This is a genomic window from Phycisphaerae bacterium, from assembly GCA_035384605.1.
Taxonomy (GTDB): Bacteria; Planctomycetota; Phycisphaerae; order UBA1845; family PWPN01; genus JAUCQB01.
On sequence record DAOOIV010000016.1, the window covers coordinates 1 to 57,671 of the forward strand.

Genomic DNA, 57,671 nt, shown 5'->3' on the forward strand with positions numbered 1-57,671 from the left:
TGGAGTCGCAATGCGGCCAACTACGGATAAATATGGAACAGACAGCAACAGGTTGATTGGGTGTCCCTCGCGCATGATGCGTGTGTGCGTTATGGGCTTCAGCACAGCAGCGCGGACTAAAGTCAACCTCGCAGGTGTGCGCGCGTCTGTCATGGAGTCCTGTTGCGCCACCGTAACCAACCCTCACGCATAGCTGCTAGTGATCGCTTCCGGCCTTCGAGGAACCGAAGCTGCAGACCCCGAACTGGCCGCCTGCTGTGTGCTGACCACCGGAACCGACCAGATCGTCGTTCGGGTGGATGGCGCCGCCGCTTTCGAGCCATTCGGGGCCCAGTTGATGCCTAAAACGCGCCAACTGCTCGGCCGGATCGCCGAGGCGCTCGCCGACGGACAGACCCACCTGGAAATCCGCGGTCACGCCGCGGATGGCCCGTTCCCTCCCCAAGCGGGCTTCCGTGACGCGATGGATCTGTCCTATGCCCGCGCCAGAGCGGTGACCGACCTGCTGACCGAGTCGGGCATCGCCTCCGATCGCGTCTCCATCACGGCACGCGCGGGCCAAACGCCACCCCTGATGGAAGATCAAGATAACCGCCCGGTATCGGGACGCGGAATTGAGATCATCGTGCACGCCCGGGAACCAGGTGTGCACGCCTTCAATATCGCCGAGAAAGAACGAGCAGAAAATGGGTGACCAAGCAGACGTTCAAGCCGAAGCCGTCGCATCGACCAAATCCGCCGGCCGCAAGAAGAACATGATCTTCGGAGGCATCTTCCTGGGTATCATGGTCGCTGAGGCCGTCGGCGTGGCCTTCGCGGTCAGATACTTCTCCGCCGGACCTGCCTCCGCCGAGGCTCAGGATATCGCCGCGGCGAACGGACTCAACTCCGCGGAGGGACAGAAAACCCCCGAGGACGTGGAAGTCGAAGTCGTCACTTTTCGCGGACAGAACTCCCAGGCACGACAGGCCATGATGTATGACGTGAAGGTCGTCGTCGCCGTCAGCGGCGACAAAGAGGCCGATCTCAAGGCCCAGCTCGAGAGAAAAAGGGCTGCGATCGCGGATCGGTTCATGAGCACAATTCGGGCCGCCGACCCCCAGGTGCTGGCCGAACCCGACTGTGCCACCCTGCGACAGCAGTTTCGCCAGATCCTGGTCGAAGTCCTGGGTAATGAAGAATTCGTCAAGAAAGTCTTGATACCACAGTTTACCTCGTACCGGGCAGACTAGTTCGAGTTCATTGATTCGGTCGCAGGGCAACGGACGGCAGACAGACAACGAAAAACGGAGTGACGGCGACCATGGCGGATAACCCCAACGATGGACTCCTGAGCCAGGATGAGATCAACGCCGCGCTGCAAGCGGCGGGCATCGAATCGCAAATGCAAGAGCAGACGCCCTCGCCTGCATCATCCGAAACTTCCCCCGCTCAGGAGCCGGATACCCGCGTCGATGCCAGCGGCCGGCCCTTCGACGAGGTGGCCAAGGCGATGGCCGAGGCTATTGCCGCCGAACAGGCAGTCGCCAAGGCGGCACCCGAGGCGTCCGCCCCGGCGACCGCGTCCGCCCCGGAGACCGCGCCCACACAGACGCCCGCTCAGCCGTTCGAAATACCGACCCTGCCCCCGGGAACCCTCCCGACCGCCCCAGCCCATGGCCTGGATTTGCTCCGGGACGTCGATCTTTCGGTCAAAATCGAGCTCGGACGCAGCAGGATGTTGGTCGAGGATGTGCTCAGGTTGGGCGAAGGCTCCGTCGTTGAACTGGACAAACTGGCCGGCGACCCTGTGGACGTGTTGGTTAACGATCGGCTGGTCGCTCGGGGCGAAGTGCTTGTGCTCAACGACAACTTTTGTGTCCGAATCAACGACATCCTTTCGCGGGACGTCGGCCAGGAGGAGGTGGCCTGAGCAAGGCGCCACGCAGCCTTGACAGGTGTACCGCAGCAAGACGCGGAGTCATCAGACAGGATGTCCGCAGGACCAGGAGGGTCCAATCGATGACCGGTTACATGCTCAATTCCGGTATTCCGGCTGCGTGTCTTTCGCTGGTGCTCACCGGCTGGCTTTCCGCCCAGCAGATCCAGCCCTTCCCCGATGCCCGGCCGAGCCTGCGGATCCCGCCGCAGAATATCCTCGAAATCTCCGACGAGCCGAATGAGCCGGCCGCCGAGCTTTACTCGAACCATGCCCCGCCGGCCACTCAGCCCGTGGTCACCACCGTCAAAGCCGGTCCCGCTGCTCCTGTGATGCCGCAGCCCGGCCTCGGCACCAGGCCCGCCACGACGCCGCCGGAAGCGGCGAATCATCAGTCCGCTCCCATCGCTCGCAGCGAATTCCTCGAGCGCCGACCGACGGCCAACCAGCGAGAGAGCGAATCCCGAGACATCAGTCGCGGGCAACACGGCGCCGGCCTCTGGTCGGCCAGAGATCTCTGGCCGCTCTTGTCCGTCCTGGCCTTGATCCTCATCCTGGCATGGATCGTGAGGAAATGCCTGCCCGGCCGCAATTCGCTGACCGGCCAGGGGGCGATCGAGGTCCTTTCCCGTATCCCTTTGTCGAGCAAGCAGAGCCTGGTCCTGGTCCGCATGGGGCGACGGCTGTTGCTCCTGGGCGTGACCAATGACGACATCAACACACTCTGTGCGGTCGAGGATCCCGACCAGGTCGCGATGCTCGTGGGCGAGGTCGCCAGCGGACGGCCAGGATCCATCACCAGTCAGTTTGCCCGGGAATTCGCAGAGGAATCCCAGGTATATGATAAACGGATTGTGGAGGAGGAAGAGCAGAGCGTCGACACCGGCGGGCAGGTGCGCAACCTGCTGAACAAGGTCCGGGGTCTGGCCTCCAGACGAAACGTGGCGTGATGCGGGGCCGTTGTGCCCGGCGATGGCCCATACCCTCGCCCGGCACCGCCCGGCGGCATCAGCCCTGATCTGCGGCGGAGTTCGCAACATGAGCGGGCACGGATGCGCTCACCTCTGGGTTACAACACTCGCCGTCCTGGTGTTCTCGACCGCCACCCTTGGGCAGTCGACCACGCCCATGGTTCCGCCGGAATCAACCCCTGCCGGTCAGGTGGACAATCCCCTGCAGATTCCCGACCTCAGCCGCGTCCTCCCGGCCGCCACCACCCGTGAGGGCATGAGCACCACCCTTCAGATCCTCATCCTGATGACCGTGCTCAGCCTCGCCCCAGCCATCCTCATCATGACCACCTGCTTCACGCGGATCATGGTCGTCCTGGCCCTCCTGCGCCAGGCCGTCGGCACGCAGCAGCTTCCGCCCGGTCAGGTGCTCGTCGGTCTCTCCCTCTTCATGACCTTCTTCGTCATGGCACCAACCTATTCAAAGATCTACCACGAAGCCGTCAAACCGTGGCTCGATCAGCAGCCCGGCATGACCCAGGCCCGGGCCCTCACCATCGCCGAGGGGCACATGCGGGAATTCATGTTCGACCAGATCGAGCGCGTCAGAAATGAGGAGGATATCTATCTCTTTCTCGAATACTCCGGTCGGCAGAGCATTCCCATCGACCGGCAGCTCAGCCGCCAGGATGTCCCTACGCTGGCCTTGATCCCCGCGTTCATCCTCAGCGAGCTGAAAACCGCGTTCGTCATGGGTTTTCGTGTCTACCTGCCGTTCTTGGTCATTGACATGGTGGTCGCCACCGTGCTCATCTCCATGGGCATGCTCATGCTGCCGCCCGTCATGGTTTCTCTGCCGTTCAAGTTGCTGTTGTTCGTCCTGGCCGACGGCTGGCACTTGGTCGTGACATCGTTGTTGGTGAGTTTCTCGTAAAACCGCCGGATTGATCCGGTCAACAGGGAGGTCAAAAAGTGGAAGTCGGCGAAGCGGTGGACATGGGGCGGGACGCCTTGATCATGGTGTTGACCATCTCAGGCCCCGTCATGGCGATCGGCCTGCTGGTCGGTCTGCTCATATCCCTGTTTCAGTCGATGACCCAGCTTCATGAACAGACGCTCACGTTCGTGCCGAAGATCGTGGCTATGGTCGGTGTGGCGCTGGTTCTGGTCCCCTGGCTGACCGACCAGTTGCTTGAATATGCGACCGAGCTGCTGGGACAGTCGCCGTTTTGACGAGCGAGATAATGGGGCTCCCGTATGCCGTTGCCGTTGTTCGGATTCTATGGCTTTCTGCCGGCGTTCATGCTGGTGTTGTTCCGCGTCAGCGGCCTCATGCTGACCGCGCCCGTATTCAGCAGCATGGCCCTCCCGGTTCAGATCCGGGCCCTGCTGGCGGCGGCCATATCCCTGACCATCTTCCCGATGACGCTTTCTTCCCTGCCCGCTCAGTTGACGCTCGCCCAGACCCTCGCGGGAATGCTGGGCGAACTGGCCGTCGGCGTCTTGCTGGGGTTGGCCGTGAACCTCGTCTTCATGGGCGTGGAACTCGCCGCCGAGGCCGTCGGGCAGATGTCCGGCATGAGACTCGGCGAAGTGTTCAACCCGCTGCTCGAATCATCCGCCGGCGCAATGGGCGAACTGTACACCCTGGTGGCCATGATGATCTTCCTTGCCATTCGCGGCGATCACGCCCTGATACGCGCCTTGCTCGACAGCTTCCAGTCTATCCCTCCGCTGGGCGCCGTCCCGACCGAGGGCTTGATTGCCCTGCTGCTCGATCTGCTCAACCTGGCTTTCACCATCACTATTCGTGTCGGCGGACCCATGGTCCTGGCACTCATGCTGGCACTGATGTGTTTTGGTTTTCTGTCACGCACCATCCCCCAGCTCCATCTCATGAGCGTTGGTTTCCCGCTCAAGGTCGCCGTCTGCCTCGCTGTGGCCGCCATGACGATGGTCTCCATGGAGGGCGTGCTGGTGGAGGGTTTGAGAGAGGCTTTTGACGCGATCCGGATCGGCCTGGGGTTGCTCCCCGACGCCTGATCGTGCTGATACGAGAGGACGTCCGCCTCACGGCGGGCGAATGTCATGCCCGACTCAGCGCAAGAAAGAACCGAAGCCCCGACCCAACGCCGCCGCGAGGAGGCCCGCAAGGCGGGGCAGGTCGCCAGGAGCACCGACCTGACGGCCGCGGTCGTATTGCTGGGCACATTCCTCATGCTCGACTGGTTCGGACGCAGGCTGTTCGGAAACCTCCTCGTGGCAATGCGCGTGTGCTTCGAGGATCATGAAGCCGCCTTGACCGATCCGCAGCAGATCCTCCACCTGATGGCCAAGGTGTTCAGACTGCTCATCGCCGCCGCCGGACCCTTCCTCGCCGTGGTCGTGGCCCTTTCCCTGCTCGCCTCGTTCCTCCAGATCGGATACCTGATTACTTTCCAGAACCTTAAACCGTCGTTGAACCGACTCAATCCTCTCACCGGCATCAAACGCATGTTCAACGCCCGTTCGGCCGTCCAGTTGCTGATGGGAGTCCTCAAGATGACCTGCGTGGCCGGCGTCGCATACGCAACCCTCAAAGACCGTCTCGACGTCTTCGCCACGGCCGCCAATCTCCCGGCCGTGGCCGTCGTCGGCATGGGCGCAGAACTCTTCTTTACCGTCTCGATTCGCCTCGCCATCGTCCTGCTGGTCCTGGGAATCATCGATTTCATCTACCAGCGATACAGACTCGAAAAGGACCTGAGGATGACCAAGGAAGAGGTCAAGGATGAGTACAAGAGAATGGAAGGAGACCCGAAACTCAAGAGCAGAAGACGGCAGGTCCAGTTGGAAATGGCCCTGCACCGCATCAAGTCGGCCGTGCCCAAGGCCGATGTGGTCATCACCAATCCGACCGAACTCGCCGTCGCCATCCGCTACGATCCGAACACCATGAACGCCCCACGCGTCGTCGCCAAGGGAGCGGATTACCTCGCCAGGCGTATTCGCGAAATCGCCGTCGAACACCGCATCCCCATCGTGGAGCGTAAGCCGCTCGCCCGCGCGCTGTACTACACCGTCGAGGTCGGACAGGAAATACCGTCGCAGTTCTACAAGGCCGTGGCCGAGATCCTGGCCTATGTGTACGAGTTGACCGGCAAGAGGTACGCAAGTCAGGCCGCCGTGGCGGCGGCCGTGAATTGAACGGGAGGATGCGTCACATCCTCCCGCAGAGGACTGAATACTGAAGAATGCGAGCTTGAATGGCCGATATCGCCCTGCTTAACTCCCGCCCCTTCAAAGTGCTCGAGCGCCATCGGGGCCTGCTCGTCCCCATCGGTGCAACGCTCCTGCTGTTCGTGCTGCTGGTTCCCCTGCCCACACAGGTCCTGGATTTCCTGCTCGTCCTCAATCTCACGCTCTCGGCCCTCGTCTTCCTGACCATCCTTTACATCCAACGCCCCCTCGATTTCTCCTCGTTCCCCTCGTTGTTGCTGGCGATGACGATGGTACGCCTCACGCTGAACACCGCAACCACCCGCTTGATCCTCACCAACGGAAATCAGGGCATGGCTGCGGCCGGACACGTGGTGCAGACCTTTGCGGATTTCGTCACCGCCGGCAATCTGGCGGTCGGAATTATCATCTTTATCATCCTGGCGGTCATTCAGTTCGTCGTGATTACCAAGGGCGCGACACGCATTGCGGAAGTCGCCGCCCGCTTCACCTTGGATGGAATGCCCGGCAAGCAGATGGCGATCGATGCCGACCTCAACGCCGGCATCATCGATGAGGCCGAGGCCAGACGCCGCCGCGCCGAGGTGACCGCCGAGGCCGATTTCTACGGCGCCATGGACGGTGCGTCCAAGTTCGTCCGCGGCGACGCCATCGCCGGCATGGTGATTACCTTCGTCAATATCCTGGGCGGAATCTATGTCGGCATGGTCCAGTTTGACATGCCCCTGATGGAATGCCTTGAGGTCTTCACCAAGCTGAGTATCGGCGACGGCCTCGTCGCCGCCATCCCGGCGTTCATCACCTCGGTGGCCGCCGGTATGCTCGTGACCCGAAGCAACGCCAAGAGCAACATGGGCGAGGAACTCCTGGGACAACTCACCTCCCGGCCGATCGCCCTGACACTGGCCGCCGTCTTCCTGGGCTTCCTGTCGCTCACACCCCTGCCCAAACTCCCGCTTCTCTTGTTGGGCGTCGGTTGCGGCGGTCTGGCCTATGTCGTCACCGCCACCCGTGCGTCCGCCGCCGCCATGGCCGCCGCCAAGGCCAAAGCCGAAACCAAGAAGCCTGAGCGGGTGGAAACCCTTCTGGCCGTCGATCCGATGGAACTCGATGTCGGACTGGGTTTGATCCGCCTCGTCGACAGAAAACAGGGCGGCGATCTCCTCGACCGCATCACCAACATCCGCCGCCAGGTCGCCACCGACGTCGGTATCGTCGTGCCGCCCATCCGCGTCCGGGATCATCTCAAACTGGAACCCAATCAGTACACGGTCAAAATCCGCGGCGTCGAGGTCGCCCGCGGCGAGATCATGCCGGGCTACTACCTCGCCATCGACAACGGCACCGTGAGTATACCCATCGCGGGAACGGCAGCCACCGAGCCGGCGTTCGGACTCCCAGCCGTTTGGATCACCGAAGGACAGCGCGCCGAGGCCGAACAACGCAACTATACCGTCGTCCCGGCCTCCAGCGTGCTTGCAACTCACCTGACCGAGATCATCAAGCGACACGCCGATGAATTGCTTACCCGCGAACAAACGCATCAGTTGCTCGAAACGCTCAAGGAAAAGTCCCCCAAGGCCGTCGAGGATGTCGTCCCCAATCTCATCAAGGTCGGAGAGTTGCAGAGAGTCTTGCAGAATCTCTTGCGCGAGCGAGTCCCGATCCGAGACCTGGAAACCATCCTCGAAACCGTCGGTGACTGGGCACCCCGCACCAAGGATACCGACATCCTTACCGAGTACGCCCGTAACGCCCTGGCAAGAACTATTTGCCAACTGTACAAAGATAAAGACAATGTCCTTCACGTGGTGACGCTGGATCCGAAGATTGAGGATCTGGTCAACGCGCATCTGGAGCGAACGGATCGTGGCACCTTCCTGAGCCTCCCGCCCGAGACGCAGAATCGTCTGGTGAAGGCCGTTCAGGAACGGGTCGAACAAGCCATGACAGGTGCCGGCGGCGCCGTCGTCGCCGTACTCTGTTCACCCCAGATTCGAATGTGGATTCGTCGCCTGATCGAGCCGGCCATGGCGCATGTGCCGGTGTTGGCCTTCAACGAGATCGTACGCGGTGTCGAGGTACGGTCCGTAGGATTGGTGGTACTGACCGATGGAGATGCAAACGTTTCAGGGTAACTCGATGGCGGAGGTCCTCGAGAGGGTGAAACGCTCCCTTGGACCCGACGCGGTGATCCTCCACACCCGGACCCTCCGCCGCGGCGGCTTCCTGGGCCTGGGGGCCCGAACGATCATCGAAATCACGGCCAGTCGTGATGCGTCCGCCTTGAATCCGGCCGATCGGCGTGCTATGTTCGCACGTCGCATGGAGCACAATAGAGGGCAGCGGAGCACCCGGCTCAATGCCGCATCTCCGGCAATCCGGATGCCTCAGGCGGAAGAAACCCCTGTGAAGCCGTCAGGCGACGCCGATTCCACTGTATCGACTCAGCTCGCCGCCTTCAGCTCTTCCCTTCGCGGCGAGATGGGCGAACTGCGCGAGATGGTTCGCCAACTTCTCGATCGCTCTGCCGATCCATCACCCGCCCCAACCCACGATTGGCCTCAGGAACTGCGCGATTACTACACCGGTCTGCTTCAGAACGACGTCGCCGAGGAGATCGCTCGTGAGGTGATCGCCGAGGCCCGGGTCCGATTGGCCGAGTCCGGCGGTCGATCGGTGACGGCTGGCGAAGCCCCTCAGGACGCCCAGAACCGCGATCGGCTCAAGACGCTGATCCCCCAGGTCATGGTCGAGACCATCGAGCGAATGATTCCCCCGTGTGAACCGCTCCAGTGGGATGACTCGCGAAGAACCCGCTTTGTCGCCCTCGTCGGTCCCACCGGAGTCGGCAAGACGACGACCATCGCCAAGCTGGCCGCCCATTTCAAGCTTCGTGAGGGCAAACGCGTCGGCCTGATCACTATCGATACCTATCGAATCGCCGCTGTTGAGCAGATTCGGGCCTACGCCGATATCCTCAACATTCCCCTGGAAGTCGTCATGACCCCCGAGGGAATGATCGACGCCATCGCCAATCTGACCGACTGCGATCTGGTCCTGATCGATACCTCGGGTCGAAGCCAGCGGGACGTTCAACGCCTCGATGACCTGAAGGAATTCCTCGACCTCGCTCGCCGGGTTGCCCGCCTCGGCCGCATGCCGGCGGAATCGACCGATGAGTCCTCGCTCGAGGTCCATCTCGTCCTCTCCTGTACCGCGCATCCGTCCCAGTTGATCGAGGTGGCGGAGAAGTTCTCTTCCCTCGGTATCGATCGCGTCGTGTTCACCAAGCTCGACGAGGCGCTGGGGCTCGGCGTGATTCTCAATGTCATTCGCCGGCTCAATCTGAAATTGTCGTATCTGACAACCGGTCAGGATGTGCCGGACGATATCGAGGTCGGTCAGCGTCGTCGAATAGCAGAATTGATTCTGGGCAGGCGCAGTCCCTCGCCCGGATCGGCCGACGCCGCGTCGGCGCCCGGGCCGGTGATCGATCACGTCGCGTGAGCGATCTCTTTTCGGCGGGAGAAGGTGGCCGGGAGGGCCGCATGTTCGGTCGTGAGCACCAGACCAGGAGGGTTGATCAGGCCCATCAGCTCCGACAACTGATGACCTCTGCTCACGCTGCCCCAACGCCCAAGCAGGGTCACATCATCGCCGTGACCAGCGGTAAGGGAGGCGTCGGCAAAACGCTTCTGGCGGCAAACCTGTCCATCGCCTTGGCCGCTCGCGGACATCGTGTTGCGCTTTTTGACATGGATATGGGCTTGGCCAACGCCGACATCGTTTTGGGCATTGAGGCTGCCTGGACCTGGCGAGACCTCCTGGCTGGCCGTCGGTCGCTCGATGAGGTCATCGTCCAGGGACCCGGTGGAATCGCCCTTGTCCCAGGAGCGTCCGGCGTCTCACAAATGGCCAATCTCTCTGAATTTGAACGACATCAACTGATCGCTGCCGCCGAACGGGCCGCCCAGATTCATGACTTGGTCGTCTTTGACTGCGGCGCTGGCATTTCGCACAACGTCGTTTCTGTCGCTTCCTTCGCTGATACCATACTCGTAGTTACTACCCCGGAACCCACCTCGGTCACTGACGCCTATGCGATGATCAAAGCGCTTACTCAGGAACAAAGCCGCGGCCGACAGGCCATGTCCGCCTCAGTCGGCGTGATCGTCAATCTCGCCGAGAGTCGCCGCGAAGCCCGTGATACCTACGAACGTCTGGCCGGCGTGGCGGCCCGGTTCCTCCACCTGCCGGTCAACGATTACGGCTATGTCCTCCGCGACGAGCACGTGCCCGCCGCCGTGCGGCAACGATATCCTGTGGTTCTGCAATACCCGCGCTGTTCGGCCAGCAGTTGCCTGATGGTCTCCGCCGGACGGCTGTCGCGGGAACTGGGCAAGGGTGAAGAGCAGCAGAGCCTGTTTTATCGGGTCATGAATATGTTCTTATAGGCTCGTGGATCGTAGACGTTATCTCGTCGATAACGCCGTTTTCTGCTAAACCACCCGAGAGGGTTTGCCGTTACTTTCTCTCATAACCTTCGGGCCGGAGATCCGCATGGTTTGCCGGTGTCTTTCCGGACCGCAAGGCTCGTATGTTGCGGCCCGCATGAAGGCGGTTCGCTTGAGACTTCGGCAACAAGGATGTTGCGACATGGTGAGGCTTTGCGGAGCTGCGTTCGGCTTATTCGCGTTCAGCATCACGATTCTGCTCGGGCTGCTCGCGGGTAACCCGGCTGATGTCATTCTGACCCGGGCCTTGCAGGCCATGCTGGCCTTCTGCCTGCTCGGAATAGGTGCTGGATGGGTCGCTTGCCGGTTGTTGGACGAACACGCGCTCCGCAAGCATCGCGAGTTGTTCCCCGCCGAAGGCTTGGCGGAGCAGAACGCCGGAAAGGCTCCGGCCGGCTCCCAAGACAAGGCGAAGCCGCCGTCCGCAGGGGGCAGGCAGGAAGTCGCCCAGCCCCGCTGATGCCTGACGGTCGGCTATTAAGGACCGTTCTGGGAGGTAGCGGATGGTTGAAGCGGATGTGGATGTCCAGCAACTCTGGAAGGAATACAAGAGGACGGGAGAAAGGACGCTTCGAAATGCTCTCATGGAATTCTACCTGCCGCTCGTCAGGTACACCGCCGAACGTATCTCTGCCAAGCTCCCCAACGAAGTCGACGTCGAGGATCTCGTCTCCGCCGGTACCTTCGGCTTGATCGATGCTATTGAGGCCTTTGATCTCAGCCGCGGAGTCAAATTCGAAACCTACTGCTCGCCCCGCATCCGCGGCGCCATCCTTGATGAACTCCGGACCATGGATTGGGTGCCTCGCTTGGTCAGAAGCCGGGCACATAAGCTCGAAACCGCCACCAAGGTCTTGCGGGCCGAGCTCGGACGCTTGCCCTCCAACGATGAGATCGCCGACCGGCTGGGAATGGACCGATCCGAGTTCGAGAAGCTCCTCGGCGATGCCAACGCCGTCTTGCTGATTTCCCTGTCACGCAGCTATGTCGATCAGGACTCCGATCACGAACTTCAGGAAATCGATGTCCTCGCGGACCGCCGCACCTGCGATCCCGTGGAGGGGTTTTCCGAACGAGATCTCCGCGACGTGGTCATGAGAACCCTCACCGAAATCGAACGGCTCATCCTCATTCTCTACTACTATGAGGAAATGACCATGAAGGAAATCGGAGCCACCCTGGACCTGTCGGAAAGCCGTGTCAGCCAGATGCACTCCAGCATCTTGGCCCGCCTCCGCGGCCACCTTCGCAGCCGCGGCTTGCTGGAAAGCGGCGTCTGACCTTTCGCCTGATCCTCAAAAAGGCCTTTTCGGACGGCCGGCAAGCACACCGTGGCGCAATCCTGTCTTGTTTCTGGACACGCCGGACCTTCGCTCACCAGGCGCATCCTCTGGCTGTCAAGAAGCTTGCGGCCAGAGTCCGATATAATAATTGCCGGTTCCGTCTGCCCGGGGCCGCGGCCGGCGGAGGACAACAACCGTGTCCGCTATGCCTCCCAACATCGTCGGTTCCGTGTTGCAGAGCCACATCGCTCAGCATCAGGTCTCCACGGTCCGGGAGGCGGACGAAAGCCAGCGCGACAGCGCCGGCCGCCGACAAGCCTCCGTGGTCGACGAGAGGGATACCACTGTCGGGACCACCGATACCGATACCCAGATCCACGCGGACGCCGAGGGCACCGGTAGTCAGGGTAGGGCCTTCAGTTCGCCGGAGGAACAAGAACAGAACGCGGACCAGTCACATTCCCCCCAAGGGGACGAAGGTCGTAATATTGATCTGCAGGCTTGAAGAACCGATGCTCTTCAGCTCGCCTGCCGGGGTGGTGCTGCCAACGGCGGCCGCCTCGATCACGGAAGTTGCAGCAAGAACCATGAATCGCAGACGCCTTTGATCCGAGACGGAACGCCGGCGTCGCAAGGCTGAGAGCACGGACGCGTATGGCCCACAGCGGACGCATTCTGCCCCCCGAAACCGCCGGCGGTCGCACCCCGTCATGCAGCCCCCTATCTGATCAACCGGCTCGTGCGCCCCATTGGCCGATCCTCGCAGCCCTGTCAGTACTCATAACGGGTCTGTCTTTGTCCGGTTGCACGCCGATTGATGCTTCCGGCTGTCTTCCTCAGCTCCCCAACCCGATCATCAACGTCCGCGAGGCGCCGCGCGTCCCCCCGCCACCTCCTCCCACATCACTCAAGAGAATCAGCGATCGGACCATCGTCGTGGACGCCGGCCATGGAGGTAAGGATCCCGGTGCCCTTCCCAAGTTCCGCGGCCAACTGAGAGAGAAAGATATCAATCTGGATATCGCTACCAGAATCGGCAACGACCTCAGCTCTCGGGGGGCCCGGGTGGTGATGACCCGCACCAGTGATGTGTTCCTTGAACTCGACGATCGGTCAAGGCTGGCCGACCGACACCGCGCCGATCTGTTTTTGTCGATCCACGCCGACTCGTCAGCCAAGAAATGGATCTCCGGAACGGGCATCCACATTCACCCCCGCGCTAACTACGAAACCATGCGAATGGCCCAATGCATCGCGGCGGCCTTTCGCCGGAACGACATATCCTGCCGTGGAATCGTGCGAAACAACTTCCACGTACTCCGCGAACACAACAGCCCCGGCATCCTCATCGAATGTGGGTATATGACCAATGCCGCCGATGCTCAACGGCTTAACGACCCCGCTTACCGTTCCAGGCTCGCCTCCGCCATCGCCGAGGGCATCGCCGACTACTTCTCCCGCTGACCTCTATGGTTTGCCGCAGATCGCCCTCGCCACCGGGTCGACAAATTTCGGATCGACTTGCTTGCGCACGACGTCGGTCGCCGGCTGCACGATTCCGGCCTGCAGCTCCCCGTCGCCCATCCGACCTTTCAGGTCGGTCAGCGCCTTGGCAACAGGATCGTAATAGGGCTTGTGGGCGATCATCCCAACATTGTGGTAACCGGTCCGCTCCAACCATCGCCCAACCGACAGCAGATACGCGGACAACTTCCTGCTCAACGCGGCGTTCTCGATGTCACCTGCCGCCGAACGGGCGAATTCCAGCCCTCCTGCGTGTATATCGAGCATGAATGCCAGGTCTTCCAGAATGCGACGCTGCCACTCGCCAATGACCAAAGCCAGCGGGCCTCGGGCCGTTTCATCGGTGGCCAGCATCCGGATCCGCTCTGCCAATTGCCGCGAATCCTCCACGTCTTCGCGCGTCAATGACATCCATCCCTCGGCCACCGCGCTGGCATCCCGGCAAACCAGGCCGCGGGCCAGTCGCGGAATCGCCCCGTCAACCGGATCGGCCGGATCCTCGCCCCACAAAACCATCGAGTAGGCAACAATATTCGGCATCTGCACCAGCGGCGTCTGGGCATTGCCTTGGGCGGCCTGTAGACCATGATCGATCGGCCAGCGAGCCTCCCGCTTGATCAGCTCGATCCGCAAGTCGGTCAGCGGCCCGCAGGGTTCGTTCTCAATCAGCCCATATGGAAAGTGAATCGCCTTGTCTTTCAGCTTGTACTTCTCGCAGGCGGCAATGTGCTCGGGCCAGAAAACGGTCATCATCCACGGCGGCCGGACACGCTCGACCATCCCGCCGACAGCCTGGTCGATATTCTGCTCCCGCGTGCCCGTGCCCCAACCCATCCACGTCCAGTAGATCAACGGCTGCTCGCTGGGTCGTTTCCCGTATTTGTCGATCAGCTCACGATGACCCGCCAGAATATCCACAAACGCCGAGGCCGGACTGCCCTTCCACCCGCCGGGGTCAGAGTCAATGACGCAGTAGCCGTCCGCGTTGGGCACCGTGCGGTACAGGTCGCTCCGATGATCGAGTATTTTCTTCAGGTTGTCAGGCTCTCCCGGATCGAGCAACTTCTCGAAATCGAAGTACTCGCGGTTCTCAATCGGCACGCCGCGCGAGTCCTCGGTGATATTGTTCGGGCAACTCACGACAAAACCCTTCATCCCTCGCTGCTCGTGCAGGTAGTCGATGATCTCGGCGTATTTCCTCAGGTACGCCTCGTCTTCCTTCGACAGAGGGTGCGGCAGAAGTTCCATCATCGGCCACATCTGCATGCAGTTGAACCCCAGGTGGGCCAGCAGGTCGATGTACCGCTTCCAGTCCTGCAGCGACCACGTCCGCAGCGAGTACGGGTTGTTGTACGCCCAGTGCAGGTGGGCATACATGCTTCGGATGCGGATGTGCGGCCGGCCCTCCACGGTCAGTGGAACGTCGATGCCGACGTCACCCGGACTCCCCTTTAAGCGGCGAATCAGTGCGAAAACGCCGAACTTCAGCCCGCCCGGATCATGGTCCGACCCGATCGAAACCAGTGGGACCACGCCCGAGCCGGACGTGTCCCTCCTTTCTGCGTGGATGACGAAGGCCTCGCCGAGATCCGCGTGTTTCTGGAAGAGCGAGCCTTTGATCAACTCTGTGGCCGTCCCGACTCCAATCGCGATGACCGGCCGGTCGGCAACGATCTCCGTGCCCGACCGGACCTGGACGACCTCCGGCCTGGCGCCGGTGAACATCTGGATCACCGCACCGAGGTCCTCCGCCGCACGCCGCACGTACGCCGGCTGGCCTTCCACCAGTTGAATGGTGCATCCTTTCAGCGACAGGGTGCCGGTCTGTCCGCTCGCCCGCGCCGCCGGCAGGGCGCAAACCAGCAGGGCCGCTAAGGCCCACAGGCAAACCCCGTTTCCCGTTGCCCAGTTCATGTCTGTCCTCCTTGGAAAGCAGGAGTTCTCCCACATGTGGCCGCAATGTTCAAGCACGCCGCCGACCGAGCCGGGCGATACAGTACCGCCCAGGCCGCCGTGGCGACCGATTCTACGAACCAACCAACGGACCAATAGATCAACAGACCAGCACCCCGCTCCGTTCGCGCCCGCCTTTCCGGAACACCTCTTGTGGTACCACCGCGCCAGAGCACATGGCGACACCGCGCTCTTTGACAAGTGAAACCATCCGAAGGAGGCGATCGGCCTTCAACCGGATGCAGAGTGACTCTGCACTACCCCGTCCGGCTGACTGCAGATCGCTGATCCCTTCTCCGCGCCAAACCAACCCAAACTTGGGTTGTCTGGTGAAACGGCGAACTCGTGTCCTCGCGCCCCGCAATCGCACTCGCCAGACTTCTCCTGCTCGGCCTTGTCGGGCTGACGAACGCTGAAGATTCCTTTGCGCCAAACAGACCCAAAGCTGGGTAGCCTAGGAAAAATGGAAAAAGAACTGGAAAAGCATCTAGGTATCTGCGAATAAAGGCTTTACAGCAAAAACCACCCCAGCGAACGTCAGCGTGTGGTTCCTCGTACCTCAGGCGGCGCCGAAATCTCAAATCCTCGAATCCGGAATCCCAAACCTCAGATCTCAAGTCCTCAACTCTCACATCTCAAACTCTCAAATCTGAAATCTCAGATCCCACATCCCCCCGGCTCGCCAAACGCCGCCCGAACCAGCCCAGGCAAAACCCTCGCGGCCGGGCCCGTGAGCGGGAAATCCGCCTCCCCAGGAGCCAGACCCACATCGATAGTGGACGCCCCGGCCGAGCGCGCGATGCCGGGAAGCATCGCCGCCGGCATCACCATCGCCGACGTCCCGACCGTGATCATGCAATCGCATCGCTCGGCCGCCTCCTGAGCCAGGCTCCAGGCAGGCTCCGCCATCGCCTCGCCAAACAAGACAATCTTCGGCCGGTGAATCGAGACCCCGCTCGGGCCAAGCATCGAGTGGATGGCCCTCAGCGCCTTGGGCAGCGCCAAAGTTGCCTCCCTTGCCTCGCGGAGTTTCCGGACAATTCCCTGGATTTCCGTCCGCGACAGCAGCCGCACAAATCGGCCGCCGAGCGTCACGATCTCGAAAATCGAGCCGTGCACCTCGTGCACAGTGGTGCTGCCCGCCTCCTGGTGCAGGCCATCGACGTTCTGAGTGACCACTATGACCCGAACATGTTTCTCCAGCTCGGCGACGGCCAGGTGGGCCGGGTTAGGTGCCGCCACGGCGATCGGTTCCAGCACAGCGATCAGAAAATCGGTAAACAAGCGCGGATCGGCAACCGCCGTCTTGACCAAACCGTCCCAAGTGGCGAACCGCTCCGGCGAAAACCGCTCCCACAGCCCGTCGCTGTCACGAAAGGTCGGAATCCCGCTCTCCGCCGAAATCCCCGCCCCCGTGAAGACCACAACGTTCTTCGCGGCCCGAAGACACTCGGCCGCGGAGGATAGGTTGCCTGCATCATCGCTCATAGGTTCTCTGGAGAAAATGATACCGCAGGTGTGGTGCCTGGGCGAGGCACCGCAGAAGATGCCCACGCGAAGCTACGGGTATGGCAACCGGCAAACGAAGCCTGCCGCCGTCCCTGGTAGACATCGAGCAATCAGTTCAGGTACAGAAGGTAGGTCCTTCCGGACGCACGATCCCAAAGCATCTTCGCCGTTATGGTCGCGATACCTTCGCAATGCTCATGGACGAAGAGAACGGGATCTGGCATCGGCTCGACGTTCTTCCACGCTCGGCCGCCGTGAATGGTGAAGTTTGAGAACGCCCGTTCCCAGAGCCAGGGCCACTGTTTTCCCATCTGTTGCGACCAGATTGTCATCGTCTCCTTGTCAACGACGAAGCCCCTGTGCTGCACGAGCCGCTCGATTGTTGCCTGATCAGCTTTGAATCGCATGAGAATAGCTTGATCTCCGCTGAGACCGATGCTTGCGCTGTCGATGGCAAGCTCGCTTACGCCTGGAGGCGGCGACACGCCGAATACACGCGTGAAGAGCCGATTGCCGGTTCCGGCGAAGCACGCCAGGAAGCTACCACATACCAAGAGGGCGAGAATCACCTGAATTCTGCGTCCCATTGACCAGTCGCGGATGACACGTTCAAGAACGAGAGAATCGAGAAGGCCGATGATCAGTGCGGTCGCCAAGGTGCTGGCGACCGTGGAGAAGCACCAGTCCTTCGACAGAATGGCCACGGCCACCGCAGTACATAACGACCCAATCAGAACAAGTGCGAAACGCGGAATCGGCCGCGGCCAGGTTGACGCCGGTTGCAGGGGCTGCTCAGAGTCAGGAGTCTCAGCCATGGGTTCTCCATGGAATATCATACCGTCGTGTCTCATGTCCGGAAGTGGGTTCGCGCCGAGGAGCAACGGCGACAAGGCAGTCTTGCGGCCGGTCTCGGTCGCCGGGGCGACTCCGCCTGCGGCGAGGCAGGCTCAACTCTGCCCTACCGGCTGAAAGCTGACCGCTGATCGCTGACCGCTTTCTCCGCTCACCCCGCCTTGCCTTCCAGCCGCGCCTGTGCCGCGGCCATCTCCTCGGCGGTAGGGGCCTTGCCGCTGCGGATCATGTCGATGAAGCAGTCGAACAGGTAGGTAGCATCGTGCGGGCCGGGCTTCCAGCCCGTCGCGGATCGGCAAGATGCCGGCTCAACACGATGATTCTTTCTGCGTTTCTGCTTGACCCCAGCGCGAAGAAGTGGCCGGGAGTAGCGCTTCATGCCTGCGGCTTGCCGGTCGGCAACTGGGGGTTTGCCTGAGGATCGATCGCTGCCATTCCTTCGGCGGTTGCGGCGGCAAGCAACTCGGCATCAGACGCAATCACGCTGACCGACTCTTCCAGTTCCTTCCCCATCATGGCGGCGGACGCCAAATGGATTGCATCCGCAGTGCGGAGGCGATGGCGGCGGACAAGCGCCTCCGCCTGCTCGAGGACGGTTGCGGAAACGCCCGCTTCGTAGATCGCCTCGCGGTCGCGTCCGATCTTGCCCAACACTGCGCCTATCTCCGAGTCCGAGCGTCCGGCGCGGCGAAGGATCGCCGAAATGACCTCGATGTACCCCAAGCTGGAACACGCCACGGGCAAGCGCAGGTCCCAGAACCCACGCATCCAGTCGCTTCCAGCTTCCCGCACGTAACACTTGACCCAGGCGCTGGCATCAAGGTAGTAGAGGCTCATCGCCGATCCTCAACGAGGGTCTGGGAAACCGGCGGGTCACCCAGGTCCAGCTGCCTGATCTGCTCTTCGTTCCATCGCACCGGCGGACGGATGCCGGCCTTCAAAAGGCGTGCCTGTTGATCGGTTTCGGAGATCGGCTGAGGAGTGACGACGACATGCACGGTTTGGTCAGGCTGCCCCGTCGGCAACTCTAGACGAAGCACGCCATCCGGTCCGGTCTTCGCCGTTGTTTCAACCGTTCGCATGTTCGGTCTCCTTTGGACGGCAAGTATGTTGCCTTGCCACAAGATCATTATATCCGATGCACACCTCATGTGGCTATGGTCCCGACTGCGTAGCTGTCAAGGGAGCGGCCCATCGGTGGGCGAAGACGGCACAGTCTTGCGGCAGGTCTCGGTCGCCGGGGCGACTCCGCCTGCGGCGAGGCAGGCTCAACTCTGCCCTACCGGCTGAAAGCTGACCGCTGATCGCTGACCGCTTTCTCCGCTCACCCCGCCTTGCCTTCCAGCCGCGCCTGTGCCGCGGCCATCTCCTCGGCGGTAGGGGCCTTGCCGCTGCGGATCATGTCGATGAAGCAGTCGAACAGGTAGGTAGCATCGTGTGGGCCGGGGCTGGCCTCGGGGTGATACTGTACCGAGAAGATCGGCAGGTCCTTGTGCGAGAAACCCTCCAGCGTCTTGTCGTTGAGGTTCTCATGGGTGGGCACGCCGCCGACCTTGACCAGCGAAGACGTCTCGACCGCGAAGCCGTGATTCTGACTGGTGATCTCGACCCGGCGTGTGGCCAGGTTCATCACCGGCTGATTGCCGCCGCGATGCCCGAACTTGAGCTTGTATGTCTTGGCCCCCAGGGCCAGACCGAGCAACTGGTGCCCCAGACAGATGCCGAAGATCGGGGCCTTGCCGACGAGTCCGCGGAGCGACTTGATCGCGTAGTCCAGCGGTTCCGGGTCGCCCGGGCCGTTGCTGACGAAGATGCCGTCGGGCTTGTGTTCGAGAATGGCCTCGGCTGCCGTGTCGGGCGGCACAACCGTCACCTCGCAACCGGCCTCCACCAGATTGCGGAGAATATTGCGCTTCATCCCGCAGTCCATGGCCACGATGCGATACGTGCCCGTCTTGTGGCGGTGATCCATCGCGAACTTGCTCTCGAAGCCGCTCGTCCACTTGAAGGCTTCTTTGGGCGCGACGCGTTTGACCATGTCCTGACCGACCAGCCCGGGCCAGCTCCGCGCCCGCTCAACCAGGGCCGCGTCGTCGAGTATCTCTGTTGAGATCGACCCGCGCAGGGCCCCCTGGATCCGCAGCTTACGAGTGATTGCCCGCGTATCGACGCCCTCGATCGCGACGACCCCGTGCTTACGAAGCCAGTCTTCCAGGGAGCCGCCCGCGCGAAAGTTGCTGTGCCGCCGGGCCAGTTCCTTGATCACGAAACCCTCAACCTGCGGCCCGCGCGATTCGAGATCTTCTTCGGTGATCCCGTAGTTGCCGATGAGCGGGTAGGTCATGGTCACGATCTGCCCGCAGTACGACGGATCCGTGATGATCTCCTGATACCCGGTCATCGAGGTGTTGAAGCAGACTTCGCCGTCATGCGTGCCATCGGCACCAAAGGCCTCGCCGGCAAAGACGGTCCCATCCTCAAGGGCTAGTTTGCAGGGACGATTGGGCATTCCGTGCTCCTGAATGGTGGTCCTGCGGTTTCGGCCGTGCGAAACGCGGATTCTCTACCGGATTCAATCCCCCGCCCCCAAAGCGGTGGGCCAACCAACATGGGATTCTAGCGCGCCCGCGGCGTCTTTTGAAGACCGATGGCTCGACAGACGGCTACTGTTGCTGCACGGGGTTAGTCAGACCTTCGAACAGGGCCGTCCCGATACGCACCAGAGTCGCCCCTTCCTCGATGGCGACCTCGAAATCGTTGGTCATGCCCATGGAAAGCTCCCGGAACTCCGGCTTGACCACGCCTTCGTGTTTCATGTCTTCGAACAGCTCACGCAGCCGACGGAAATAGCATCGCGCCTCTTCCGCATTTTCGACCAGCGGCGCCATCGTCATCAGGCCGACGATACTCAGCCCGGGCATGGCAACCACCTGCTCGGCCAGGTACGGGGCCGCCCCCACGGCAATGCCGAACTTGCTCTTCTCGCCCGAAACGTTGATCTCGATCAGACAGGGGACCACACGCCCGAGCTTCGCCGCCTCATCACTGATTTCTTCGGCCAGCCGCAGGCTGTCCAGCGAGTGGATCATATCCACCCACGGCAGCAACTGACGAACCTTGTTCCTTTGAAGATGCCCGATCATGTGCCAGCGAGGCGTCGGCGGGCATGTGCCCGGCTCCAACGTCCGACGCCGGGCAAGGTGCTCGTTAATCATCCCGGCACGCTTGACCAGGTCCTGCACGCGCCGCTCGCCCAGGTCCACCATGCCCATCTCGATGGCCGCCCGGATCACGTCCACCTCGACCATCTTGGTGACGGCCACAAGGCGGACGCTCCCAGGGTCCCGGCCGCTCCGCCGGCATGCCGCGTGGATGCGGTCCCGAACACGTTTGTAGTTGTCCGATAGCTTGCGTTTCATGGTGAGTCGCTGCAAGCTGCCCCAACGGGCGTGCTTCAAAGTAGCGATTATACTCGTGGCAGACCCTTTGTGAGACTCCCGCTGATCCCGTCGAAGCCGACAGCGGTCCGCAACCGCTTGGACGGGGCCACAACCGGCTTGTCAGCCAACGTCTTCTGCCCCTCCAGACCGCGCGGCTGAACAGGCCGCCTGTGGCACAGAAAAAACGCCCTCACCGAATTCGTCACCGACTCGCCCGACGACCTTCCCTCCGGTCCCCCGACCGTACGCGTTCCTTTCCAGCCATCAGGTTGATCCGTCCAGCGGCGCCGGGGATCATAATCGTTATGTTGACGATTGACGATGTCCTGTTGCCGCCGCCCGGCATCGGCGAGCTGATCGACTTCCAGGCGATCTTTGGCGACAACCGGCCGATCGAAATGGAGATCGGAACGGGTAAGGGGGGCTTCCTCCTCAATCGGGCCCGCGCCCTGCCAGACAGGGGCTTCCTCGGCATCGAATGGGCTGACAAGATCTGCCGCTACGCCGCTGATCGAATGGTCCGATGGGGCGTGACGAATGTCCGTCTAATGCGCGCGGACGCCGGTCATCTGGTCGCACACAGCCTGCCGGCCAAATGCCTGACCATTCTGCACATCTACCACCCCGATCCCTGGCCCAAGAAGCGTCACCACAAGCGACGGCTGATTCAGCCGGCCTTCATCGCTGCGGCCGCGAATGCCCTCCTGCCCGGCGGCCGAATCGCCATCCAAACCGACCACGCCGAGTACTTCGAGCACATTCGGCAGGTGGTAGCCGGCGAGCCGCGGCTGATCGAGGTCCCCTTCGACGTGCCCGAGGCCGGGGTGCAGGAGGGTCGTGTCTCAACAAACTACGAGATCAAGTACCTGCGCGAAGGGCGCCCCATCTATCAACTTGCGATGATGAAGAAGTGACGAGGGCCTGCAATCAGCCGTCATCTTGCATGTCAGCGACCCCATTCAACAAGCCTTCGACCCGTGCTCGAGAGCCGTGGCAAGCGATGGCTTTTCTATCTGATCAGCCGCACCTCCGCCCAGTCGGCCTGGTCGCCGATGTCGATGTCGTCGCCGAACTCGACGATGAGCTGGATCTGCCGGGCGTTTTCGATCGTTGCCAGCAGCGGACGGGCGGCGTCACGACCGGTGACCGGACCGCTGTTGAAGACCTCCTTGCCGTCGGCCAGCACGCGGAAGATCACGTTTCCCCGGTCACCCACCGCCTCATCGATGCCGATCATCGCCGCCAGTCGGACGAATCCCTCGGGCACGTCGTAGGTCAGCACCGATCGCGAATGCACGCCGATCCCGCGGTCAAACGACTGCTCACCGATGCGCATCGGCTGATTCGACACCGCGCGATTCACGCGATAGGGCCACCGGGTTGCACCAAACGGCTCAAACTCGTACTTGGCCGGGGTAAGATCGCTCAGGAACAGCACGCGGTCGGATCGAAAGCGGATTTCGCTCATCTGCTCGATAGGCAGACTCAGCACAGTACCCATGCTCAGCCGCAGACGCAGCAAATCTGCTTCGATGCCCACGATCTGGCCTGCCCATGTGCAACCATCGCGCAGCGAGCAGAGTGCCTGAGCGAGAGGCGGCGTCGACTGCCCGGTCGCCATGACCACGGCGAAGGCTTCCTGAGCTGCGAATGGGACGGATCGATCACGCCAGCGGAAAGAGCCGCCATCGGCGCCGAGCGACTCCAACGTTCCCTTTAGCGTGGTCACGCGATTGTTTCTCACCACCAGAAGCTGATCCTCGTCCGGCTTCTTGTCGGCCAGGGTCTGCTCAAATGCCGCCGACAGATCGTGCCTCTGATCACCGCAACTGCACATCGCCGCCATCAGAGACAGAGGCACTATCAGCGACTTGGTCCACTTTGTTTCCAGCTCGAGCCCGCCCGAGTCGCTGCCCAGCACGCGTGCCGAAATACGACCACCGTCCCTGAGATGGATGACCAGAGGAAGTGGTTGGGATTGCGAAGCCGCCGCAGTGTGCGCTGTTTGCCACCTCAGCGATAGCAACTCATCAATACGAACGGTTCTCGCCGCTCCCCCGGTTTGCAGGCGAATCTCGCCTTCCTGTCCGGGCCCCGCCCACTGCCCCTCGAACACCTGCCCATCGAGCATCAGAGCCTGAACCGGCGACGCCGAAGGTGATACCGCGATAACAAATGCGACCGCCAGGATGGTCATTCAGTCACCCCCTACGCCGTGAGCAGGCTCCGGCAGGATCATTGTCTTCCCTGTGATTCTCCATTCAGTGTTCGCAATTCATCAGCACTGCGCTCCGCTACGCCGAGGCTATTCTTCCTTGGCCAGTTGCTTGTAGTACTGCTCGACGAGCTGTCGGTACTGAGTGGGGAAGTCCTTTCCGATCGATTGCAGAATGCGTTCGCGTTCCTCGGGACGCATGTTACCCCATGTCTCCCCCGGCCGAGCAGTCGCCGGTGAATGCTGCTCGCCGGGGCCGCCTTGCGAGGGCGAGGCCGTCGACTCCTTGGCCGGCTGGTTGGGCCTGCGCACAGCCGCGGCCGTGCTCCTGCGGCATAGGCGGCACCCCTTCCCGCCGCACGCCTTGCACTGCCCTTGCCTCTGCTGCCGTTCCTGTTCCTCGACCTGCTTGATGAGCCGGTCGAGGATCTCAACCGCTTGTCGCTGGCTTTGCCGCGTGACGACATCAGCCTTCCCCGCATCGAGACGTTGACCGGCTTGAGACATCAGGGCCCAGACGCTGCTGAGATCATCCGACGGCCGCGTGGCGACGGATGGGGGGCCGCAACCGGAAGGTGCGGTCTCCGGGGCGGAGGCCGGAGCGGCAACGCCAAACGATCCGTGCCACAGCAACGCGAAACTCATGATCGCACGAAATGACAGGCAACGAATGACGAATCGCTGGCCAGGATTCGGCAATTCCCGCCCCCGGTCCATGCCAAACCCTGACCCATGAACCCTGAACCTTTCTGCAAATGGGATTCCGGTCGCTTCTGTGTTCATGGCTTCTTCATCCGTTCGTCCATCTGTCTGGCCAGCTCTGCCAGCTCATTCTGCTGCGTCGACAATCGGCGAATTTCATCCCGCAGACCCGATCCAGCGGCCGGGTTCTTCTCAATCGCCTCGCCCGCCATGGCCGTTCGCTCGTTCAGCCGCTGCTGACAGCCCCGCAGCAGCTTCAATTCGGCCGATGCAGCCACGAGCGGGGGATTGCATCCCTGGCCGCCGCCTCCGCCTGCTCCGCCGCCGGGTGGCGGGTTCGCGGCCGCCTGCTTCAGCGAATCAATCAATTGGCTCAGCGTCTCGGCAATCGCGACCTCGATCCGTTGCGTGTCAGTGCCGGTGTCTTTCTTCTGCAACTTGGCGGCCACGCGTTCCATGTCGTCGCGAACCTGTCCCATCACTTGCGGAAAGACCACGGTTGTGCCGTCGGCCTTGAGCAACCGCAGCATCTGGCTCGTCTGATCGGCAAGAGTCATCTCGTCCTTGCTCAAGCCCGTCAGAGCCAGTTCGTCCGCGTGAGTCCATTGCGCGCGCCCTTTCTCATCGAGCACCTGCGTATCCCGGTTGATCAGCAGTTGCTTGTCGAGCATCGCCTGCAGCAGCACTTGCAGTTGCCGCAGCGTCTGATCCCGCTGCTCCTGTTTGAGTTGCTCGATGGCCTGCTCCAGGTTCTCGATGGCCTGCCGAAGCTCGTCCTCAGCCTCCCTCTGGCTTTCGGCGCCTTGCTCCGTCTTTTGTTGCCCGAGTTCCTGAGACGCCCGCATCATGTTTTGTGCCCCACGTGCGACATGCTCGTTGCCGGGGTCGGGCGGTCTGGCAGGCTGGGTCTCGGTCTTCCGGCCGGACATCCTCTCGCCGAGCTGGCCTGTCTTCTCACCGAGTTGCCTCTGAGGTTCGGCGGCTTCCGCGATCGCTTCAAGCCGCTGCTGCGCCTCGAGCAGTCGACGCACCTCCTCTTTCAGGGCCTCCAGCCGTGCAATCTCTTCCTGTCGTTGGCGACTGCCGTCGGGTTCCTCAAGCAGCACCTTGAGCACACTCTCCAGGTCGCGCACGATCTCAATCTGCTTGTCCGACGCCCCGGCCAGGTCTTCGTCGCTCAGCAGACGGATCGTTACCTCCATGTCCCGCCGAATCAGCAGTTCCCGGGCCTTCTTGAGAGCGGCTTCCAGCCTCGCGGCCTGTTCGGGTTCCCTTTGTGAGAGCTGTTCAATCAGCCGGAACATGCGGTCCTCGAGCTGAATCATCCGGTCACGGACGATCTGCTGCTTGGTGGCCAGGGGGCTGGCGGTTGCATCGGTTTGGACGGTCGATAGAGGCTCAGCCGCCGCCGCCGGCGCGACGGGCAGGAGAATGCAGAACAACGGGACCAACAGGCGCCCAAATGCCCAACGCCCAAGCCCCAATGACCAATGAAATCCGAATGACGAAATCCGACTGACGAATGGAGTCCGAAATCCAAATGTCGAAGACTCGCCGTGGCGAGACGAAATCCGAGTGGGCCAAGTAGCGGCGGGCTCTGGGCGTTTGGTCATTCGCACTTGGTCATTCACTGGGCATTGGGGCTTGGGCATTGGTCATTCCCTACTTAGCCGGCTCGCTCCCCGGCATGGTCCCCAGAATGTTTCGCTCCAGCTTCGTTTCCGTTTCCTGGCCGACATTGCGCTGCATATTGAGAACGTCTCGCAGCAGAATGACCGCCTCCTCGAGCTTCTCCCATTCTAGCATCCGGGCCAGAATGTTGTTCATCTCATCGCGCAGGGTCGATTGGGCATCTCGGGCCTTGCGAACCCACTCGGCATCGTCACCGCCCGCCAGCCGGTCGATCATCTCCGCCGCGGCAGGCATCTGCTCTCGGGACAGACCCCGGAGCGGCTGTGCCACCCCCCGCCCCAATCGCTCCTCAACCGTCGCGCTGGACAGGGCGTTGACTCGCATCTCAGCCAGCACCTGCTCAAACTGCCTGGCCACCGTCGCTATCTGGCCGGCCTGGTCCCTCTGGCGGCGCGCCAACTGACGCAACCGCTGGCTGTGCTGCCGGCGATCGGCCGCCGCGGTGGCCGGTTCCAGGACCGACAGCAACTCCGAGTAAAGTTCCTCCTGCCGTCGCAGGTGGCGCTCAAAATCCTGTCGATACTCGTGCTGCCGGCGGTTCAGATCCGCGGCCAGTTCCTCACGGCTGACGATGCGAAACACCGCCGGCGTCGATTTGCCCACATTCGGCCCGGAGATATCGTCGAAGTCCGCCGCTTCCGCCCAGATGCTCAGCCGGTCACCCTCTGCCAACCCGTGCTCGGCGACCGACCACTCAACCGAGCGGTTGAAGATCTTGGAGCCCTGCTCAAAACCGGCTAACGGCTCCGCAATACCCTTATCCTCCGACTTGCCCGAACTGAAGACGACGGAAACGCTCGCCAGACCGTAGGTGTCGCTGAACTCCATGTCTGTCGGCAACACGGCCTGCGGAGTGATCATCTCGCCGGCGCCCTGAATCCTCATCTTCACAACGGGAGCTTGATCCGGATCGACCCGCACGACAAATCGGGTCAGTGGCACGCGCGGGCTGACGTTCGTCAGACCGCTCGGACTGGTCAGCTCAAAGTGGTAAGCGGCGGAGGTCGTCGGACGGTCGGATGCCCGGAACTCCCGTTCGCCCACGCATTCCGCAGGACCGACGGTGCTCTGCTTGCCGCCGACGTCACGGACCAGAATCGCCGAGGCAATCGGTTGGCTCGCCTCGATGGTCAAGCGGATCTCGCTTCCGACCAGCGCCTCGGCAACATTCTGCCCTTCTCGCAGCTCATAGGGTTCAAGCCGCGTATAGGCCGGTGGCGCAATCCCAATTCGCGCGCGCGTGATACTGGGCCGGTCAATCACCTCGATCGTAAAGGGATCGGTCTGCGCGTCTCCCCCGACAATCCGGCAGGTCACCGTCTCGGTCAGGTGCTCGAACATGTGTATGAATCGTACCGGCTGCCCGCGAACCTCCGGCATCTGAGCCTGGCCTCGCAGGCTGCCCGCGCCGTGGTAGTGAATGTAAGCCTGTCGCGGAGCTTCGTAACCCGGTACTACGGCGGCTGAAATGGTCGCGTCATCACCGCGCGGCACGACCAGCTTACCCTCCGTCAACCCTTCCACAACCAAGCGGTTTTTCAGAGGCCATTCAACGCTTCTCAGCAGCACGTTTCGCTCGAACCAAAGGCCCATCGTACCAGGAGCCGCCAGCAGTAATCCCGCTATGCCGACAAGACCCGTCAGGCCCAACGTCGCCTGTCGAACCGCTCGTCGATGATTGAGTGAGTCGCTGAACCGCAATTGCGACGCCGCGCCGTTTGCCTGTTCGATGACCTTGTCAATGAGGGCGGCCGATCCACGGTTGACCCCCTGCGGATGGGCCACAAACTCGGTCGCCGCAATCAGCCGACCCCCCAATTCCGGGTGTTTTCGCTCGATAATCGTTGCGAGGTCGGCCTGGGCAAGGATCACCGCCGCCGGCCGGATCAGGTATCGCCGGCTCAGCCAGCAAAGAACACCCCAGACCGAGATCGCCTGAACCCATCGCATGCTCGTGTCGAGTCGGAAAGTATGATCGACCGCCAAGGTGATCAGCACCGCCGCCAGCACCGCCGGGCTCACGACCGCCAGACCGTCCGCCAGGAGATACAGACGAATACGCCTCGCGAGCGCATCCAACCGCACAAGCGTATGTTGCCGAAATTGCAGTCGCGCGGATTCGCTGACGTTTACCAACATCTCGCCGTCGCCTCTACAGCAGATTGAAGGCCTTACGCAAGGCCCACTCCGTACTCAACAGTGCCACCAGCACAAACAAGGTCCACCAGCGGTCCCACAGCGGCGTTGGCCGACCTGTGGTGACCATGCTGACCGACTTGGCCGGGATCAGCGATGGCAGTCGGTCGATCTCGTCAAGATAGAGCGATCGCCCGCCGGCCGAGCCCGCCGCCAGATTCTCGAGCGATTCCCGGTCCAGCGCCGTCCGGCGAAACTCCAGATCAGACCGCCCGACGCGAAGCTCGCCCCGAATCGTCGTCGTGCCCTCGCCGCCTTCAGCGGGCAGGTCGATCCGCAGCTCATAGATTCCGGTTTCCGTGGGGGTCAACTCCCCGTGATACCAGCCGGGTCGATCGGGCTGAGCCTTCAGGACCACCACATGGCCGGGCACCCCCTCCGCCTCAACGGTCATTTCAACCGTGTCCCGCCCCAGCGGCGAGAACTTCGAGTCCAAAAGCCTCGCCTCGATGCCGACCGCCTCGCCCACCGGGCAGTGGTCCTTCGTGGGCTGGATCAGCCCACGTTTCTGACCGCCCAGCAGCTTACCCTCGACAAGATGGCGGATCAGCGTGATCCAGAACCGATTGAAGTACCGATCTCCGGCGCGCCGCCAGCGCCATGTGTCGCTCCAGGCCATGAAAGCGGTTCGCCCCGCCCCAACGAACTGAGTGGCCAGCAGCACGTGCTGACCCCCGGCGTTACGCATCTGCGGGTTGGAGTGACGCAGCAGAACGGTGGCCACCGGTTTTTCGCGGCTGACCGGATAGTGCCAGTACACGCCCGGCAACTGCGCCCACGTCTGCGCGTTTTCCTCCGAGCGGTCAGCGATATTCAACAGCGGATGCCCGCTGACCTGCGGCGGTATCGCCGGCGGCCAGGCCGTCTGCTGGAAGTAACCCAGTTCGTTGATGATCAGGTCGGCTTGGCCGGCATCGATCACCACCGGCAGCAGATCGAGCAGCGCCTTGGCGGCCGCCTCGCGAGCCAGTTTTGAAGTGTTCTTGCGACCGGCCACGAACACAAGACCCGTTCCCGCCTGGCTGACCAGCGTTTCGAGGGTCTTGCTCCACCCCGCGTCGATTTCCTCCGGCCGCGGGTCCATCAGAATGATGCAGTCATACACGCCCAACTCTTCATGCTTGCGAGGCAGATGATCAATGACCGTTCCGCCGTCGCGGACGGCTTCTTCGTCGGCCGATTGCAGCCAGCAACTCACGTCCACCGTCGCGTCCCGCGTCAGCAACCGCGATAGGTAGGTGTATTCCCAACTCGGTGCCCCCGCCACCAGGAGAACGCGCATCTTCTTCTCCAATCCGCGCACGCTGGTCTCCCGCTCGTTATCCTCGGCGATGATTTCACCCTCGACGGGCTGGATTCGCACCGCCAGCCGCGTCTGCAGCGGACGGATAAGCTGATGGTCAAATGTGATCGAACTCACGTGATCGTCGGGCCCTGCCTCGATCGTGCGCGTCGCGACAACGCTCGGCTGCGATGCATCCGGCAGCCGTTGCAGCAGCTCGATGATCAGCGACTGGCCGCAAAGCCCTTGGGCGGCGATGCGAGCCGTGATCTTGAACGGGTCGTTGACGAAAATGCTCGCCGGGGCCTCGATCGCTGCGACTGCGGCATTGCGCGGCGGGGCGGGGTCTCCGACACCTACGGTGTGGATGGCGATCCGCTTGGCGCGGGCATATCCGGCGACGGCATCCACCGCCTCACCCTTGTTGAACTGCCCGTCGGACACGACCACGACCGCCGAAACCGGCCGCCCACCTTGAGATTCCACCGCCTGCCGAACGGCAGCTCCAATATCAGTCGCCGGCGCCGACGCCGGCACGGCAATCCCGATCCTGCCGCCCCCAGAACCGGCAGCGGCCGTGTATCGACCGACCAGATCGATCCCATCGCCGAACCGATAGCAGAGAACCGGGTTATTCCGCACCAGCTCACGAATCAGCCGATGATCGTCGCGGGCCAGAACCGATCTGGCGATCTCGGCCCGGCTCAAGGTCGCAAGCTCGTTCACCTGGGCGTTGCCCAGTGCCTGCCGCACACGGCGTTGCTCGGTTTCATCGGCGTAGCGGTCGTGAAGAGACATGCTGGCCGATCCGTCGATCAGCAAGAGTGTTGGCGCTTCCATCTCGCGTCGACTGTAGGTGGCGATCACCGGTTGCAGCCAGATCAGTGCCAAGACGGCCAATAGCGTACAGCGTAGAAGGGCCAGGATCGCTCGGATCCTCGCCGAAGCCCCAACCCGCTGTTCTCGCCGATACAGATGCACGCTCGCCCACAGGATCAGCTCCAGCAGAACCATCGCAACAATGGCGTGCCACCCCTGCGGCAGGCCGGCGAACTCCAACCGCCGTTCAAGCGTCTCGGTCGCCGTCTCAGCCAGCAGCCTCACGCGCGATGCCTCCCCATAAGCGCCGACCACTGACGATTGGCGCCAAACCAGCAGGCCAGCAGTTGTTCCGTCATCAGCGTCCCCACCAGCAGGATCAACAACGCCGGCCACAATTCCTTGCGGGTGGCGGCCGCCGAGCCCTGAGTCAGCTCCTCTCCTCGGATGTATTCAACAGGCCATCCTGCTGTTGCCTGCTGTAGCTCGTCGCGTCGCATCCGTCGCAGATCGCTCTCGGTAGAGTCCACGTTCACCGCAACCGGCTCGACCACATGGCCGCCGGATTGTTCCGTGAGGTCGATCTGATAGAAGCCGGGTTGATCGGTCTGCGTCCAGCGGATTGCCATGCCTCCGGATGACGTGTCCGGTTCGGCATGCACGGCAACAGCCGGTTCTTCGGGGTAGGCAGGCGATCGGACCGCGGCCGTTGGTTGATAACGACCGGCATCCAAGGACAGAGTCACCGGCTGCCCGACGAGCTGCATCGCCTTTTGGGCCGGCCGGCGAGCCAGGTATTGCGTCATCTCCATCGCAAACACGACGAAGATCGGATGGTTCGCCAGGTTGTTCCATTCCTTGTCCGCACTGCTGGTAACCAACCAGACGTGCCCGGCTTGGTGGTCCTTCTGAAGAATCAGCGGGCTCCTGTCCGCGTCATCCAGTTGCAGCAGTGAAATCGCAGTCTGAGCCGGCGTCCTCGTCGACGACTGCGTCAGCGGGGCCGGCGTGATGCTGACTGGAAAGTAAGCCCAGACCAGTACCCCCTCAAAGCATGCTGGCATCAGGTTCGCGAACGGCCGCAACGCGGGATGACTGATGTTCATCTCGCCGACACGAAATCCGGGACTCTCGTCCGGCGCGGCCACGGGTTCGCTCAGCTTGCCCGGCAACAGGCCCGCGCCGTCGCGGAACAGCACCTGGTTGTAGGCCTCAACGTCCACCTGATCGCCCAGAAAGAAGGCCAGACCACCGCCCGAGGCAACATAGGATTCCAGTCGGGCCGCCGCGCTTTCGGTGACCCGCACCACGTTGGCCAGAATGACTGCGTGGAAGCTCGCCAGATCGGTCTGCTCAAGCTCGTCTTCGCTGATCGCTGCAATCTCGTTGCCGCTGAACTGCGGTCCCTGCGGACGAAGAGCAACCGACAGAAGGAAGGTCTCATCCTGATAAGGATCGGATGATGGCTCGCCGTTGACCAGCAGCACCCGGATGGATTTGGCCACCGGCACCACACAGAAGCGGCGGTTGTCGACCGGCAACGCATCTGCCTGCAACTCGACCGTGAGCGCAGCCGAGCCGACCTGCGGGAATACCGCCTCCACGGGCACCTCGATCGATTGGCCCGCCGGTATGGCCGGTACGGTAACGGCCGGCAGACCGGCCTCCCCCACAAAAACCTGCATCGTCCGGGCCCGCGATTTGCTGCGACCGAGATTGGCCACATGAGCGATCAGCCGCGTGCCGGTTCCGGCGACGGCCTGGGCTTGGCGACTCTCAACACCGGTGACCGCAAGGTTGTCGGTGTTTTCGGAGCCGACATCGACCAGGACGATCTTGAGCGAGCGGTCTGCACGATCCCAGCCGGCAAGGGACGCCAACGGGCTTTCGGCCGTGCCGAGCTTCTTGTCGCTCTGGCTGCCACCGGCGCCTGGCCCGCCATTGCCCGCCGCTTGAGCGGACTCGCCCGCGAGCCAGTCGATTCGCTGGAAGTCGCTCACCAGATAGATCACCGCCCCCGCCGAACGGCGGGCATCAAGCAACCGCCGGACGGCCCCGAACGCTTCCGGAAGGTCCGCGCGGCGACTCGATGGCTTGCGATCCCGCCAGGTCCGCGAGAACGCGATCGGATCAAGACGGCCAACGCTCGTCTCTGTGACGATGGTCTGCTCAGGTCGCGACGTTGCCACGATGGTCAGCGCATCGCTCGGGCACTCCTCGCGCAGCCATCCAACCAGTCGTTCCACCGCCGTCAGGGCCCGGTCGAAGACGCTCGTGTCCTGGGTGCTTGCCCCCGAGCCCGCATCCGCCAAGCCCATGCTGAACGAATCATCGAAAACCACGACGTAGTCCGTCCCTGCCCGCGACCCGAGCAAGCCGGCAAAGGCCTGTGGCCGAACGAAAACGCGAGCCAGCATCATGCCGGTCAATAGCATCGCCAGGCAGCGCAGCATTAGCAGAATCAGCTCCTCAATGCGGATTCGACGGCGGTTCTGGCGGTTGGCTTCAAGCAAAAACTGCGTCGCCGCCCATCGAACGCGGCGAAACCGGCGCCGGTTGATGAGATGAATCACAATCGGGATGGCGGCGCACACCAAACCGGCGTAGAACATCGCCGGAGTGATCATCGCCGCCAGAACTTGATTGCCCGCAATCATCGATCGTCGATTCCCTACGCCTGCTTCCTGCTCCGTGTCTGTTCTATGTTCATAGGACGAAGGATAAGAGATGAAGGCTGAATAGAACCACGGTCATCGCGAGTCTTGTTCCTTTCATCCTTCCTTCTTCCGCCTTCATCCTTGGTCTCTGAACCCTATCTCCCCGTCTGCCGCATCCTCCCCGCCAGAAACGCCGTCAGCGCGCCGTCCAGCGGGTCTGTTGTCGACAGCAGCCGGTAGTCGATGCGGTTGTTGACGCAGGATGCGCGAATGCGGCTCACGAAGTCTCTGACGACCCGCAGATAGGCCGCTCGTAGCGACTGAGGGTCGGTCAGCAGTTGAATTCCGGGGTCTTCCAATCCCTCAAACAGCGTGTTGTGCTCAAATGGAAACGTCAGCTCATCATGATCCAGCACCTGGAGCACGATCAGATCTTGACGGCCGTGACGAAGCTGCTGAAGACCGCCGACGATCTCATCTGCATCGGCCAGTAGATCGCTGATCAGAATGATCAAGCCCCGCTGGCGAAGCTGGTCGGCAAGCTGAGCCGGAAGCATCTTCATGTCGGTCGTGCGGTCCGGCCGCTGCCGCTCGATGAGTTCGATAATCGACGATACCTGCGCGGGGCTGGACGCCGGCGGCACCTGGTCGCGGATGGCGTGGTCAAAGAGCACCAGTCCGCACGAGTCCTGCTGATTCAGGAGGAGGTAAGCCAGCGAGGCCGCAACCGTGCACGCATAGTCGAACTTCGACATGCGCGACCCCCCCCAACCCCCCCTTGCCAAGGGGGGGAGCTCATCTGCCCCCCCTCTTAGCAGAAGCTCATCTGTCCCCCCCCTTAGCAAGAGCTCATTTTGTCCCCTCCTTAACAAGGACTCGTTTTTTCCCCCCCTTAACAAGGACTCGTTTTTTCCCCCCCTTAACAAGGGGGGGGTAGGGGGGGTGGAATATTCGGGATACGCCATCGACTTCGAGCAGTCGAGCAGGATGTGCACCCGAAGATTGGTCTCCTCCTCGTACTGCTTGATGTACAGCCGGTCGCCGCGGGCAAAAACCCGCCAATCAATGTGACGAATGTCGTCCCCGGGCACGTACTCGCGATGAGCCGCGAATTCCACGCTATACCCGTGGTACGGGCTGCGGTGCATTCCCGAGATGAAGCCCTCCACGACCATCCTGGCCCGCAATTCGAGCCGGGAGATCTTCGAGAGAACGTCAGGATTCAAGTACTTTGCGTAGTCGGGCATCTTGTGTGATCGGCGACTGGTTCGGGTCGATGCGTTTCAGCAACTCGTCGATGATGCGGTCGGTGGTGTATCCCTCGGCCTCGGCCGCGTAGCTGGTAACGATCCGGTGCCGCAATACCGGGTGGGCGACGGCCCGGATATCCTCGGCGGACACGTGGTACTGGCCGTGAAGAATCGCCCTGGCTTTTGCAGCGGCGACCATGAACTGCACCGCTCGCGGCCCGGCACCCCACCGAATCATCCGCCGCACAACCTCCGGTGCCGAAGGCTCGTCCGGACGGCTGGCCCGAACCAGGTCCAGAGCATGCGCGACAACCCGTCTGGCCGCCGGAACACGCTGGACCGTCTTCTGCAGGTCAAGCACTTCCTCAGCCCCCAAAGCCGGCTGGATCGATTCCACCGCCGCCGCTACGTCTCCGAGCGTCAGCTCTGCAATGCGCAGTTCCTCCTCATAGCTGGGATACCCGACGAACACCTTGAACATGAAGCGGTCCTGCTGAGCCTCCGGTAGCGGGTAGGTGCCTTCCTGCTCGATCGGGTTCTGAGTGGCCAGCACGAAGAACGGCGGTTCGAGCGGGTGCCGCTTGCCCCCCGCGGTTACTTGCCGCTCTTGCATCGCCTCCAGCAACGCCGCTTGAGTCTTTGGCGGCGTCCGGTTGATCTCGTCGGCCAGTACGACGTTCGCGAACACCGGTCCGCGCAAGAACCTGAACGATCGCGTGCCGGTCGCCCGATCCTCCTGAATCACCTCGGTGCCGGTGATGTCCGACGGCATCAGGTCGGGCGTGAATTGGATTCGCGAAAAGGACAGACTCAGCGATCGGGCCAGCGTCGAAATCATCAGCGTCTTGGCCAGCCCCGGCACGCCCTCGATGATGCAGTGACCGCCGGCAAACAGAGCGATGAGCAGTTGCTCGACCACGTCCTTCTGCCCGACGATCACTCTCGATAAACCTTCGCAGATGCGCTCGTGAGCTTCCCGCAGACGATTGATTGCCGACAGATCATCCTGGACCGGTGACGATAATGATTCATTCATGACCAATGCTTCCGTTCTGTGTCACAACGCAACCTGCGGCAGGGTGGAACAGGCCTCCAGCCTGCCCTTGGCCGACTTACGGGGGCTGGTCAAGGGCCTGTCACTGGACCGGCAAGATGCTGATCCCGCACCGGCCTTCGGACTGCACCGTCACGGGTTCATCGCTGCAGAATCGGCAAATAGCCGTACGGAATCTGCAGGATGAACGTCGCTATTGCCGTCCCATACACCTTCCCGACGCCGTCGCCTTCCCACGAACCATCAGACGCCTGCTGCGCCAACAGCCAGTCTCGCATCGTCGGAAAATACCACTCCCAATTCTCTTTGCTGCTGAGCCACATGATCTGGGACATGTACAGGTGGGCATAATAGTAGTGTCCCCAGATGCCCGTGGTGCGCGCCTGGCCGTTGCCGACACGCAGCTTGCAGTATTCCAGGGCCTTGACCGCCGCTGGGTAATCATAGAGGCCCGCGTTGTACCAGCACGCCACCGCCGCAGCAGTAATCGGCGGCCGGCTGCCCCCCTGTCGATCGGCCCGATAGGAAATCCCCCCATCCGGCAGCGTCGACAGGTCGAGGTATTTCATGGCACCGTCGATCACCTTCTTAGGTACCGTGATGCCGACGTTGCGACTGGCCCGCAGCCCCTGAAGTTGCGTGACCGTCACCGAGCCTTCGTCGCCGGAAGAGTCCGGCGAATAGAGCCAGCCTCCTTGCCTGCTCTGACTTCTCGCCGTCAGTTCGACGGCTCGGCGAAGAACCGAGGCGATACGTTCCTGTTTCTCGTTGTCCTCTTCCATGCCGTGAAGCTGGCCCAGAAAGAGCATCGCAAAACCGTGACCGTGCATTGACCGCCCCGATTCTTCCTCACGTGCGATCAGGCCGCTTGGCTGAGCCGAGGCAAGCAGAAAACTCGCCGCCCGACTGACATTCGGAGCATACTTGCCTTGCGTCGCGGTGTTCCCGTTGGCCAGCATTGTCAGCCCGGCCAGAGCCGTCATCGCCGTCGGGTAGTGCCCCCATGATCCGCTGTGCCGCCAGGCGCCGTCGCGGCTTTGCGTGCGGGCCAGATACTCAAGCCCGCGGTCGATCGCGCTTTGCGTCTCCGGCGTGACCAGCGGAGGAAGAGCTGGCGGCAGTTCGGCTCGTGCCGTGAGCCCGTCGGCGATGGTAAACACCGATACAAGAACCAGTATGATCACGCGACGGCTCATCTTATCTCACCCATGGCGCCGAATGATGGGTATGAGTCTCAACGGCAAATCGTACCTCACAACCGGCTGTGCGAACGATAATCTCCCTGCCCCATACGCAAACGTCCAGGATCAGGCTTCCGCGCGAGCCCGTCGGCAGCAGCTTGCTGACCCGCCGTCCGATCTCGTTCCCTGTGGCCTTGTCCAGCAAACACATCTCGATCTTGCCTGGCGGGTCACCGGTCGACGACCGCGCGCGAGTCCCTGCCGGCCGGCTCGTGCCGCTGGCTTCGGAATCCGAAACCAGCATAGCCAGCGGGATCGCATTCGATGACATCCGCAGCACATCCGCCGTCAAGAACGTACCGGGAGCGATATCGTTCCGCTGCCATAGAATTGTACCGTCCTCCACACGAATGGCCCCAAGACCGTAACAGCCGTTCACTCGGCGGGGCCTTCGGGCGGGTCGTTCGAAAAAACCGATGACGTAGAACACGCCATCCACCAGAGCCCCGTCGATCACCCCCTCCGCACAGGTCGGCGTCGCGAACCGGCCTCGGGGTTTGCCCGTCGACGATTCCCTGACCTCAACCTGACCCGCGCGGTCGGCGATCGCCGCCAGATCGGCGGCCGGCTTGAAGATCTGCGACAGTCGCCCCGTCACGGCTGTTCGCCACCGCTCGGTGCCGGGGGAGGCCAGCTCGAATGCCGCAACCTCGTTTTCCGATACCGGCCCGCAAATCACCTCATCGAATAGCAGCAGGTTGATCCTGTCCGCAGCCGCCTCCGGTTGGCTGAATCGGCACTGACCAATGTGTTGACCGTCGGCCAGCCGGAACACGTCGACCTCCTGTATCTTCTCGTCGGCCGCAATCACGTAGGAGCCCCGAGCCCGGACAATATGCCACTGCCGCTTTGGCATGCTCCGGCTCCATAGAACGTCGGATCCGTCAAACGATCGGGCGACCTCGACCCGCCCGGAGGCGTTGAGGCTGATCAGATAGCCGTCATGACTCCAGAGCCACAGGTCCGAGGCAATTGGGTCCGATCCCGGTGCGCAAGGGGGATCAAATGGTCGTGACCACAGCCGGCGGCCGGTCAGCAGGCCAACCCCATGAAGGCCAAACCCACTGTTGACGATCAGAGTCTGGCCATCCAGGACACCGACGGCCGGCCGAACCACCCAGCGGGTACCCGAGGCCTCTCCTATCTGAGTCTGAAAGGAAGTTACCGATATTCCCGTACCCACATCCACCGCCGGTTGCTCGGACAACCGCAGTTCCGTCTGCCATAGCGCCCTTCGTATGCCCAATCGTCGAGCCTTGAGAACCTTGTTCTCCGTCATGGACACCAGAGTCGTTTGGGCCGCCTCGCTGGAATCGTTTCGGGCGATCAGCGGACGGTTGTTCTCGGTCAGCAAGCTGACGCCGCCCTGCAAAGGCCCCAGTACGCAAGGCCCGGCCACTGCCCCTGACCTGGCCAACGATGACGCTTCCAGCCTTCGACGCAAGGTGTCGGCCGCAACGCGACCGGTCACCTTCGAAGATGAAGCTGGACGCTCCGTCGTCGGTTCCAGCGGGTCAGCCAGTACGTCCGCAGGGATCTCGACTCCATCCCATTCGGTTTGAAGCCGATCCAGAAGCGCAGCCCCGGTCACCGGCTGGTGAAGTTCTCCTGGCAGCAGGCAAATCGCGGCCAGCCGCGCCGCCGCCTCCGCCCTCGTTTCCGGTGAAGCGCCATGATTCACAATCTGTCGCAGCAAGCTCTCCGCTTGCTCGAACTGCAGATTCTCAATTGCCCAGATGGCCAGATGTAGCCTTGCATCGTAAGACGCATCCGCCGCGGCGGGGCAGTCCATCAGCCGCCGCAGGCTGTCTGCGTCGCGGTTGTTCAATCCCTCGGACAGTTGCTGCCGAGCACGGTGCGCCAACGTCTTGCGATCTTCGGCGGATAGTTGGGAAATGACGCCGGCCAGTCGCTGGTTGGCAAGCAGCCGCGCCTCTTGCTCAAGCCCCTTCTCAAGAGAAACCATCTCATCGCCGGCCGGCGAAAGAGCCAATAACAGATATTGCCCGCATGCCTCCAGAAACCGCTGACGCAGCCTCAAATGGTCTCCCATGGCCAGAGCAGTCCGGATGCGATCTTCGGCCGATTCGGCGATCGCGCGGGCTTGCTTAAGCGATTCTTCCGCCTCGGCCTCGGTCCTCTTTTCGTCCGCCGCAAGCGCCAACAACGCCTCCACCCGAAGATGAACTGCCTGCCCGTGCTTCCACGGGTCCGTCGTCTTCAGATCGTCGCCCAGCAAAACCAGTGCTTGCAGGGCGGCGGCCGGGTTGTTGAGCAAAAGCTCCAGGCCGGCCAGCCGGAGGGCTTTTGATGGATCGGCCGGGTCGGCCTGATGCCGGGCAACGGCCGTCTTGTACCCACTTTCCAGGTCCGGATACTTGCGCACCTCACTGATGCCCACGCTGTACAGCGCGCCGTCCCAGGCAAGCAGATTGCCCGGCATGACGCCGCCCGTCCCCTTCAGCGGGACCGGTTCACCGGTCTTGGCCTCGAAGGCCGCCAGGCCGCCGGTGGTCGGCAGGTAGATGCGATCGCCGCTGAGCGAACCCCGACCGTTCAATTTAATGCTTGTCTTGGTCCAGACCGGCAGGCCGGTGTGCAGATCGAGCATCTGAAGCTGATTGCCCGCCAACCACACGTACCGGTGATCTACTCCGAGAATCTGAACCGCTTCGTGCAGCTCGGCCTGCCACCGCACGTCTCCCGTGAAACGGTCAATACAAAACAGATGGTTCGCGTCCACAGGAGCGGCCAGAAGCACGTCGGCGGTTGCCACGGGCGGTTCCCAGGCCCGACTGGCTTCATCGCCTCGAATGATCTTACCTGTTGGATATCGATCCGTGGTCTCCCGTCTCGGGTACCGAATGGCCCATAGCACCGACCGACCTGACAGCTCGACGGCGACGAGCAAACCTTGTCCCGTGAGCACGAACGCCACTCCGTCGGATATGGCGATCCGCATCGATTCCATTGCGCTGAACGAAGTCGTCGCACTCATTCCGCAGAGAAAAACATGCCACGCATGCTTGCCGGTGGCCGGATCCAGAGCCACTAGGTAAAGATCGTTGTTCATCTTGCAGGGGGCAAGCAGATGGCCTTCCGCCGGGACGGGCGTGGCCAGGAATTGCCACGCAACCTCCTCCGCCATAGCCGTGCCGGCCGGCCCGGACGTGTCGCTTTGCCATAAGAACGAGCCGTCCTTGAGAGCATACGCTTGAACGTGGTTGGGCCGCGTGCTGACCGCAACAGAATCAGGCCAGAAAATGACGTTCACGTTTTGTTGCCTTTGCAGGTTCGGAGCCGGCAACGCGCCTTCCGGAAAGACCAGCGTCAATACCTTGTCTTCCACGATGACCACGTCGCTGTTGGCCGCACAGGCCAACGCAAGCAAGGCTTGAGGCTGTCGCAGGTCTTGACTGCCGGTCGCGGAAGGCTCGGCGATTTGCCAAATCTGAAAAGACTCGTCTTCTGCGGGCGACTCAACGGCGTCGATCGGCGGCTTCGTGGTCCACACGGGTGTGAGCGTGTTGGCGTCCAGCGCGACCAGATTGCGGGCTGCCTTGACGATGACGAGGTCCTCATGGGTCACGATATGACGCCCGGGGATGAAACCAGCCTTGACCGCCACCTCCTCCAGCGTTGCGGCTACCTCGGCCGGCGCGGGAATCGGCAGCATCGCCGTCATGCAATGCTGCTCCACCAGGCTCGGCTCGACGACATGCTGGACGCCGCCTCGGCAAACGTTGCCGCACGCCATGGGCCATGATGTCGCCCGCTGCGGCTCCGGCCTGTTATTGCTCTTGCTGACCAACTCCCGGAGTTGTTGCGCCTTCTTTTGCGGGAGCGAAGAAGCCCCCTCCGTAGCCGTCAACTGCGCGAGCATCTCCTCCGCTCGCCGCTGCTGCCCCATTGCCGCAAAGCACATGGTCAATCGCGCGGGCACCAACCAGCCCGGCAGGTCCGAGTCAGGGTAGATCAGACGAACGGTCCGCAGCAGCGAGGCCGCCTCGAAGAACCGCCCCTCGTCCATCAGCCACTCCGCCAGCGTCACGGCCGCATCATCGCCTGAACGGGTCACCAGGTATCGATGAACCACCGTCGCCAGCAGCTCCGCATCGTGCTCTCGCCGCCCCTCCTCGAGCAGCATGGCCGCCTCCGCGTCGTTCAGCGTACGGTAGGCTTCCAGACCTTCTGCCGGCAGCGCCGCGATCTGCCGATGAGCTTGTATGCGGGCCATTTCATACCTGTTGTCATTTACCCGCAGAATGTGTTCGCCCGGCAGCTCCACGATCCGTTGGAGAGAGTCGATCGCCAGCTTCCAGTCCCGGCGATCCACGCCTTCACGGGCCCGCGCCATCAGTGACGCCGCTTCCTCGGAAACCTGAATCACCGGGCCGCTCTCGGCGCTCGTGTTCCCGCCCGAGGTTCCCGTGGCGTTGATGCGGATCGGCTGACCGATGACCTCGGCGGCTTGGACACCGGTGATGCCGCCCGCAACCGGCATCGCCGCCAACGCCGCGACCAGGACCATCCAGTACAGGTCTTGAGAGGCTCTAGGTTCCACCTGTGGCCGATCCCTTCCGTTGGGCTTGGCAGTCCTGCAAAACGTCCGCCGCATGCGACCGCGCCGTCCTCGTTCGCCGGCGCCGACTGCTCGGTGGATGCCCGCCCCCGGAAAGTCTTATCATAACCCGTCTCCGCTCTTCCGCCAACTGTATTAGCGGACTTCCGTATCCGGGATCGCCGGCTGGGTGCGCCTGCGCCTCGCGAGACTCTTTATTGGGCGTTCAATCAACGGCTCTTCCCAACCCGACGCGATCGCCCCGCTCTCTCCGAAGCCTCCGACAAATAGCAATCTGAGGAGCCCTTTTGGCCGATGAACCGCAATGAGTTGCTTTTGTGTCTGTGGTCCGAAGTCCGAATATGCGCCGGAAGGGGAATGGAAGATGAGGTCAACGACGATGGAGTGGAACATGATGAGCCGGACATCCTGTGTGGCGGTTGCCTTGGCCGTGCTCGCGCTCGCCGGGTGCACCTGCGTCGACGGCCCGCCTGCTGATCAAATGAACGCGCCGCCCCAGGGGACGGCACCGACGGGCAGCCGACTCGCCGAGAACTATGTGGCGATGACCGACAACGCGTTGCTCAACGACGCCTCGATGTCGTCCGTCCACTTTGTTCCCCGAACCGCCGAACTTAACGCCCTCGGAGTACGCCGCCTGACCCGGATGGCCGAGGTCCTCAAGGTCTACGGGGGAACCGTCTTCTACGACGGCAGCGACGCGGAACGCGACCTCCGAAAAGACCGCGTCGAGAAGATCCGCCTGTATCTGACAAGCTGTGGTATTGATCCCTCGCGATTCAAAGTCGAAGAGGGATTCGCCGGAGGGTCCGGCATCGACGGCGACGAGGCCGTTGCCATCCGCAGGGCCACGCGGGGACCGGGCGACGTGAAGATCCAGGCGCAGGCCGCTGGTTCCGGATCGAGCGGCGGCCAGGGCGGCGGCTCGCAGTGATGGGCGCCGCAGAAGCAGAGCTGTTGGCCGGCACAGGCACCGGTACCCGGAATCATCCGTTGCCGGGCCCACGCCATGATGCGGGAGAAAGCTGAGCGGGAGCGTTGCGCATGACCAAAATGAAGAGATTCAGCCTGATAGCCAGACAAACGGCGTTTGTGTCCGTGCTCCTGGTCGGATGTGGATCGTCCGACTCCACCAGGGAAAAGCTGATGAACGTACCCGGCAACTCCGCGCAGATGCCTTCGTGGGAAGCCACAAAGCAGAGCGAAACGGGAATGCCGGACATCGCACCGGAAACCTACGTGGCCGCCGGCCGCATGCACGAGTCGCAGGGTCGCCTCACACGCGCCGCTGCCCAGTATCGCATGGCGATCCAATTGGATCCCAGGCACGTCGAAGCACATAATCGGCTCGGACTCGTCCTCTGTCAGATGCAGCAGTTCAAGGAGGCCGACGCCGTACTCGCCAAAGCCGTCGAGCTTGCTCCCGGAAGACCGCACCTTCACAACAATCAGGGTTTCAGCTTTCTGGTCCAGATGCGCTGGACGGAGGCCGAGCAAAGCTTCCGAAAAGCATTGGAACTCCAACCCGATTTCGCCCGCGCTCATATGAATCTGGGCATGGTCCTTGCTCAGCAGGATCGATTTGACGAGGCAATGAGACACTTCCTGGCCGTCGTCCCCGTCGAGGACGCCTGGTTCAACATCGGCCTTATGTATCAGTCCAAGTCTCGACCCGCCGAGGCCGCCCGAGCCTTCAAGACCGCCCTGAAGTACAACGCCAAAATGGCCGCCGCACAGCAGTGCCTCAACAAGCTTCCTCAGGAAATATCCGGCAGCGCCACGCCGTTTGATAGCTTGACCGCTCTGGCCGCGACGCCGAAGGTGAAACCGCTTCCCGAGCAACCGCAGCCGCCGGTTGAGTCCCTGATTGTCGCCACTACTCAACCCGAGGCCGACGGGCAGCCGCCGACTGTCCAACCGGCATTTGAAGACATTCGTACGGCCGAGTCTCCCGATCTGACCTTCGAAGAACCCTTCGAGTCACCATCGGAAATGCTGGAAACGGCGCAGACGGTCGAGCATGGGCCGTCGACGCCTATCCAGGAATCGTCGGCTCTCCATCAAGTGCCCCCAACAGAGGCGCTCGCCGAAGTAATCGAACCAACCCCCGATTCGTCGCCGGCCCCCCAAGAGGAAAAGTCGATCCACGGCAGGCCCCTCGATCCTCAGATCCTTGCCGCCCTGATGAACACCGACCCGTTCAATATCAACGATAACCTGCCGGAGATCGATCCCCTCGCCGAATCGCCTGATCAGGAGAATAACCAGGTCGAGCCTGCAACTGAAACGCCCGCTGTGGCCGAACGCGTTGAGACGACGACTCCCCCGATTGCGAATACGACCAGCCAACCGACGTCTATCACCTACGATTTCCTCGGCAGCCAAGCCCCGAACGATCTGTTTGCCATGAACTGGATGTCCAAGAATGCCACTGATGAACAGTTCGAGATCGTTCTATCGGTTCCGCCTCCTTTGCCCCCGGCAGCGCGGAACGCCGTACTGATATCAACTCAACCTACCACTGAGGCTCCCACTCCTGAAGAGCTCCGCACCGTCGTCGAGGCCTTGCTGCAATTGAGCCATTCGCCGACCGACGCCATGCCGAAGCCGTACAGCGTGCCGACGAGTACCCGTCCCGCCGCTGGTGGGCCGCAATCCCAACCCGCCACCGGCCGGACCCCAACCCCCCGACAACCCGACGTCACGGCTGGGACGAACGTGCCTGATCAGGACGAAGTCTGGCGCCGGCCTCTGTGGGACGATCTCGAAGCCTTCGGACCCGAGGAGCCGTCGGGTTCGACAACCCCCGACGACTGATCATGTGAACGGAGCTTCTTCCGTCAGCAAACCAGATGCACGGCGACGGCCGATCCTTGTGATCGGCCGTTTTGGTCTCTTCCGTCGCGACAGGCACGCGTTTTGCGCGCATGTTCTTGGGTCACAAGACGCTTTGCTTGCGACCCGAAAAAACCGTCCGCCTCAGTCCGTTGCTCACGGAATGACCTTTTCGCCCGTCAAAGACGGCACCAGCTCGATACTCCCCGAACGACCGTCCCACGCAACAGGTTTGCCGTTCACCCTGACGGCCTTGAGCCCGGGCACGGGTGGGACATGAAGAAGAACCTTCTGGGGCGGCCGGCGGAAAGATGCCCGGTATGTCACTTCGAGCATCTTGCCTTCCCGGTTGATCCGGGCCTTCACCGTGACCGGCCCGAACGCCGTCGGCATCTTCTCGAATCGCGTCTCGCGGTCGGTCCGTAGCCATGCCCGCGGCATGATCCGCAGCAAGTGCAGCGCTTCCGGTTCGATCTGGTCGTCGATGATCGCCAGGCGTGATAAATAGATGGCCAGCGGTGCCGAGAACACGTTGCCGGTGATCCCGCCCCGGCTTTCGCAGGACACGAACGTCTCACGCGAGACCGACCCCGCATAAAGGCTGTACATGCCTTCCAGAAACTGATACCGCTCGTTCATCGCGTGCGAGTGGAACACGTTCCAACTGTAGCACGGCTCCCAACTCGACATCTCGTGACGCAGGCCGGGCATCTGTTCATATAACGGTTCCTCTCGGAGCATCGCCAGTTGCGGACCCTCTCGAAACCAGGCGATCGCTTCCCGTGCCAGCTCGTCGCGGGCATCCACAAATCCCGAAAACACAAGGAACAGCGGACCGGTATCTAGGTAGAACGGGTGTCGCGGATCGACTTCAGTCGCACCCCCCAACGCGGCAGGGACCATCCGGTGTGTTTTGCCCTTGCAATCCGTCCACGTGGGCATCTCGGCCGCTTTGGCTCGCAGAGCCGCGACAAAAGTCCGTTGATAGTCGCGAGCCTCGGCGGCGAATTCCTCTGTACGCGGATGCCCCGCTAACCGCAGCACCTTGACCGCCGACGTCAGACCCTTGTACATCCACCCGTCATTCCATAGGCCCTGGATCTGTGTCTGCATGTCGGTGGCCACCGCCGGGGGCATGACGCCGGGCACCCCTTTGTGCCCCTGCATGCGCCGGGCATCCTTGATGAAGTCGCACGCCTTCTCGATGGCCGGCAGCCAGCGGCGGGTGAACTCCTCATCGCCGGTCATCAGCGAATGCTCGGCAACACTGTACAGAATGGCCCCGTGGTCGCTCAGCCAGTCGATCGCCGACAGGCCCGTCGAGGCGCTCAGATAGCCCGGGTGCTTCTCAAAAAGATCTCCGGGCGGTTTGAATTGGCCCTGGCCCACTCGAAACTGCTCCAGGTGCGCTGCAACACTGTCGTGATAACCCATCGCATCCAGCAGCATCGTGCACGCCATCGCTCCGGGCGTCGGCCACAGATACGTGTATTCGAGAGAACCGCTCAGGAAGGTTGGCAGCCCGTTGGACGGATTGATCTCCGAAATCATTTCTGCCAGCCGGATGCTGTGCTTGATGGTGTTGTTGACCAGCGCTTCCGGCGTGTCCACCACGGCGGCAGTGGCTGGGACGATCGCCCAGAAAGCATCCGCCTCCGCCAAGGCCCCCTCAAGGCCAAGCATCAACTCGGCGTCGAAGACCTCACGCTCCGTCGGCAACATCGGAACGAGTACGTCAACGTGATTGCCGGGCTTGACCTCCATGGTCAGCGCAATCAGCGAGTCCTTCTCCGTAGGCTTGCCGGGCGTGAAATTGATCTCGACCGGCCGGCCTCTCGCAACACCAAGCCGGACCTTGCCCCCCTCTTCCAACAGACGCCATCCGTCACCCGCCGGCTCGGCGGTGAGCCTCCGCGGGTAGGCCGACCGGTCGAGGTGAAACTGGATGTTGTTCATGTAGGTCATGCCCGCCGAGATATGCGGTGCGTTAAGCTTGATAAGGAAGGTGTGGTTCTTCTCCGCCGGTACGCCCGGGCAGATGCTCGCGATCGACAATCGTACCCACGCGAAGATCGGCTCAGTGCCGCTGGTCAGCCGCTTCCCTCCGGGCACGTGGCCGAACACCTCCTGGCGCAGCGACAGGCCGTGCTGAGTCCATTCACTCCGTACGATCGGCGCTGCATGTGCCTCGTTCCAGCACTGGCGGACCATGGTGTCGTCCCGGTGAATGTAGCCATAGTTGCGCCACTTGCCGTCGTAGGAGGGCTCAAAGGCCAGTTGCACGCCCTGGTTCTTCCATTTCTGTGTTCGAGGGTTCATGTCCGGCTGAGCGAGGATCGTGCCATTGAACAGCACGTTGAAACGGAAGGCGTGGTCCTTCCAGCCGACCGGAGTCCAGATGTCCCGCAGATCCGGCCACCACGCGCAGGCAATGTCGGCGTTAGGCTCACAGGCCCCCCGTCTGGCAACCTCCGCTTCCCGCCAGGCTCGATCGACATCGAGGCCGTTCGGCCCGGTGGTGCAGCCGATGGTAATGGTAAGGACCGGCAGAACGACAAGACATGAACTCAATCGGCCGACCGACGCGCCTGCCGGGTGGATGGTAAACATGGTCATTCTCCTCGTCTGGGACTTCTCGAACGTGACCGGGTACCGCGCGAGCACGCATGCCAATGCCCAACTCTTATACGCCGCGCCCTGAAGATGTCCAGTTGGCGCCCCAGGCACGGCGATTCGCCATACCATGTTCTCAAGTATTGCATAGCCTTGTCTTCGAATAGCTCGCGGTGCCGCTACGAGCTTCCAGGGCTGTTCGGCGGGCCGACTCTGGAGGATTACTGAACGCCAGGCCGGTCGGTCGCTGGGGCGTCTTTGGTAACGGCAAGTGGCTGGAGGCCGACCACTGCCTCGACCTGTTCGCCGATGCGGGCCAGCTCTCCCATAACCCTGACGTAAAGTGCAAAAAGATTGTCCAGGCAGGCACTGACGGCCGCGCCCGTACCGGTCAGGTCGTTGACGGACGGGACGATACCGATGGCATACTGCGCGACAGAGACCGGACCACCTGCGTGCTCATACGGATATGGAACCTCTTTGGTCGCTTCTCGCAACTCCGCCAACGCCCGGTTCTGAGTCTCCAGCAATCTCAAGGTCTGGGCGATCAGCGCATCTTCCTCGTACCCGCGGCTGATCGCGTCTTCCATTGCCCGAAGCGAGTTCTGGTTGAGCCGCAGGCTCGTCAGAAGATACTCGGCTCGATACAGGCCGGCCGTCACGTCGAGCAGTTGCTCGCTCTTGGCCCGCAAAGCGCCCGCGTTCTCTAATCGAGCGGCCACCCGGTCACACTTGAGCAAGGCCAAAGCGGCTTCCAGTCGAACCGCAAAGACGGCCTCGATCTTCAGCAGACGTTCCTCGACTCCCTGCCGATCGCGCTCAGCCCGGCGACCAACTTCATGTGCCTGCAAGGGGTCAGCTTTCTTGAGTCCAATCATCTCCGGATCGACGCGGAACCCGGCCTTGAGCAGGCACTCTGCCTGACGGGCGTTGCTGATGGTCTGGTCAAGTTCACGTAACCGACCGTATTCCTTGCGGATCGTATGCTGCGAACGTTCGAGAGCGCAGCGAGCGCGTTTGAGCCGCTCCAGGCACTCCCTTGGAGGCAGGTCGAAGACTGGAGAGAATCGGTCGATGCGGAACGGCCGTGTCACAAAATCCAGCGTGGTCCAGAACCGCCGGGCAGCCTCCAGCGTCTCGTCCAGGAGCCTGCGCTTCTGATCCACGTCGCTTCTTGGAAGAAGGTGTTCGCGGCGGACCTCCGGGCCGATGAGGCCCTGATAGAACGTAAAGGTCACCTCACGACAGAGGGCATCGAAATCCACAAACAGCACCGACGCGGGCTCCGCCAGATGGAAGATTCCAGGCTCGTTTTCACTGCGTGTTCGTTGGATGCGTATGCGGTCGGAGGGATGTGTCGCGAGCATGTACGTTCTGGATTCGGAAATGCCTTTCTCGATCTCCTGCCGGGCCTCCGGTGACAAACGTTCGGCCTCGGCCACAATCAGCGCGGGCAAGTCTTCCGGCAAGCGATGTTCCTGCCAACAATGAGCGATGAACGCAAACGCCGTCTGGCTGGCCTTCGCCAGAGCGTGCAGCCTCTTGAGGCTCGACTCGGAGCACTCGCTTCCACAGATGCGTGCCCAGTACCGATCGGCGTCGTACTCCATCTGTCGAAGGAGACTGCAGCTCATAGCATAAGCGACGATCATCAGCAGCCACAGGATTCGTCTGGTCAGCCAGACGAACAGCCTTGCGACGAGGAAGAAGAGGCTGAACCATCCCTGTTCCTGTGAGAGAGCGATCAACCGATCGTCCCAGGTGTCTCGCTGGTAGACGACGCGGGCGAACCACCCGTTGACGCAACCGATGATGTACGTCAAACGCATGCCCGTGCCCTGACTGAAGTGGCCTAATTCATGGGCCAGAACGCCCGCGAACTCGCGAAGCGACAGGCCGGCCACCAGCGGGGCACCGATCCGCAACACCAGATCGCGTCCGAGAAAGCTGAGAAAACCTCGCCGGAAGAAAGCGGCGGCATTGATGTCGCAATCGACGTCGATACGTCGCGGAACCGGCGCCCGGACAACCTCACACAGCTTCTCTACAAAGGCAAATAAGATAGGTTCGTTCTCGCGTACGAATGAGAGCCGCCGCTCGCTGCGGGCCGGCCGGGCAAACAACGGCTTGACCATGAACAGCAGGAGAATCATCCCGATCAGGATCGGACCAAAGTACGCTGCCAGCCTCAGCAGCATGATCACGAACACGGTTCGTCTGTGCACAGCAGAAGGCAGGCTCAGAACATCGATATTGTGGATGATGTGGTAGTAGATCCCGTAGCCCGTCAACGCGATGAAGCCGAGATAAACCAGGGGCAGGAGCAGAATAACCGTCGCGACGATCAACAAGCCCAACAGATAGAACGGAGATTTCCAGACGCGCGGGATGGAACCGTCGAATGCCGCGAGCAGTCTCTCGGTCAGGGCTTGTCGCTGCTGGGCGGTGGTATCCGGAGGCATCGACTCACACCTGTTGCGGCAATCGATGGAAAACGATACTCTTGCGGAGCCTGCGACGGCGGCCGCCACGACCGCCGACACGCCGCAAGTCTATTCTCAACGGGGCTCTTGAGCCACGTTTCCTGGGAGGATGGCACAAACCACAAAAACGGCGCGAACCGGTGGTCGGCGGGAACGTAAATACGACATGCCCGGCAGGCGGAATGCGAGGCCGGCATCGCATTGGCGAGGCAGGCGCGGTCCGGTAGTGATACCCGGCTCGGGCCGGTCCCTCTTATCCTTTTCGGAGGACGAAATATGTTGTCGGCGTTCAAGCAGCTCGACGAGCTGTTGCGCGGTCGTATTACATCACCAGGACGTCTGGCGGAAGGAAAGGTGGAGCTGTCCCTCAGGCGTTTCGTGCCGCTGGCCGTTGGTCTGGGGGCGAGCTACGGTTTCTTCATGGGCTGGTACGCCCTGTCTATCTACTGGGGCGGAACCAGCCCCGAGCCGCAAAGGTGCTGGCAGCTCCTCGCAAGCATGGTCAAGCTTCCGGCCTTGTTTCTGCTGACGTTGATGGTCACTTTTCCATCGTTGTACGTGTTCAATGCCATGGTGGGCTGCCGCTTGAGCTTCACGGCCACTCTGCGCCTGCTCGTCGGAGCGATTGCGGTCAACGTGGCCGTGGCTGCTTCATTGGGGCCTATTCTCGGGTTTTTCACCGTCAGTACGACCAGCTACCCGTTCATGGTTCTGCTCAACGTCGCATTTCTGGCGGTGGCCGGCTGCGTGGCCTTGGCTTTCCTGCTGAATACGCTCCAACGGCTGGCATATCCGGTCGTCCCGCCACCCGCGCCAACATCACCGCCTCCGCCTGACGCCCCCACCGATATGGGTCGGTCGTCACTGGCAGAGTTCTCAACCGCCCCTCCGAGAGAACTCGGCCCGCTGGACCCACAACCCTCGCCGATGCCCGACTACGCGATAGGACAGGCTAAGACGATCTTCCGGATCTGGCTGCTGATCTACTGCCTGGTGGGAGCCCAGATGGGCTGGGTGCTGCGACCCTTCATCGGCAACCCCAACATGCCCTTCAGTTGGTTCAGGCCGAGGTCAGGCAATTTCTTCCAAGCGGTGTTCCATCAGATTCAAGCGTTGCTGGGGTTGAATTGAGTCCGGGCGTCTGTAACGATGCGAACCGCGCTGGCACATGCCGATCTCTTCCTGCGAGGCAGCGGACCGTTCCTGCCGGAGCAGGCTGCCTCACGGCCGGGGTGGTGGCTCCCGCTGATGGTAGTCGCTTTCTCGCCGATCTACGGCGCGTTCATGGGCAGTTTCGATCTCGGCTCGGCTGAACGGCTGCTCATAATAGCTTACAGCGGCGCCAAGGTACCATTGCTGCTGTTCGCGACGACCGCACTGTGCCTGCCCGGATTCTTCGTGCTCAACACCGTGCTCGGCTTGCGGGACGACTTCCGCGAGGCCGTGCAGGCCGTTCTCGCCGGCCAGGCCGGGCTGAGCATCGCCCTGGCCTCGCTCGCCCCATTGACGCGGTTCTGGTACTTCTCGTGCGGCAGCTACCGGGCAGCGCTGCTGTTCAACGCCGCCATGTTCACGGTCGCGACCGCGGCGGGTCAAATCATCATGCTGCGTTACTACCGACCACTGGTCCGCCGGAATCGCCGCCACCGGCTGATGCTCATGGTCTGGGTCGGCCTCTACGCCTTCGTGGGGATGCAGATGGGCTGGATGCTCCGACCCTTCATCGGCGATCCCAAAGCACCCGTCGCCTTCTTCCGCCAGGAGCCGTTCAGCAACGCCTACGTGGTGATCGCGAGACTGATCTTCCGTTGAAGCGTTCGGTTAACGAACGCTCTGACCGGCACGCAGGCCGCCCGAGGGATGACCCCGAGGACGGCTGTTCGCAGGGAGCGCGTGATTGCCGTTCCAAACAGGACCGCATAAACGGCGAACCGGCCAAGGACAATGGCAAAAGCAAACTACTTGGACACAGGACCGACCAGAACCCGCCAACCTTGACTTGAACCCCCCGCAGGATATACTCACGATAATCCCGCGGGGAAACCCGAAGGGGCCGTAGCTCAATTGGCTAGAGCATCGGACTGTCGATCCGAAGGTTGCGGGTTCGAGCCCCGTCGGCCTCGATGATGTAAACCTCCGTAGGTGAGCGACTTACGGAGGTTTTTTGTTGCTCTCAGACAGGATCCTCCTTCGATTGAACCATCAGATTCCGGCTGAATCAACCGTCAGATATCGCCCTCTAACGTGCCATCGAGGATGCCTGACGGTCAGTTGCTCAAAATGGCTGTCTGGTCTTTGGGGCAAACCGCTGGTTAACAAGGGGAATGTGTTAGTGTCGCTAAACAGTCTGGAGCAGCACAGGGGCATTTCCAGAACATTGGGGCACGGGGCCCCCTCTACGACATCTTCGCGGGCCTCATCCATACTTGCCGGCTCAACGATGTCGATCCCTTCGACTACCTGACTGAACTGCAACGCCACGCCGAAGACCTCGCCGCCCAACCCGAAAACTGGATGCCCTGGAACTACCGCAAGACAATCCAGGAGACCGACGCCGACATCCCTGGCTGATCCCTCGTCACTCCGTCCCGCCCCGGGCACGCCGTCCAAGATTACCCATGCTTGCGGCAAGGACACGACGTATCCCACAACCCGCACGACAACTACTGGTGCCTCGAACCCGAGCGGACCATCGACTTCATGCAAACGGTGAACAAACCCTGGATCCCCTACAAGATCCTGGCGGCCGGGGCGATCGAGCCCGAGGCTGGTTTCCGGTACGCGTTTCAGAACGAGGCCGACTTCGCCTGCGTCGGCATGTTCGATTTCCAGGTGGTTCAGGACGTCAATATCCTCGTCGGCCTGTGGCCGGACGCGCAGAAAAGGAAACGTCCCTGGCTGGCATAGCAGACGGCTCGGCCGAGTGCATCAGGGGCCCTGCAAGAACCGCCGCACGCCCTCGCGCATCGCCTTGACTCGCTCGGCGGTCATCTCCGCCGGGATCTCGCGGTAGATGTCCGTGATGTCACCGGCGCGATCGCGGAGCCGCTCGCAGAACTGCCGGGCGGTCAGGCGATCGCCCTGCAAGAGCTCCAGTCGTTTGCACCACCGCTCGTCGATCAACAGGTTCCATTCCTGCTTGCGGGACGGGGCCTGCGGTCGATAGGACGTATCGATGACGTCGTCGCACACGCCGCCCACGTTGTGCTTGCACGGCCCGCAAATGTCATCCGCTCCCAGCTCCATGACCAGCATGACGTCACGGTTACTCAGGATTCTCTCGGCGACCGTGTGAACAGCGTGGCCGTACGGATGCGGCTTGAATTCTTCTCCACGCCCATACGACGTAATGATGTCGACGAAATGATGCGGCTTGATACGAATCGCTTCCGGATCTTCCGCGCTGCGGCGGCTCGGGTCGAGGCAACTCCGGGTGCCGGAGCCACACCCCCAGAAGAGTACGGGCAGCAAAAGCAGGCTTGGACGAATCATGGACCGTGATCCTCCTGACGATGACGTCTATTCGTGCGCCGGTTACCGTGTCACTCGGGGGCACAACAAACATAGACGCTCGCGCCGACATCTTCAATGCCGGACGACCCCGCCTGATTCAACCACGCCGATGATGCCAAGAAGGCCCGCGGACCGCGTCGTTTGACTATTTCACCAGCACCGTCAGCCCGGCGTCGATGTACTGCCCGCCTTCGGTCTGCCGGCAGTGAATCGCGATGATGTTCCTGCCGGGACGCAGGGCGGACAGAGCCTCGCGGCCAAGCGGTACGTCCTTGTACTGCGTGACAAAACCCCTTTGCCTGATGACCTGCTTGCCGTTCACGAACACTTCGCAGTTCTCATCGTGGTAAAGTCGCCATTGGCCGGCAACGATGGTGGCCGGGTCCTCGATCGTCACTTCGGTCCGCAGCCAGATGTCCTGGCTTGTCCAAGGCGTCCTGATGATCGTGTTGGGCGTACCCTCCTTGCCGAAGCCGCTCCTGCCGGTCTTCCATTGCCGGTCATCGAAATCCGGCTGGTTCCACCTGTCGTCCGGCCTGTCGGTGGTCCATCGCCAGGTATGACCGCCGCCCTCGGCCGTCGGCAGCAGCGATTTCGCCCGATCGGCGAACCGGTTGACTGCCGCCGTGGAACGAGCGGTGAACGAAGCTGGCGGCTGTGGCATCTCGTCTCTGGAATAGACGACAAGCGTCGGCATGACCGGATAACACCCAAGCGCGTCGCCGAAAATCGCCAGGCCGCCCTTGTTCTTTGCGTCGGCCGGAACCTCGAAGCGAATGGTCAGGACACCGTCCTTGGCGGCGTCGAAGATCCGCTTGACTATTGATTCGTCCTGAACATTCGCCGTTACCAGGAACCCGTATGAGCCGGGGTGGTACTGCCGATGATGCGACAAAACTCCACGTGCGTCGGCCGGATCGTCAGGTAACGTTTCACGATGGATCTCCACGCCGTTGATGCTGATCCGCAGATCGCTCGGCCACTTTTTCACATCGGTCTGCGGGTAGTCAATGTCTTTCTTGCGCTCCGGCCAGTCCAGCTTCTCGTCCCCGGCCTTGGCCGAGACCTCGGCCGTCAGATCGAGACCAACCAGGCCGTCCGGGCTTTTAATCCCTGTATCGATCTGGTACTCGATGTAACCGCTCCACCGAATGCACGCCTTGTCAGCGCTCACTGCCACCGGCATCGTGGTCGGGTCTTCCTCCCACTGCCAGGCTGAAAAGTCACCTGGCCGGAAACGCAGGAAGCATGCCTTGCCCACAACCTCCGCCGCCGGAGCGCTCCGCCGCACCAGCAAATTGACGTAGTTGCGGGCCAAAATGTCGTCGCCGTCCACCAGTTCGACCAGCAGGGCCCCAACGACCGGCCCCACCCCCCATTCCGCAGAGACGTTGATCGCCGGTTGATCGACGACCTCGTACGGCTTCCAGATGGCCGGCTGTGTCTTCCGCTCCTGACCCTCCCACTTCACGCCGTCCCGATCGATCCAATCCACTCGCCGGCGAAGGGTCAGTGCCTTGGCCTGTTTGTCGGACCAGTGGCTGATCTTGATCGGGATCTCGCGGGGCTGACCATCCTTCAGTTCGATCACCGGCGGGGCGTCAATCACCACAAAGTCCGGGCTGTTGATATCCGCCAGCGAGAATCCGGGGAACCAGAAATCGTAGCCGTACTCCTTGGGCGACCGGTCGTAATTGACGTAGCCGTTGTGCTCCCACTCGATGTCCGACAGCTCGGTGTAGATGTAGCCGCAGATCTTGTCGTGCTTGCGCAGCTCGTTGGTCAGGTATTTGAAGCACCAGGAAATGTCCTGGTCGCCGTGACCGGCGCTGATCCCGCCGTACTCGCTGTTCATCAGCGGAGCGTCCGCCTGCCTGCGCCCACCGATGTAGTTGAACGTCGAGCCCGGATAAGTCTTGTCCACGACCTCCTGAATATGCTTCTTCGCCTGCTCGTAGTCATTGATGTAGAAGTGCCACGAGTTGATGTCGGTCACCACGTGGTCGTACTTGCAGGGCGAGTTGTCCTCGACCAACCGCGTGGGGTCCAGCAACTTGGTCAGCTTGTATATGTTCTCGACCCACTGCTGGCGTTCCTCGCTATATGGACCGGGATTGTCCAGGCCCCAGGTCTCGTTGAAATCCACCCACGCGAAGATGGCCGGGTGATTGAAATCGCGGGCCACCGCTCCGTGCAGCATCTCTTCGTACCACTTGCGGGCCTGCCCCGTGTTGTTCCAGAAGTTCGGCATGTCCTGCATGATCATCACGCCGAGCTTGTCGGCCCAGTACAGCTCGCGCGGCACCGGGGTTTTGATGTGAATGCGCAGGAAGTTGATGCCGATCTTCTTACAGAGCTCGTAGTCGCTGCGCATCACCGCGTCGTTCGGATATTGATAGATCCCATCCGGATGGAACGACTGGTGCAGCGCCCCGCGGAGGTAGATGGGCTTGCCGTTCAGGCAAACGTACTGATAGTCGCGACCGGGGGCAGGGCCGACGGAGATGTCGCGCAAAGCGAAGTAGCTCTCGACCCGATCCTTACTCCTGGACGCCAGCTCGGAAGAGATCTCAACGGCAACCGGGTAGATGTGTGGACTGTCAGGGCTCCACAGCCGCGGCTCTTTGACCCTGATCTTCGCCGATCGCGGTTCTCCGGAGGTGTCGCCGCCGCTTGCCGAAAGGCTGACTGCTACCGTGTCGAATGAATTGTCAGGGCTCGTGACGAGCAGACTGTTGATGCCGCTTCCGATGCATGAGACTGCAAATCTGACCTCGCCGGTCTTGATATCGGGGTAGGCCTTGATCCAGTTGATGTATCTTGAGGGCCGCGGCTCGACGTAGACCGTCTGCCATATCCCGCTGGTTCGGGTGTACCAGCCGATCTGCTTGCCGGTCGGTTGCTGGTCGTCGGTGACATCTTTGGCGCGGATGACGATCGCCACCTTCTCGCCGGGCTTGGCGAACTGCGAAAGGTTCACCTCGAACGGCAGATAGCCGCCGACGTGCTCGGCGGCCGGCTGGCCGTTGACCCACACCCTCGCTTCCCAGTCGCACGCCCCGACGATCAACCAGGCATCCTTGCCCTTCCAGCCTTCGCCATCGGGCAGCGCGATCTCGCGCGAGTACCAGGCTACGCCCTTGTAGTCCTTGTCGCCGATCCCGCTCAGCTTACTCTCCCACGGAAACGGCACAGTGATTTTCCTGGAAAAAGCATGCTGGACTGGAACAAACCACTGCTCCTTTTCACCCACATCCTGCGGATCAAAGTCGAAGTCCCACTGGCCGTTAAGGTTGACCCACGGGCTCCGCTGAAAGTCCGGTCGCGGGTGCTCGGGCCACGGGATGTCGGCGGCGAAGGCGGTTATGCTGAATAGTCCTGTGACGATGATGGTGTTTGGAATTGCGTTTCTCATGTCGCCAGAATGTAACGCACGAGAAAGCCTTTCGCCAGCGGGCAGACCCGGGTACCATTTCGGTGCGATCCCGGGCCCGCTGGGGAGGCCTGGAAATGACGAATGACGAAACCAGAATGACGAACAAAGCCAATAGAAGTGGTCAGTGCTCAGTTGTCAGTAACCGGTTTCTTCAAAGCCCCCGAGACTGAAAACTGATGACTGACAACTCGATTCCGACATTCGGGTTTTGTCCCCGGCTCGTCGCGTGCCCCAAAGCATCGCACGCTTGCGTTATGGAGAGATCTCATGATTCGCGTAGGCCTGATCGGCGCCGGTTTCATCGGACGCAACCACTTCAACCAGTACGAGAAGATGCCCGAACGGGTGACTCTCATCATCTGCGACAAGGAGCCCGATCGCCGCGAAGGCGACTGGTCGAAGGTCGGCGGCAATATCGCCGACTCCAAGGGCAGTAAGCGGGACGTGAGCCATCTGCAGCGATATTCCGACTGGAAGCAGTTGATCGCCGACCCGAACGTCGACGCCGTGGACATCTGCGTTCCGACGCCGCTGCACAAGGAAATCACCTTGGCCGCCCTGCTGTCAGGCAAGCACGTCCTGTGTGAAAAACCCATGGCACTGACGGTTGAAGACTGCGATACCATGCTGGCCGCCGCCGCTAAGTCGAAGGCCAGGTTCATGGTCGCCCAGGTGATCCGCTTCTGGCCGGAATACCGCTTCCTTCGGCAGATTGTCGAGAACCGCCGGTACGGCCAACTGAAGGCTCTGCACCTCCGCCGCCAGGCCGCCACCCCGGGCTACACCTTGAACAACTGGGTGCTCAATCCGAAACTCTCGGGCGGGGCCGTCCTCGACCTGCACGTGCACGACGTGGATTTCGTCCTCGGGCTTCTGGGCAAGCCGAAAGCCGTCTGCGCCCAAGGTCACATCAAACCCAACGGCAGTTGCGACCGCATCCATGCCCAGTGGTACTACGATGCGGTCCCCCTGGTTCAATTGGAGGGCTGGTGGGACATGCCGGGAAACTTCCCCTTCAACATGGGCTTCACCGCCGTCTTCGAAAACGGCGGCGTCCACTGGGACATGAACACCGGCAAACCGCTGGCCGTTTATGAGAACGGCAAGGACCCCTACACGCCGGAGATCCCCACAGAAGACGGCTACTATGCCGAGATTGACTACTTCCTCAGTTGCATCGAGCAGAACCGGGACCCGAAGCTGACCACGCCGAAAGAAAGCCGCGACGCCGTGGCCCTGGCGCTGGCCGAACAGCAAAGTGCGGAAACAGCTCGACAGGTCGAGATTACCTGAAGCCAGTCTCATCAACATGCTCTGTGGAGAGGTCAAATGAACAAGGTCAAGGTCGGTATCATCGGCTCGGGTTTTGTTGCAGATCTGCATGCGGCGGCTTTCAAGATGATCCCTGAAGGCGAAGTCGTCGCCGTGGCGTCGCCCTCCCCCGGCAAGGCGAAAAAGTTCGCCGAGGAGCGGGGCATACCGAAAGCCTTCCACGACTATCATGACCTGCTGGCTGTGAAAGATATCGAGATGGTCAATCTGTGCGTTCCCAACGACCTGCATGCCGAGGTCGCGGTCGCCGCGGCCAAGGCCGGCAAGCACGTCGTCTGCGAGAAACCGCTCTGTCGCACCCTCGATGAGGCCGACGGAATGATCGCCGCGTGCCGCGATGCGGGTGTTCTGCTCATGTACGCCGAGGAACTGTGCTTTGCGCCCAAGTATGTGCGAGCCAAGACCTTGGTCGACGAGGGCGCCTTGGGCAAGGCGTTCCTGGTCAAGCAGAGCGAAGAGCATTTCGGTCCGCACATGCCGTGGTTCTGGGATGTGAATCGCTCGGGTGGCGGCGTGCTGCTGGACATGGGCTGCCACAGCATCGAATTCGCCCGCTGGGTATTCGGCAAGCCGGCCGTCAAGAGCGTCTACGCTCAAATGGGCA

General features: G+C 61.9%; 45 protein-coding genes and 1 tRNA gene (1 of these 46 running past the window's edge). 24 read left to right on the forward strand and 22 right to left on the reverse strand.

Annotation, left to right across the window (positions count from 1 at the left end; genetic code table 11):
• Nucleotides 1-199: 199 nt before the first annotated feature.
• The 15 genes from PLL20_06020 (at nucleotide 200) to PLL20_06090 (ending at nucleotide 13,351) form a co-directional block, all read left to right on the forward strand.
• A complete protein-coding gene (locus tag PLL20_06020; protein ID HPD29531.1) occupies nucleotides 200-694 on the forward strand; it encodes an OmpA family protein in 495 nt (164 codons plus the stop codon).
• Nucleotides 687-1,232 carry a hypothetical protein gene (locus tag PLL20_06025; protein HPD29532.1) on the forward strand — a complete coding sequence of 182 codons (546 nt, stop codon included), beginning with the start codon at nucleotides 687-689 and terminating at the stop codon, nucleotides 1,230-1,232. Before PLL20_06020 ends, PLL20_06025 begins: the two co-directional genes overlap by 8 nt.
• A 71-nt stretch (nucleotides 1,233-1,303) precedes the next feature.
• On the forward strand, nucleotides 1,304-1,912 hold the full coding sequence (gene fliN / locus PLL20_06030; GenBank protein ID HPD29533.1) for a flagellar motor switch protein FliN: 609 nt from the start codon (nucleotides 1,304-1,306) through the stop codon (nucleotides 1,910-1,912).
• A gap of 89 nt (nucleotides 1,913-2,001) precedes the next feature.
• Complete coding sequence (gene fliO, locus PLL20_06035; protein HPD29534.1) at nucleotides 2,002-2,868, forward strand: flagellar biosynthetic protein FliO; 867 nt, start codon at nucleotides 2,002-2,004, stop codon at nucleotides 2,866-2,868.
• Nucleotides 2,869-2,956: 88 nt separating this feature from the next.
• Entirely contained in the window at nucleotides 2,957-3,802 is an 846-nt protein-coding gene (gene fliP, locus PLL20_06040) for a flagellar type III secretion system pore protein FliP (protein ID HPD29535.1), read from the forward strand.
• Nucleotides 3,803-3,840: 38 nt separating this feature from the next.
• Nucleotides 3,841-4,101, forward strand: a complete 261-nt coding sequence (gene fliQ / locus PLL20_06045) for a flagellar biosynthesis protein FliQ (GenBank protein ID HPD29536.1) — start codon at nucleotides 3,841-3,843, stop codon at nucleotides 4,099-4,101.
• 24 nt (nucleotides 4,102-4,125) lie between these two features.
• Nucleotides 4,126-4,911: a flagellar biosynthetic protein FliR gene (locus tag PLL20_06050; protein ID HPD29537.1), complete on the forward strand. Its 786-nt coding sequence runs from the start codon at nucleotides 4,126-4,128 to the stop codon at nucleotides 4,909-4,911.
• A 45-nt stretch (nucleotides 4,912-4,956) separates the two neighbouring features.
• Nucleotides 4,957-6,054 carry a flagellar biosynthesis protein FlhB gene (flhB, locus tag PLL20_06055; GenBank protein ID HPD29538.1) on the forward strand — a complete coding sequence of 366 codons (1,098 nt, stop codon included), beginning with the start codon at nucleotides 4,957-4,959 and terminating at the stop codon, nucleotides 6,052-6,054.
• A 59-nt stretch (nucleotides 6,055-6,113) separates the two neighbouring features.
• Complete coding sequence (gene flhA, locus PLL20_06060; protein HPD29539.1) at nucleotides 6,114-8,225, forward strand: flagellar biosynthesis protein FlhA; 2,112 nt, start codon at nucleotides 6,114-6,116, stop codon at nucleotides 8,223-8,225.
• Nucleotides 8,200-9,597: a flagellar biosynthesis protein FlhF gene (gene flhF, locus PLL20_06065; GenBank protein ID HPD29540.1), complete on the forward strand. Its 1,398-nt coding sequence runs from the start codon at nucleotides 8,200-8,202 to the stop codon at nucleotides 9,595-9,597. Before flhA ends, flhF begins: the two co-directional genes overlap by 26 nt.
• 41 nt (nucleotides 9,598-9,638) lie before the next feature.
• On the forward strand, nucleotides 9,639-10,544 hold the full coding sequence (locus tag PLL20_06070) for a MinD/ParA family protein (GenBank protein HPD29541.1): 906 nt from the start codon (nucleotides 9,639-9,641) through the stop codon (nucleotides 10,542-10,544).
• A 202-nt stretch (nucleotides 10,545-10,746) separates the two neighbouring features.
• A complete protein-coding gene (locus PLL20_06075) occupies nucleotides 10,747-11,064 on the forward strand; it encodes a hypothetical protein (GenBank protein HPD29542.1) in 318 nt (105 codons plus the stop codon).
• A 43-nt stretch (nucleotides 11,065-11,107) separates the two neighbouring features.
• Nucleotides 11,108-11,884, forward strand: coding sequence for a FliA/WhiG family RNA polymerase sigma factor (locus tag PLL20_06080; protein ID HPD29543.1), 777 nt, complete (start codon nucleotides 11,108-11,110; stop codon nucleotides 11,882-11,884).
• Between the two features lie 199 nt (nucleotides 11,885-12,083).
• Nucleotides 12,084-12,392 carry a hypothetical protein gene (locus tag PLL20_06085; protein ID HPD29544.1) on the forward strand — a complete coding sequence of 103 codons (309 nt, stop codon included), beginning with the start codon at nucleotides 12,084-12,086 and terminating at the stop codon, nucleotides 12,390-12,392.
• A 290-nt stretch (nucleotides 12,393-12,682) separates the two neighbouring features.
• A complete protein-coding gene (locus tag PLL20_06090) occupies nucleotides 12,683-13,351 on the forward strand; it encodes an N-acetylmuramoyl-L-alanine amidase (protein ID HPD29545.1) in 669 nt (222 codons plus the stop codon).
• A 3-nt stretch (nucleotides 13,352-13,354) separates the two neighbouring features.
• Here PLL20_06090 and PLL20_06095 read toward each other — a convergent pair whose 3' ends face one another.
• The 8 genes from PLL20_06095 to PLL20_06130 all read right to left on the reverse strand — a co-directional run bounded on the left by PLL20_06095 (nucleotide 13,355) and on the right by PLL20_06130 (nucleotide 21,144).
• Nucleotides 13,355-15,325, reverse strand: a complete 1,971-nt coding sequence (locus PLL20_06095; GenBank protein HPD29546.1) for a hypothetical protein — start codon at nucleotides 15,323-15,325, stop codon at nucleotides 13,355-13,357.
• 696 nt (nucleotides 15,326-16,021) lie between these two features.
• Complete coding sequence (locus PLL20_06100) at nucleotides 16,022-16,852, reverse strand: Sir2 family NAD-dependent protein deacetylase (protein HPD29547.1); 831 nt, start codon at nucleotides 16,850-16,852, stop codon at nucleotides 16,022-16,024.
• A gap of 131 nt (nucleotides 16,853-16,983) precedes the next feature.
• The gene (locus PLL20_06105) at nucleotides 16,984-17,688 is read right to left on the reverse strand and encodes a hypothetical protein (GenBank protein HPD29548.1); all 705 of its coding nucleotides are present in this window, start codon (nucleotides 17,686-17,688) and stop codon (nucleotides 16,984-16,986) included.
• 188 nt (nucleotides 17,689-17,876) lie between these two features.
• Nucleotides 17,877-18,104 (reverse strand): hypothetical protein, encoded by a 228-nt coding sequence (locus PLL20_06110; protein HPD29549.1) that lies wholly within the window; start codon nucleotides 18,102-18,104, stop codon nucleotides 17,877-17,879.
• A complete protein-coding gene (locus PLL20_06115) occupies nucleotides 18,101-18,562 on the reverse strand; it encodes a type II toxin-antitoxin system VapC family toxin (GenBank protein ID HPD29550.1) in 462 nt (153 codons plus the stop codon). The genes PLL20_06110 and PLL20_06115 overlap by 4 nt, the downstream gene beginning before the upstream one ends.
• Complete coding sequence (locus tag PLL20_06120) at nucleotides 18,559-18,807, reverse strand: hypothetical protein (GenBank protein HPD29551.1); 249 nt, start codon at nucleotides 18,805-18,807, stop codon at nucleotides 18,559-18,561. Before PLL20_06120 ends, PLL20_06115 begins: the two co-directional genes overlap by 4 nt.
• Nucleotides 18,808-19,049: 242 nt before the next feature.
• Complete coding sequence (gene carA, locus PLL20_06125) at nucleotides 19,050-20,234, reverse strand: glutamine-hydrolyzing carbamoyl-phosphate synthase small subunit (protein HPD29552.1); 1,185 nt, start codon at nucleotides 20,232-20,234, stop codon at nucleotides 19,050-19,052.
• A gap of 154 nt (nucleotides 20,235-20,388) precedes the next feature.
• Nucleotides 20,389-21,144 (reverse strand): YggS family pyridoxal phosphate-dependent enzyme, encoded by a 756-nt coding sequence (locus PLL20_06130; GenBank protein HPD29553.1) that lies wholly within the window; start codon nucleotides 21,142-21,144, stop codon nucleotides 20,389-20,391.
• A 326-nt stretch (nucleotides 21,145-21,470) separates the two neighbouring features.
• Here PLL20_06130 and trmB point away from each other — a divergent pair, with 326 nt between their 5' ends.
• Complete coding sequence (gene trmB / locus PLL20_06135) at nucleotides 21,471-22,079, forward strand: tRNA (guanosine(46)-N7)-methyltransferase TrmB (protein ID HPD29554.1); 609 nt, start codon at nucleotides 21,471-21,473, stop codon at nucleotides 22,077-22,079.
• Between the two features lie 95 nt (nucleotides 22,080-22,174).
• Here trmB and PLL20_06140 read toward each other — a convergent pair whose 3' ends face one another.
• The 10 genes from PLL20_06140 to PLL20_06185 form a co-directional block, all read right to left on the reverse strand.
• Nucleotides 22,175-23,362: an NPCBM/NEW2 domain-containing protein gene (locus PLL20_06140; GenBank protein HPD29555.1), complete on the reverse strand. Its 1,188-nt coding sequence runs from the start codon at nucleotides 23,360-23,362 to the stop codon at nucleotides 22,175-22,177.
• Between the two features lie 108 nt (nucleotides 23,363-23,470).
• Nucleotides 23,471-24,163, reverse strand: a complete 693-nt coding sequence (locus PLL20_06145; GenBank protein HPD29556.1) for a hypothetical protein — start codon at nucleotides 24,161-24,163, stop codon at nucleotides 23,471-23,473.
• A complete protein-coding gene (locus PLL20_06150) occupies nucleotides 24,160-25,524 on the reverse strand; it encodes a hypothetical protein (GenBank protein ID HPD29557.1) in 1,365 nt (454 codons plus the stop codon). The genes PLL20_06145 and PLL20_06150 overlap by 4 nt, the downstream gene beginning before the upstream one ends.
• 220 nt (nucleotides 25,525-25,744) lie before the next feature.
• Nucleotides 25,745-27,913, reverse strand: a complete 2,169-nt coding sequence (locus tag PLL20_06155) for a hypothetical protein (GenBank protein ID HPD29558.1) — start codon at nucleotides 27,911-27,913, stop codon at nucleotides 25,745-25,747.
• Nucleotides 27,914-27,926: 13 nt separating this feature from the next.
• Complete coding sequence (locus PLL20_06160) at nucleotides 27,927-30,356, reverse strand: vWA domain-containing protein (protein ID HPD29559.1); 2,430 nt, start codon at nucleotides 30,354-30,356, stop codon at nucleotides 27,927-27,929.
• Entirely contained in the window at nucleotides 30,353-32,728 is a 2,376-nt protein-coding gene (locus tag PLL20_06165; protein ID HPD29560.1) for a BatA domain-containing protein, read from the reverse strand. Before PLL20_06165 ends, PLL20_06160 begins: the two co-directional genes overlap by 4 nt.
• Before the next feature lie 155 nt (nucleotides 32,729-32,883).
• Nucleotides 32,884-33,975, reverse strand: a complete 1,092-nt coding sequence (locus PLL20_06170) for a DUF58 domain-containing protein (GenBank protein ID HPD29561.1) — start codon at nucleotides 33,973-33,975, stop codon at nucleotides 32,884-32,886.
• Nucleotides 33,944-35,014, reverse strand: a complete 1,071-nt coding sequence (locus tag PLL20_06175; GenBank protein ID HPD29562.1) for an AAA family ATPase — start codon at nucleotides 35,012-35,014, stop codon at nucleotides 33,944-33,946. Before PLL20_06175 ends, PLL20_06170 begins: the two co-directional genes overlap by 32 nt.
• A gap of 158 nt (nucleotides 35,015-35,172) precedes the next feature.
• Nucleotides 35,173-36,228: a terpene cyclase/mutase family protein gene (locus PLL20_06180; protein ID HPD29563.1), complete on the reverse strand. Its 1,056-nt coding sequence runs from the start codon at nucleotides 36,226-36,228 to the stop codon at nucleotides 35,173-35,175.
• A 1-nt stretch (nucleotide 36,229) separates the two neighbouring features.
• Nucleotides 36,230-40,837, reverse strand: a complete 4,608-nt coding sequence (locus PLL20_06185) for a PQQ-binding-like beta-propeller repeat protein (GenBank protein ID HPD29564.1) — start codon at nucleotides 40,835-40,837, stop codon at nucleotides 36,230-36,232.
• A 382-nt stretch (nucleotides 40,838-41,219) separates the two neighbouring features.
• On the opposite strand from PLL20_06185, the gene PLL20_06190 reads away from it, so the two are divergent.
• Together PLL20_06190 and PLL20_06195 are read left to right on the forward strand one after the other, a co-directional pair.
• Nucleotides 41,220-41,789, forward strand: a complete 570-nt coding sequence (locus tag PLL20_06190) for a hypothetical protein (protein ID HPD29565.1) — start codon at nucleotides 41,220-41,222, stop codon at nucleotides 41,787-41,789.
• Between the two features lie 110 nt (nucleotides 41,790-41,899).
• The gene (locus tag PLL20_06195; GenBank protein ID HPD29566.1) at nucleotides 41,900-43,672 is read left to right on the forward strand and encodes a tetratricopeptide repeat protein; all 1,773 of its coding nucleotides are present in this window, start codon (nucleotides 41,900-41,902) and stop codon (nucleotides 43,670-43,672) included.
• A 174-nt stretch (nucleotides 43,673-43,846) separates the two neighbouring features.
• Here the strand turns inward: PLL20_06195 and PLL20_06200 are convergent, their stop codons facing one another.
• Both PLL20_06200 and PLL20_06205 read right to left on the reverse strand, forming a co-directional pair.
• A complete protein-coding gene (locus PLL20_06200; protein ID HPD29567.1) occupies nucleotides 43,847-46,300 on the reverse strand; it encodes a hypothetical protein in 2,454 nt (817 codons plus the stop codon).
• Nucleotides 46,301-46,524: 224 nt separating this feature from the next.
• On the reverse strand, nucleotides 46,525-48,765 hold the full coding sequence (locus tag PLL20_06205; protein ID HPD29568.1) for a M48 family metalloprotease: 2,241 nt from the start codon (nucleotides 48,763-48,765) through the stop codon (nucleotides 46,525-46,527).
• 297 nt (nucleotides 48,766-49,062) lie between these two features.
• Here PLL20_06205 and PLL20_06210 point away from each other — a divergent pair, with 297 nt between their 5' ends.
• From PLL20_06210 to PLL20_06225, 4 genes are all read left to right on the forward strand, one after another.
• Entirely contained in the window at nucleotides 49,063-49,917 is an 855-nt protein-coding gene (locus PLL20_06210) for a hypothetical protein (GenBank protein HPD29569.1), read from the forward strand.
• 18 nt (nucleotides 49,918-49,935) lie between these two features.
• Nucleotides 49,936-50,598 carry a hypothetical protein gene (locus PLL20_06215; GenBank protein ID HPD29570.1) on the forward strand — a complete coding sequence of 221 codons (663 nt, stop codon included), beginning with the start codon at nucleotides 49,936-49,938 and terminating at the stop codon, nucleotides 50,596-50,598.
• 237 nt (nucleotides 50,599-50,835) lie between these two features.
• Nucleotides 50,836-50,909, forward strand: a tRNA-Asp gene (locus PLL20_06220).
• 499 nt (nucleotides 50,910-51,408) lie between these two features.
• Complete coding sequence (locus tag PLL20_06225) at nucleotides 51,409-51,693, forward strand: hypothetical protein (GenBank protein ID HPD29571.1); 285 nt, start codon at nucleotides 51,409-51,411, stop codon at nucleotides 51,691-51,693.
• A gap of 21 nt (nucleotides 51,694-51,714) precedes the next feature.
• On the opposite strand, the gene PLL20_06230 is transcribed toward PLL20_06225, so the two are convergent.
• Nucleotides 51,715-52,278, reverse strand: coding sequence for a hypothetical protein (locus PLL20_06230; GenBank protein ID HPD29572.1), 564 nt, complete (start codon nucleotides 52,276-52,278; stop codon nucleotides 51,715-51,717).
• Between the two features lie 166 nt (nucleotides 52,279-52,444).
• Entirely contained in the window at nucleotides 52,445-55,714 is a 3,270-nt protein-coding gene (locus PLL20_06235) for a glycoside hydrolase family 2 TIM barrel-domain containing protein (protein HPD29573.1), read from the reverse strand.
• 288 nt (nucleotides 55,715-56,002) lie between these two features.
• Between PLL20_06235 and PLL20_06240 the strand changes: the two genes are divergently transcribed.
• A complete protein-coding gene (locus PLL20_06240; protein HPD29574.1) occupies nucleotides 56,003-57,028 on the forward strand; it encodes a Gfo/Idh/MocA family oxidoreductase in 1,026 nt (341 codons plus the stop codon).
• Nucleotides 57,029-57,064: 36 nt separating this feature from the next.
• Nucleotides 57,065-57,671 carry the 5' portion of a Gfo/Idh/MocA family oxidoreductase gene (locus tag PLL20_06245; GenBank protein HPD29575.1) on the forward strand. Its footprint extends 491 nt past the window's final position, so only the first 607 of its 1,098 coding nucleotides appear in the window; it begins with the start codon at nucleotides 57,065-57,067; the stop codon falls past the right edge of the window.

Bases quoted from the DNA above. Each gene is read 5' to 3' on its own strand.
- fliP (HPD29535.1), top strand. From the start codon at position 2,957: ATGAGCGGGCACGGATGCGCTCACCTCTGGGTTACAACACTCGCCGTC.
- flhB (HPD29538.1), top strand. From the start codon at position 4,957: ATGCCCGACTCAGCGCAAGAAAGAACCGAAGCCCCGACCCAACGCCGC.
- PLL20_06215 (HPD29570.1), top strand. From the start codon at position 49,936: ATGCGAACCGCGCTGGCACATGCCGATCTCTTCCTGCGAGGCAGCGGA.
- carA (HPD29552.1), bottom strand. From the start codon at position 20,234: ATGCCCAATCGTCCCTGCAAACTAGCCCTTGAGGATGGGACCGTCTTT.
- PLL20_06190 (HPD29565.1), top strand. From the start codon at position 41,220: ATGAGGTCAACGACGATGGAGTGGAACATGATGAGCCGGACATCCTGT.
- PLL20_06070 (HPD29541.1), top strand. From the start codon at position 9,639: ATGTTCGGTCGTGAGCACCAGACCAGGAGGGTTGATCAGGCCCATCAG.
- PLL20_06025 (HPD29532.1), top strand. From the start codon at position 687: ATGGGTGACCAAGCAGACGTTCAAGCCGAAGCCGTCGCATCGACCAAA.
- PLL20_06075 (HPD29542.1), top strand. From the start codon at position 10,747: ATGGTGAGGCTTTGCGGAGCTGCGTTCGGCTTATTCGCGTTCAGCATC.
- PLL20_06165 (HPD29560.1), bottom strand. From the start codon at position 32,728: ATGATTGCGGGCAATCAAGTTCTGGCGGCGATGATCACTCCGGCGATG.
- flhF (HPD29540.1), top strand. From the start codon at position 8,200: ATGGAGATGCAAACGTTTCAGGGTAACTCGATGGCGGAGGTCCTCGAG.
- PLL20_06120 (HPD29551.1), bottom strand. From the start codon at position 18,807: ATGCGAACGGTTGAAACAACGGCGAAGACCGGACCGGATGGCGTGCTT.
- fliO (HPD29534.1), top strand. From the start codon at position 2,002: ATGACCGGTTACATGCTCAATTCCGGTATTCCGGCTGCGTGTCTTTCG.
- PLL20_06205 (HPD29568.1), bottom strand. From the start codon at position 48,765: ATGCCTCCGGATACCACCGCCCAGCAGCGACAAGCCCTGACCGAGAGA.
- PLL20_06230 (HPD29572.1), bottom strand. From the start codon at position 52,278: ATGATTCGTCCAAGCCTGCTTTTGCTGCCCGTACTCTTCTGGGGGTGT.
- flhA (HPD29539.1), top strand. From the start codon at position 6,114: ATGGCCGATATCGCCCTGCTTAACTCCCGCCCCTTCAAAGTGCTCGAG.
- PLL20_06195 (HPD29566.1), top strand. From the start codon at position 41,900: ATGACCAAAATGAAGAGATTCAGCCTGATAGCCAGACAAACGGCGTTT.
- PLL20_06115 (HPD29550.1), bottom strand. From the start codon at position 18,562: ATGAGCCTCTACTACCTTGATGCCAGCGCCTGGGTCAAGTGTTACGTG.
- PLL20_06210 (HPD29569.1), top strand. From the start codon at position 49,063: ATGTTGTCGGCGTTCAAGCAGCTCGACGAGCTGTTGCGCGGTCGTATT.
- PLL20_06140 (HPD29555.1), bottom strand. From the start codon at position 23,362: ATGACCATCCTGGCGGTCGCATTTGTTATCGCGGTATCACCTTCGGCG.
- PLL20_06110 (HPD29549.1), bottom strand. From the start codon at position 18,104: ATGAAGCGCTACTCCCGGCCACTTCTTCGCGCTGGGGTCAAGCAGAAA.
- PLL20_06095 (HPD29546.1), bottom strand. From the start codon at position 15,325: ATGAACTGGGCAACGGGAAACGGGGTTTGCCTGTGGGCCTTAGCGGCC.
- PLL20_06145 (HPD29556.1), bottom strand. From the start codon at position 24,163: ATGAACACAGAAGCGACCGGAATCCCATTTGCAGAAAGGTTCAGGGTT.
- PLL20_06200 (HPD29567.1), bottom strand. From the start codon at position 46,300: ATGTTTACCATCCACCCGGCAGGCGCGTCGGTCGGCCGATTGAGTTCA.
- PLL20_06050 (HPD29537.1), top strand. From the start codon at position 4,126: ATGCCGTTGCCGTTGTTCGGATTCTATGGCTTTCTGCCGGCGTTCATG.
- PLL20_06080 (HPD29543.1), top strand. From the start codon at position 11,108: ATGGTTGAAGCGGATGTGGATGTCCAGCAACTCTGGAAGGAATACAAG.
- PLL20_06235 (HPD29573.1), bottom strand. From the start codon at position 55,714: ATGAGAAACGCAATTCCAAACACCATCATCGTCACAGGACTATTCAGC.
- PLL20_06130 (HPD29553.1), bottom strand. From the start codon at position 21,144: ATGAAACGCAAGCTATCGGACAACTACAAACGTGTTCGGGACCGCATC.
- PLL20_06170 (HPD29561.1), bottom strand. From the start codon at position 33,975: ATGCCCGACTACGCAAAGTACTTGAATCCTGACGTTCTCTCGAAGATC.
- PLL20_06105 (HPD29548.1), bottom strand. From the start codon at position 17,688: ATGGCTGAGACTCCTGACTCTGAGCAGCCCCTGCAACCGGCGTCAACC.
- PLL20_06240 (HPD29574.1), top strand. From the start codon at position 56,003: ATGATTCGCGTAGGCCTGATCGGCGCCGGTTTCATCGGACGCAACCAC.
- PLL20_06175 (HPD29562.1), bottom strand. From the start codon at position 35,014: ATGAATGAATCATTATCGTCACCGGTCCAGGATGATCTGTCGGCAATC.
- PLL20_06180 (HPD29563.1), bottom strand. From the start codon at position 36,228: ATGAGCCGTCGCGTGATCATACTGGTTCTTGTATCGGTGTTTACCATC.
- PLL20_06155 (HPD29558.1), bottom strand. From the start codon at position 27,913: ATGTTGGTAAACGTCAGCGAATCCGCGCGACTGCAATTTCGGCAACAT.
- PLL20_06100 (HPD29547.1), bottom strand. From the start codon at position 16,852: ATGAGCGATGATGCAGGCAACCTATCCTCCGCGGCCGAGTGTCTTCGG.
- trmB (HPD29554.1), top strand. From the start codon at position 21,471: ATGTTGACGATTGACGATGTCCTGTTGCCGCCGCCCGGCATCGGCGAG.
- fliN (HPD29533.1), top strand. From the start codon at position 1,304: ATGGCGGATAACCCCAACGATGGACTCCTGAGCCAGGATGAGATCAAC.